Genomic DNA, 57,095 nt, shown 5'->3' with positions numbered 1-57,095 from the left:
TGTCGCGCTGGAACAGCTTGTGTGCTCGCAGCGCCTGATTGACGTGATGCACGACGGTGGTGCTTTCCGGGTCATACAGGGAATGGCCTTCGGGAATCAGGCCTGCCTGAAGCAGTTGGCCCTCGAGAAACTCGTTGCCTTCATCGGTGAAGGTCACATTGCGCGATTTTTCGTCCAGGGTGTAGTGATCTTCGCTCAGCGTCGGGATCAAGGCATCAATGGCGGTGTACAGGTCCGAACGGTCCTGCGCAGGACCCGAGATGATCAGCGGCGTCCGCGCTTCATCGATCAGGATCGAGTCGACCTCGTCCACAATCGCAAAGTTGTGATGCTTCTGGTAAACCTGCTCCAGATCCGCCTTCATGTTGTCGCGCAGATAGTCGAAGCCCAGCTCATTGTTGGTGGCATACGTGATGTCACAGGAATACGCGGCCAGTTTTTCCGCGTCGGACTGGCCCGACCAGATCACGCCGGTGGTCATGCCCACGGCAGCAAAAACCTTGCCCATCCATTCCGCGTCACGCTTGGCCAGGTACTCGTTCACCGTGACGACGTGCACGCCCTTGCCGGTCAGCGCATTCAGATAAGCCGGGAAGGTGGCGACCAGAGTCTTGCCCTCGCCCGTCTTCATTTCCGAGATGTTGCCCTGATGCAGGAAAATGCCGCCCATCAGCTGCACATCAAAGGCCCTCAGTCCAAGCGCGCGTTTGGCGCCCTCGCGCACGTTGGCAAAAGCCTCGGGCAGCAGGTCGTCCAGGCTTTCACCATCCAGTGCGCGCTTACGCAGTTCTTCAGTCTTGTCGATCAGGTCCTGATCCGACAGCTTTTCAAACTCTGGTTCCAGTGCGTTGATCTTTTCGACCAGCGGGCGGGTCGCCTTGATCTTGCGGTCGTTCGGTGTTCCGAACACCTTTTTGGCGAGCGTTCCGAGTCCCAGCATGTTCACTCCAGCGGATCTGTTCTTTTCGTGGTTGCGACAGGCTTGCCCACCTTGCGCGCAACCCATAGATACGGGGGGTGAAAGGCGGCCCTGTCCAAGGCTACGAAGCGATGTAAGCGGCAGGTTCCAGAGTGTCAACGCTGCGCCCTGTCGCGGCAAGAAAATAGGATGATTCAATGCCCAAAGGCCTCACTTTTCTGCCATCGCTGGCCCTCGCTGCCGTGATGGCCCTGCCTCTGGCCGCCGAAACCAAGCCGGATGCGTCAACCATAGTTGCTCGGGTAAACGGGGATGAGATCACACTGGGTCACGTGATCGCCACCGTCGCGTCTCTACCGGCGCAATACCAGCAAGCGGAAGATGATGTTCTGTTCGATTTCGTTCTGGAACAGCTGATCCAGCAGCAATTGCTGGGACAGCAACAGGAAGGTTTGAACAAGCAGAACGCGCTGACACTCGACAATGAAAAGCGGTCGCTTCAGGCGGTTCAGACAGTCGCAGCCCTGACCAACGATGTTGTTACGGACGAAGCCATTCAGGCCGCTTATGACGCGCGCTTCAATGAATTTGCGGGTGAAGACGAATTCGACGCCAGCCATGTTCTGGTTGAAACGGAAGAAGAAGCCAAAGCGCTCAAGACACAGCTTGATGATGGTGCCGATTTTGCGGAACTCGCACGCGAGAACTCGACCGGTCCGTCCGGCCCGAATGGTGGTGCGCTTGGATGGTTCGGAAAAGGCCAGATGGTACCCGAATTCGAGGAAGCAGTGATCGCACTTGAAAAAGGACAGGTGTCGGAACCGGTGCAAACTCAATTTGGCTGGCATCTGGTCAAACTGAACGACAAGCGCAAAACCGAGGCACCCGAACTGGACGCGGTGCGCGATGAGTTGGCTCAGTCCATACAACAGGATGCCATTCAGGCGCGGATCGACGAGTTGACGCAGCAGGCACAGATCGAACGCCCCGTGCTCGAAGGCGCAGGCCCCGAGATCATGCGCCAACTGGACCTGATTCAGGAGTAAAGACCCGTGGCCACGATCACCAAGGTTTCGCCGCTGGCGCCCGCGTCTTTCCCTGAACTGCCCGCGATCGATGGTGTGCGCTTCGCCACCGTCGAAGCGGGCGTGCGCTATCAGGGCCGTACAGATGTCATGCTGGCGGTTCTTGATCCGGGCACGTCAGTGGCGGGTGTCTTCACCCGCTCGACCACGCGGGCCGCGCCGGTTCTGGATTGTCAGGAGAAAATAGGTGGCCCCAACGATGGACCGGCGGCGATCCTTGTAAACTCGGGCAATGCCAACGCGTTCACTGGCCATTTTGGTCAAACTTCCGTGGCCGAGGTGACGCAGGCCGTTTCAAAAGCAACAGGTGTTACGGCCGAGCGGGTCTTTACCTCGTCCACCGGTGTCATCGGCGAACCGCTGCCACATGACCGTATCGTGGTTCAGCTTGAGGCGTTGAAATCCGGCCTCAGCCGCCATGCTATCGAAGATGCCGCACGGGCGATCATGACAACTGACACGTTCCCGAAAGGGGCGAGCGCACAGGTCGAAATTGACGGCAATACAGTCTCTATTGCAGGAATTGCGAAGGGGTCTGGCATGATCGCACCGGACATGGCGACGATGCTGGTCTATATCTTCACCGACGCACGGGTTGAGCAATCCGCGTTGCAGGAAATGCTGAGCGCACAGACAGATCGCACCTTCAACTGCATCACTGTGGACAGCGACACCTCGACTTCAGACAGCCTGTTGCTGTGTGCGACCGGATCTTCGGGCGTTGATGCCACCGGCAATTCCGCCTTCGCGGAGGCATTGGAAACGGTGATGCTGGACCTTGCGCAACAAGTGGTGCGCGACGGGGAAGGCGCCACCAAATTCGTGGAAATCCGTGTGACCGGCGCCGCATCGGATTCGGATGCCAAAGTACATGGTCTGGCCATCGCCAACTCTCCGCTGGTCAAAACGGCCATTGCCGGGGAAGACCCGAATTGGGGCCGCATTGTCATGGCCGTCGGCAAATCCGGCGCCGCCGCCGACCGCGACCTGCTAAGTATTTCCTTCGGTGATATTCTGGTTGCCGAAAAGGGCTGGGTCAGTCCGGACTACCGCGAGGATGAAGCCGCCGCCTATATGAAAGGTCAGGATCTGGTGATCGCGGTTGATCTGGGACTGTGCGTAGGCAAGTCCACCGTTTGGACTTGTGACCTGACTCACGGCTATGTTGAGATCAACGCGGATTATCGCTCGTGAAAAATGTATTAGTGTCTGCCGTTGCCCTGATCGACATTGAGGGCCGGGTGCTACTGGCCCAACGACCCGAGGGCAAATCTATGGCCGGTCTCTGGGAATTCCCCGGTGGCAAGATCGAACCAGGCGAAACCCCCGAGGCCGCTCTGATCCGCGAATTGCACGAAGAGCTGGGCATCGACACCTGGGCCTCGTGCCTCGCCCCGCTGACTTTTGCCAGCCACAGCTATGACGATTTTCACCTGCTGATGCCGCTGTTTGCTTGTCGCAAGTGGGACGGCATTCCGCAGTCCAAGGAAGGGCAGGCGCTGAAATGGGCGCGTGCAAATGAGTTGCGGAATTACCCTATGCCAGCCGCGGATGTGCCGCTGATCCCGATTTTACGGGATTGGTTGTAAGGATGAGACAAACAAGCAAACGATACAGTACTTAAGTGGAAGAAGTTTGTATCTTAATGATCGTTAGTCGTAGATCTTGGAGCATTTAACTTGTTTGATTCCTAGGTATTACGCTCCTTACGCCATCGGAATCCGTAGTAAAGCGCCTGAATGGGAAAGCCGATAAAGGCACAGGCAATGACTACATGACCCCGACCGCGCGGCCACTGTACAATGCCTTCGTACCAGATTGTGCAGGCGACCATAGCAATTGCCCCGAAAACTATTGAGCGCAATGTCTTCTGCTTACTGGACAGATGCTTCCAACCAAGCTGCATGTTCGAGTTACCTTCTTATCCAAATCTAAATTTTGCAGCGGTGCCCGCAGCCGTTTGGCCTGCACAGACTGACCAGTTACGCAGCTTGTACAGCTCGAATGGCCACCTCCCCACCCCTGTTACAATTCGTAAGAATTGAGAAAACATCAGGAAAAAGTTGACGCTGATCTTTCCTGCGTCCCTTATCGGGGCGTTGGCGTCCGGGGTTGATCCCTGGTCCGCCGTTTCCGGCCCAGAGGAGGGGTCGGATGGGGAGGAGAAAGAGATTGGCTCAGACGCAGTCGGGCGCTGAAGGGATGCACTCTCTTCCGGCGCTGCTACACCGCAATGCGGCCCAGTTCGGGGACGCCCCGGCCTACCGGGAAAAGGAATTTGGGATCTGGCAATGCTGGACCTGGGCCGAAGCGGCCAGGGAAATCCGCGCCATCGCGCTGGGGTTCTTGGAGCTTGGCGTTGGAAAGGGCGACCACATCGCCGTGATCGGGCGCAACCGTCCGGCACATTACTGGTCAATGGTTGCGGCGCAGATGGTCGGTGCCATTCCGGTCCCTCTCTATCAGGACGCGGTTGCCGAAGAGATGGCCTATGTGCTGGAGCATTGCGGTGCGAAATATGTCGTCTGCGGCGATCAGGAGCAGGTCGACAAGGTCATCGAGATTCAGGAAAACCTGCATCAGGTCAAACACATCCTCTATACCGACAAGCGGGGGATGCGGAAATACGACCACAGCCAGATGAATGCCCTTGACGACATCAAGGCCGAAGGCAGCGCCGGTCATGCGCGGTTTGACGCGGAACTGGATAAGCGCATCGGTGAGCTCACCTATGACGACACCTGCGTGATGCTCTATACCTCGGGCACCACGGGCAAGCCCAAGGGTGTGGTGCTGTCGAACCGCAACGTGATCGAAAGTGCCAAGAACTCGGCCGAATTTGATCATCTGACCCGGAATGAAGACATCCTGTCATACCTGCCGATGGCCTGGGTTGGTGATTTCATCTTTTCCATCGGTCAGGCTTATTGGTGCGGCTTCTGCGTGAACTGTCCTGAAAGCGCCGACACGATGATGACCGATCTGCGCGAGATCGGGCCGACCTATTTCTTCGCCCCACCACGCGTGTTCGAGACCCAACTGACCAATGTGATGATCCGGATGGAAGATGCCAGCAAGCTCAAGCAGCGCATGTTCCACTACTTCATGGCGCATGCCAAGAAGGTCGGCGGTCGGTTGCTGGATGGCAAGCCGGTGAGCTTGGGTGACAAGTTGAAATACGCACTGGGCAATCTGCTGGTATACGGGCCGCTCAAAGACACGCTGGGGTACGGGCGCTTCCGGGTGGGCTATACGGCGGGTGAGGCGATTGGGCCCGAGATTTTTGATTTCTATCGCTCTTTAGGCATCAACCTGAAACAGCTGTATGGCCAGACCGAAGCGACCGTGTTCATCACTGTCCAGCCGGATGGCGAAGTGCGCGCGGATACTGTTGGTGTTCCTGCGCCGGACGTTGAGCTGAAGATCGACGACAAGGGCGAAATTCACTATCGCTCACCCGGTGTGTTTGTGGAGTATTTCAACAATCCGGACTCCACGGCCTCGACCAAGGATGTCGAAGGCTGGGTGGCCACGGGTGATGCCGGGTTCATCGAGGAAAGCTCGGGGCATCTGCGGATCATCGATCGCGCCAAGGACGTGGGCAAGATGGCCGACGGGTCGATGTTCGCGCCGAAATACGTCGAGAACAAGCTGAAGTTTTATCCGGATATCCTTGAGGTCGTTGTGTTCGGCAATGGCAAGGATCGTTGCGTGGCCTTCATCAATATCGACCTGACGGCGGTCGGCAACTGGGCCGAGCGCAACAACGTCGCATATGCCTCGTATCAGGAACTGGCGGGGCATCCGCGCGTGTTAGAGACGATTCGGAGCCACGTGGAAGAAGTGAACAAGTCGGTTGCCGCCGATGAAATGCTGTCGGGTTGTCAGGTGCATCGCTTTGTGGTGCTGCACAAGGAACTGGATGCGGATGATGGTGAGATGACCCGGACGCGGAAGGTGCGGCGCGGTTTTGTCGAAGACAAGTTCAGCGACATCATTGCCGCGCTTTATGACGGGTCCAAGACGGTCTCGACCACCACAGAAGTCACCTATGAGGATGGTCGCAAGGGATCGATCTCAGCGACGCTGGAAATTGTCGACGTGCCGGTTGTTCCCGTTGCCCAACATAAGGTTGCCGCAGAATGAAGGCCGTACGTGCGCCGCTCGACCTGCGGTCATCGCCCCGCCCGCCGTCCCGTTTTCGCGCAAGTCAGGGAGTGACCGATGCTGGATAATTCCGATGGATATGTCACCGAAGACGGTCGCAAGATCGGCGGTGTGGTGATGGAAATGAAGAACATCACCCTGCGCTTTGGTGGTGTGGTTGCGATCAAGGATATCTCGTTCGACATCCGGGAAGGCGAGATCCGCGCCATCATCGGGCCGAACGGTGCCGGAAAATCCTCGATGCTGAACGTGATTTCGGGCTTCTACGTCCCTCAGGAAGGCGAGGTCTGGTTCCATGGGTCCAGGCGACCGCCGATGCGGCCCTTCGAGGTGGCGCAGCAGGGGATTGCGCGGACGTTTCAGAATATCGCCTTGTTCGAAGGCATGAGCGTTCTGGACAACGTCATGACCGGACGATTGGGTTACATGAAGACCAATATCCTTCAGCAGGCACTGTGGAAGGGCAAGGCCGAGAAGGAAGAGACCGAAAACCGCGAGGCGGTTGAAAAGATCATCGACTTTCTGGAAATCCAGCACATCCGCAAGACGCCGGTATCACGCCTGCCCTACGGTCTGAAGAAACGCGTCGAACTGGCGCGGGCGCTGGCGGCAGAGCCCAAGCTGCTGCTGTTGGACGAGCCGATGGCGGGTATGAACGTTGAAGAAAAAGAGGACATGAGCCGCTTCATCCTCGACGTGAATGACGAATTCGGCACCACCATCGCCCTGATCGAACACGACATGGGCGTTGTGATGGACCTGAGCGACCGGGTGGTCGTCATGGATTACGGAAAGAAGATCGGTGACGGCACACCGGACGAGGTGCGCAACAATCAGGAAGTCATCGACGCCTATCTGGGGGTCAGCCATGACTAAGCTCTGGGCAGAATTGAGGAGGGGCTGGCATGCCTGATCAAATTATCTTCGGGATGGAGGTCATCCTCAACGGTCTGATGGCCGGGGTGCTCTATGCGCTGGTCGCGCTGGGCTTTGTACTGATCTACAAGGCGTCTGGGATTTTCAATTATGCCCAAGGGGTTATGGCCCTGTTCGCGGCGATGACGCTGGTTGGGATCATGAACGGGCAGGTACCATTTGCGCATCTGATCAACGCGACTTTCGGCACCCATATCCACTACTTCGGGTGGAATGTGCCCGCGCTGTTCGCGATCGTTCTGACGATGGGTGTGATGGTGTTGCTGGCCTGGTGTGTGCAGCGGTTCGTCATGCGACATCTGGTTGGGCAGGAGCCAATCATCCTGTTCATGGCGACCATCGGTCTGGCATATTTCCTGGAAGGCGTCGCCGACCTGATGTGGGGGTCCGAGATCAAGACGCTGGATGTGGGCCTGCCGCAGGGGATCAACCTGTGGATTGACGAGACGACGTTCAACATCTTCGGCTATGGCTTCTTCATCGACAATCTGGACATCGTGGCGACGGTCATCGCGGCGCTTCTGGTCGCGGCGCTGGTCGCGTTCAGCCAATACACAAAGCAGGGCCGCGCGATGCGGGCGGTAGCAGATGATCACCAGGCGGCGCTGTCCGTTGGCATCTCTTTGAACTTCATCTGGGTCATGGTCTGGTCGGTTGCGGGCTTCGTCGCCCTGGTCGCAGGTATCATGTGGGGTACCAAGTCTGGCGTGCAATTCTCGCTGTCGCTGATCGCGCTCAAGGCGCTGCCGGTGCTGATGCTGGGTGGGTTCACCTCGATCCCCGGTGCCATTGTCGGCGGTCTGATCATCGGCGTAGGCGAGAAGCTGTTCGAATTCGCAATCGGACCGATGGTCGGTGGCGCAACCGAGAACTGGTTCGCCTATGTGCTGGCGCTGATCTTCCTTGTGTTCCGGCCGCAGGGCCTGTTTGGGGAGAAGATCATTGAGAGGGTTTAGGAGCCGTCTGATGTTCGCCGTGGCCGTATCGTGTGTTGCAGCTATTGCGTCAGGTATCGCTGTTCATTCGGGCGGCAAGTATCGCGGACCCGGCGTAGAACCTGCACTTGATACGGTGGACACGATTGCGCTTATGGGGATTTCAGCTGCCGCGATGTTCGTATTGGTGATGTGGTTCACTTGGTGGGGTACATCATGACCAAGCTGATCGCCATCATCAACGTGATCGCATGGGCCGGGTTCTGGGCGTTTGGGTATATCGCCCTGACCTCGGACGATCTGACGGATGGCCAGCTGACCATCGCGGCAATCCTGGCTTTTGCGGGTCTGATCATGGGTGTTCTGGCCTACCTGAAACTGGTGCGCGCCTCGGAGGCGAGCGGATATTCCAAAGGGTCCAATCAACTGGACGCCGAAGCCCGGAACCGGGCGCAGGAAGAATGGGGAAAGTAAGACATGTTCTATCGTGAGGCCGGAGATTTCAAAACCTCCTATGTTGCTGACAGCCAGACTTTCCCGATCAAGTTCGATCGGTATCGGTACTATGTCGTCCTTGCCGTAGCGTTCGGGATCATTCCGTTCATCATCAACGACTATTGGGCAAACGCCCTTCTATTGCCTTTTCTGATCTATGCCATTGCAGCAATCGGCTTGAACATTCTGGTGGGGTATTGCGGGCAGGTCAGCCTTGGCACCGGCGGGTTCATGGCTGTGGGGGCCTATGCCTGTTACAAGCTGATGACCGCTTTCCCGGATGTCAGCATGTTTATTCACGTGTTGCTGGCCGGCGGGATAACGGCCATCGTCGGTGTACTGTTCGGCTTGCCATCCTTGCGGATCAAGGGGTTTTACCTTGCGGTGGCGACGCTGGCGGCGCAATTCTTCCTGGTGTGGCTTTTCAACCGGGTGCCGTGGTTCTACAACTATTCGGCGTCGGGGCAGATCAATGCGCCGGAACGGGATGTGTTCGGCATCATCATCACTGGTCCAAATGCATCGGCCTGGGCCACTTACCTGTTTTGCCTGATTTTCCTGACCATCTGCGCCATTCTCGCGCGCAACCTGACGCGCGGCACGACGGGGCGGACATGGATGGCGATCCGCGATATGGATATCGCGGCCGAGATCATCGGGGTGAACCCGCTCAAGGCGAAACTGACTGCCTTTGCCGTCAGTTCTTTCTTTGTGGGCATCGCGGGCGCGCTGTTCTTCTCGGTCTATCTGGGCGCGGTTGAGGTCGGCGAAGTATTTGGCATCCAGAAATCGTTCCTGGTGCTGTTCATGGTCATTATCGGCGGTCTGGGCTCGATCTTCGGATCCTTCGCGGGCGCAGCATTCCTTGTACTTCTGCCCGTGGTCCTGAAAGTGGTCGGCGTCGATGTTCTTGGCTGGCCCACGGATATCGTGGCGCATCTACAGCTGGTGATTGTCGGTGCCCTGATCATCATGTTCCTGATTCTCGAACCGCACGGGCTGGCGCAGCTATGGCGCGTGGCGAAGGAAAAACTCAGACTCTGGCCGTTCCCGCACTAAGGGGCAGGCCCAACTAAAAGACGGGTGCAAAGCCCGAACTCAACATCGGATCTATTAAGGGAGGAAACACCCGATGAACAAGAAACTGGCAACCTTAGCGCTGGGCGCGTTGATGGCGGCAGGCCCGGCCATGGCCGACCTTGTATTTCCGTCGCTTAGCTACCGGACCGGACCTTATGCGGCTGGCGGTATCCCGTTTGCAGACGGCTATGCCGACTATTTCACTCTGGTGAACGAACGCGACGGTGGAATTGGCGGTGTTGCAGCGAAGGTGATCGAATGCGAAACCGGCTATAACACCGAAAAAGGCGTTGAATGCTACGAGTCTACCAAAGGTGAAGGCGCGTTGGTGTATCAGCCACTGTCGACCGGCATTACTTATCAGCTGATTCCGAAAGTCACCGCAGATGGCATCCCGCTGCACACGATGGGTTACGGTCGAACATCGGCTGCGAACGGCAAAGTGTTCAGCCACGTGTTCAACTATCCGGCCAACTACTGGAACGGTGCATCGGGCGCGATCAACTATCTGCTGGATGAGAATGGTGGAGATCTGAACGGCAAGAAGATTGCGCTGGTCTATCACAACTCTGCTTATGGCAAGGAACCGATCCGCACGCTGGAAACTCTGGCCGAAAAACATGGCTATGAACTGTCCTTGCTGCCCGTAGATCACCCAGGTCAGGAGCAGAAGTCGCAGTGGTTGCAGATTCGCCGTGAAAAGCCCGATTACGTAATCATGTGGGGTTGGGGCGTCATGAACCAGGTGGCCGTGCAAGAAGCTGCAAACATCCGTTTCCCGATGGAAAACTTCATCGGTGTCTGGTGGTCCGGTGCTGAATTCGATGTTGAACCAGCAGGCGAAAAAGCTAATGGTTACAAGGCACTGACCTTCACCGGTCTTGGAATGGACTACCCTGTCTATGACGATCTGAAGAAATACGTTGTGGACGCGGGCAAAGCAGCAGGTGCAGGCGATCAACTGGGTACAGTTCAGTATAACCGCGGTCTCTATGCTGCGATGCTGGCAGCCGAAGCCGTGAAAACCGCGCAAGAAATGCACGGAACTGCTGATATCGACGCGTCCATGATGCGCGATGGCATGGAGGCGCTGGAGATCACCAATGCCAAGATGGAAGCGCTTGGTATGTCCGGATTTGGACCCGAGTTCGCGGTTTCCTGCGACAATCACGGCGGCCCCGGTCTTGTCGGTGTTGTTCAGTGGGACGCAGCGGCCGGAACCTGGAACCCGGTTCAGGACTTCAAGCCAACGGATGTCGAAGTGATCAACGCTCTGATCGCGGAAGACTCGGCAGCTTATGCAGCCGAGAACAACATCGAACCGCGCTGCGAATAAAGGCAGTCTCGTACCGGCTTGGGCCGGCTTTCAAAACTTCGGAGCGGCGGGCAGACTGCCGCTCCTCACGAACAGTCCCGAAGGGGACAGGCATGAGGACACGCGCTGATGCTGGATGCGGCACACACCACTGACGTGCAGGCGGAAACCCTGCTTGAGGTCAACAATATCGAAGTGATCTACAACCATGTGATCCTCGTGCTGAAAGGCGTTAGCCTGACTGTTCCCAAGGGCGGTATCACGGCCTTGCTGGGTGGTAACGGCGCGGGCAAGACGACCACGCTCAAGGCAGTGTCGAACCTGCTGCATTCGGAACGCGGCGAGGTCACGAAAGGCTCGATCAAGTATCGTGGCCAGAGCGTGCACGAAAGCGACCCTGCCGTATTGGTGGAAAAAGGTGTGATTCAGGTGATGGAAGGCCGTCACTGTTTCGAGCATCTGACGGTTGAAGAGAACCTGCTGACGGGTGCGTATACCCGCAAAGACGGCAGCGCGGCGATCCAGCAGGATCTGGAGCTGGTCTACAATTACTTCCCCCGCTTGAAGGAGCGCCGCCGCTCGCAGGCTGGCTATACGTCGGGTGGAGAGCAGCAGATGGTTGCCATGGGCCGGGCATTGATGTCGCGCCCGGAGACGATCCTGCTGGACGAACCTTCGATGGGGCTCGCGCCGCAGTTGGTCGAAGAGATTTTCGGCATCGTGAAGGACCTCAACGAGAAAGAGGGCGTGTCCTTCCTGTTGGCCGAGCAGAACACAAACGTCGCCCTGCGGTTTGCGCATTACGGGTACATTCTTGAATCCGGGCGCGTTGTCATGGATGGCCCGGCCGCCGAACTGCGCGAGAACCCGGACGTGAAGGAATTCTACCTTGGTATGTCCGACGAGGGTCGCAAGAGCTTTCGCGACGTGCGGTCCTATCGCCGCCGCAAGAGGTGGCTGTGAGCGGATGGAGGATTTGGCGATGACCTATTTCGACGCACTCGAAACACGTTCGGCGGACGAACGTGCTTCCGATCAGGCAAAAGCGCTTGCAGAGCAGATCAAACGTGCTGCATCTGCCCCCGGATTCGCTACACACTTGTCGGATTCAGACACTAATAAGGTGATTTCGGCAGATGATTTGCCGATGCTGCCCGTGCTGCGCAAGTCGGACCTGATCCGCGCGCAGGCGGAACGCCCTCCTTTTGGCGGGTTTACCGTGAAGCCAGCGCGCCACTTCCATCACGTGTTTCAGTCCCCCGGGCCGATTTATGAACCGGGCAGCACCGATCACGATTGGTGGCGTATGGGCCGGTTCTTGAATGCCGTGGGTGTTGGTGCTGGTGATATTGTTCAGAACTGTTTTGGCTACCACCTGACGCCGGCAGGCATGATCTTTGAAAACGGTGCCCGCGCTGTAGGTGCTGCCGTTTTGCCGGCGGGAACCGGACAGACCGAGTTGCAGGTGACAGCCGCGCGTGACGTTGGCTGCACTGCTTATGCAGGCACGCCTGATTACCTGAAAGTCATCCTGGACAAGGCTGACGAGATGGGCGTTTCGCTGAACTTCTCGAAAGCCGCCGTTGGTGGTGGTGCTCTGTTCCCGTCTCTGCGTCAGGAATATGCGGATCGCGGTATTTCGTGCCTGCAATGCTATGCGACGGCGGACCTGGGAAACATCGCCTATGAAAGCGCTGCGATGGAGGGGATGATCATCGATGAACACGTGATCGTCGAGATCGTAACGCCCGGAACCGGTACGCCGGTAGCGCCGGGCGAAGTGGGCGAGGTTGTCGTGACCTCTCTCAACCCGGATTACCCGTTGATCCGCTTTGCGACCGGAGATCTTTCGGCCGTCCTGCCGGGTGTCTCGCCCTGTGGCCGGACCAATATCCGGATCAAAGGCTGGATGGGGCGCGCCGATCAGACCACCAAGATCAAGGGGATGTTTGTACGCCCGGAACAGGTAGCGGCCCTGGTCGACAAACATGAGGAAATCGTCAAAGCCCGCGTTATTGCAGCCCGTCAGGGTGAGATGGACACGATGACAGTCCGGATTGAAAGCCCGCGCGGTGACGACCCGGCATATGCCAAGTCGGTGGCCGAGGTGTTGAAGCTGAAAGGCGCGATCGAGGTTGTGGCCCCCGGATCCCTTCCCAGGGACGGGGTGGTGATCGAGGATCAGCGCGTCTACGAATAATGGCCTGTTTCAAGTCTGCGGCAGTTTGCGCCGCAGAATTGTTTACCGATGCACTGGTGTTTCCGAGCTTTTTGGTCGATTAAAGGCGAACCCTTCGCCTTTGCCAATCACAAGCCGGGATGATGGCCGAAATCGAGTTTTCACAGAACGGATCGCGCAATCGCGGTGTACGCGGTACCCGACTGCTGGCGGGGATCGCCTATGTCGTGGCTGCCGCGTGCCTTTTGCCGATGATCGCCGTGGTCCTGGCGGCTGTAACCGGGGGAACGGACACAATCTCGCACCTGATGGAGACGGTGCTGCCCGGCTATATCGCGACGACCCTGATCCTCGTGGTCTTGGTCGCGGCCGGAACGTTCAGCATCGGCACCGGGGCGGCCTGGCTGGTAACGATGACCCGTTTTCCCGGCGTGCGGTTTCTAGAGATCGCACTGGTCCTTCCGCTGGCCTTTCCGGCCTATGTTCTTGCCTATGCCTACACCTTCATTCTGGATCACCCGGGCATCGTTCAAAGCACGCTGCGTGATGTAACCGGTTGGGGCCCGCGCGACTACTGGTTTCCGGAAATTCGCTCGACCGAGGGCGCAGCGGTCATGTTGATCCTTGTGCTCTATCCTTATGTCTATCTGCTTGCACGGGCTGCGTTCCTGCAGCAAAGCGCGACCGCATTTCTGGCGGCGCGGGCGCTGGGTAACAATCCATGGCTGGCGTTTCGGCGCGTTTCACTCCCGATGGCGCGGCCTGCCATTGCAGGCGGTGTACTGCTGGCCGTCATGGAGACCATCGCGGATTTCGGAACCGGGTCGTATTTCGGTGTGCAGACCTTTGCCACCGGGATCTACACAAGCTGGTTTTCTATGGCCGACCGGGCGGCGGCTGCACAACTTGCGCTGTGCCTGCTGGGCTTTGCCCTGATCATGGCCGTGGCCGAGCGCACCCAGCGCGGCAAGGCAAAATACTATCAGGCCGGGAAACAGCAAGTGGCGCAACCGGCGGTACATCTGACGGGCCTGCGGGCCTGTGGCGCATTCCTGCTTTGTGCGATACCTGTTCTTTTCGGTTTTTTGCTGCCTGTTATCATTCTGGTCGAGATGGGCCTGGAATCCGAACAGAACCTGTTTTCGCAGCGTTATATCGGCTTCATTCAGAATTCGCTGATCCTTGCTGGTACGGCGGCGGTCATCACCGTTTTTGCGGCGATCAGTGTCGGGTTCTTTCAACGCCTCAGACCGGGGCGCGCCTCGTCTGCAACTGCTTATATGGCGCGTCTGGGATATGCGGTGCCCGGCGGCGTCATCGCGGTTGGCTTGATCGTCCCCTTCGCGAGCTTTGACAACGCGCTGGACGTTTGGATGCGTCAGACCTTCGATGTGTCCACGGGGCTGTTGGTTACAGGTTCGATCTGGCTGCTGGTCGCTGCCTACATGGTGCGGTTCCTGGCTGCTGCGCTCAGCGCATATGAGGGTGGCCAAAGCACGGTACACGCCAATATGGATGCCGCAGCCCGCTCACTTGGTCAGACGCCGTTGGGAACTCTGCGGCGTGTTCACCTGCCCATTCTGACTCCGTCTCTGTTGACGGCCCTTCTGATCGTGTTCGTTGACGTGATGAAGGAACTCCCCGCCACGCTGATCATGCGCCCGTTCAATTTCGATACGTTGGCGGTGCAGGCATATCGATTGGCCTCGGACGAGAGATTGGAGGGCGCAGCTGTGCCTTCGCTGGTTATTCTGGCGGTAGGTCTGCTGCCGGTAATCCTGATCTGCCGTCAGGTCGGCCGACGGTAACACTTGTGTCGTAATTGTAAGACAACAGCGCATCAGGCTTGATTCAAACGCGAATTCCGGCAAGGCTGGAGGTATGAATATGCAGCCTCCCAGCCGGTTCTCGGCAAGCGCAGCGCAGATGCCCGTGGCTTTCGACCGGCATGAGATGTCTCAAATCCTATCCGTTTATGGTCGGATGGTCGCCGCCGGGGAATGGCGCGACTATGGTATTTCCAACCTGCGCGACATGGCGGTGTTCTCGATCTTCCGGCGCACCGCGGAACACCCGATCTATCGGGTCGAAAAGCACCCGCGTCTGAGATCCAGACAGGGAATGTACTCTGTGATCGGTATGGATGGCCGTATCCTGAAACGCGGCCACGATCTGCGCGCGGTTTTACGGGTGTTGGAACGCAAGCTGATCCGGGCCGTGAACCCGGATTAGAGCCTAAGACGCAGGATGTCGCCCATATCCTGTTACAGCCCCGAACTCTTTTCGGCCGATACGAGAGACAGCGTCCTCCAAAGGTTCTTTGGCAACAGCCATGTGATGTGCGTTTGCATGCACAAGCGTGTCTTGATCCAGCATCATGCCTACGTGACCTTTCCAAAACACCAGATCACCCCGGCGAAGCTCGGGGTTTGGGATTGGCTTGAAGAACTCTGCTTGCATGTCGCTATCGCGAGGGCAGGGTAATCCGCAGGAATGAAAAGCGATTTGAATCAGGCCCGAACAGTCAAGTCCAAGTCCGGTATCGCCACCGTAGATGTAAGGGGTGGTAAGAAACTGTTCTGCAATGGCTGCTGGATCAGAACCCACCCAGTCTTTTTCGACCAGCTGTGTTTCGCGAATGTATCGCGGCGTTGGAATGTGGCCCTCTTCTTTCACGCAAACCCATCCGGTCGAACGAATGGTGTTTTCGCGTTCTGAATCACGGCGTGGCCAGTATTCTATACCAGCGCCAAAAGGCAGAATCCGTTCGTTCGCGTTTTTAGTCACATCGGGGTGTTCCAATGAAACTGCTCTTGGCACGGAAACGCGGTGCGTTGGCTGAAGTGGCCGTCTTTCTATTTCCTGTCGCACCCACCCGACATAGCCATCTTTTTCGCGAAACCCGAACAGGTGGTTCTGCGCCCGCTCCAAGATGATGAATACTTCTCCGCACACCATCTGGCACTGCCGACGGCCATTGGGTTTGTCCAGAACGTCCCGCACAACCGATTGAATATGATATGTTTCACCATCCGAAAAAGCATCAGCTTCGACCTGACCTTTCAGCGATGAATGCGCCACCCGTCCGTTGAAGCGAAGCAACCTGCGATCCGTCATAGCTCCAATATCTCCGGCAATGCGTTTAACACGGCGCGCGGCCCCTGACCCAGACCACCTTTTGTGCGACCGGGCTCTTTACTGGGCTGCCAGGAGTAGATGTCGAAATGGACATAGCGGTGCGCGCCCACGAACCGTCGCAGAAACAAAGCGGCGGTGATCGACCCAGCAAATCCGCCCGATGGTGCGTTGTCCAGATCGGCAATACCGGGTTCGATCATCGCTTCGTAAGGCGTGTGGAACGGCATGCGCCAGACCGGATCAGCCGAAACCTCTGCCGCGTGTGAAAGGGAAGACGCGCATTGCTGGTCGTCAGTGTAGAACGGTGCCAGATCCGGGCCAACGGCCACCCGTGCCGCACCGGTCAGCGTCGCCATCGAGATCACCAGATCGGGCTTTTCTTCAGCGGCCAGTGACAGCGCATCCGCCAGCACCAGACGCCCTTCTGCATCCGTATTGTTGATCTCGACTGTCAAACCCTTGCGGGAGATCAGTATGTCGCCGGGGCGAAAGGCATTACCGGCCACCGCGTTTTCGACCGCCGGGATCAGAACCCGCAGTTGCAGCGGAATACCCAGCGCCATGATCATCCGGGCCAGTCCCAGCACATTGGCCGCACCCCCCATATCCTTCTTCATCAGACCCATGGACGCGCCCGGTTTCAGGTTCAGCCCGCCTGTGTCGAAACACACACCTTTGCCGACAAGCGTCAGTTTGGGGCCGCTGCTGCCCCAGTTCAGTTCGATCAGCCGCGGGGCCTGCTCTGCCGCGCGTCCCACCGCGTGGATCATGGGAAAATTCTGATCTAGCAGGGCCTCGCCGGTGATCACGCTGCAGGTGGCACCGAATTCGCCAGCCAGAACCTCAGCCGCCTGCTGCAACTGCTCAGGACCCATATTCGAGGCTGGCGTATTCACCAGATCGCGGGTCAGAACTTCGGCATTGGCCATGGCTTCGATACGGTTGGCATCCACACCTTCAGGTGAAATCAGCGCCGCCGATCCACCGGATTGAGACGCGTAGCGATCGAAGGTGTAGCCTGTCATCAACCAGCCAAAACACTCCATCTCCAGCCGATCAGCGGGAATGCCGGACGCGATATGATAGGTTCCTTCCGGCAGTGTCATGGCTGCGGCGGCCAAGGGAAACCTTTGTCGCGCACGCGTGACTTCTGTTCCATAACCGGCCAGTACAAAATCAACCGCGCCATGCGCACCTGGTACCAGCAGTGTCTGCCTCATCGCACCTGTAAACCCGTTTGCGGCAACCCAGGTCTGGACGGTATCCGGCTGATCCTGCAACCAATTGTCCAAATCCGGCTGCGCAATCACATGAAGCGGTATGGACGGGTCAGAGGGTGGGGCGAAGGACAGGGTCATGGGCGTCTCGGCTGATGGTTTCTGCGCACAGACTAGCCGCGCATGATCTGCCCGCAACCCCTGTCAGACGGAAAGGTCCTGCTGGTCCCAGACGGCGGTCAACGATCGTTCCCCGACACGGATCAAACGCCCGAGCGTCGCACCCGCCGCAACGGCGTCACCGGCATCGACGGTGTGGGCCACGTCACCCGCCACCCGGGCCAGGGCCGTCATCCCGATCTGTTCGGATATTGCGACCAGTGACTTGGCACATTTGCGCAAGTCCGCCCATTCGCGCTGACGCCAGTAGCGTTCGCAGTTTGACAGGCGCACGGCAAGCTCCTCGACCGTGCGGCACAGAACGTCCAGCGCATTCTTGTCGCCAAGTTGCCGGTACAGTCCGCTCAGTTGATCCGAGTCCAGACGGACGGATTCCTTGTGTTCAAGCGTGATAATCTTTTCCACCACATTCACCCTAATTCAAACGCCCCCACGGCGCGGTCTTGATCCTGGCAGCAAATTCCTTTGCAAAACCTTGCAGGGAAACCGGATAATGGCTCGAATTTTCCTTGAATTCGGTTTAGATCATCCGTCAGCGACAAGAACGGGAACATTGAAATGGACTTTGCCAAACCTCTGCCGAGCTACCTTTTAAAACGGTATCACGGATGGAAGGCCACGACATATTCGGAAAACCAGGTCTGGTATCGCCGTCTGGCCGATGAGGGACAACGCCCCCGTGCCATGGTCATATCCTGCTGCGACAGCCGGGTTCACGTGACATCCATGTTCGGAGCCGACCAGGGCGATTTCTTTATTCACCGAAACATCGCCAACCTGGTGCCGCCCTATGCACCGGATGGGGACCACCACGGCACCAGCGCTGCCATTGAATATGCCGTAACAGCGCTCAAGGTCGCTCATTTGATCGTTCTGGGGCATTCGCAATGCGGCGGCGTGCAGGGCTGTATCGACATGTGCAAGGGGCAGGCGCCGCAGCTGGATGCCAAGGACAGTTTTGTTGGTCGCTGGATGGATATTCTCAAGCCGAAATACGAACTGGTCGCGGATATCGAGGACAGTGTCGAACAGGCCCGACAGTTCGAGCGTCAATCGGTTGTCGCATCACTGGAAAACCTGATGACCTTCCCCTTCGTCTCGTCAGCCGTTGAGCAGGGAGCGCTGAGCTTGCACGGCTTGTGGACGGATATCGGTGCAGGTGGGTTGGAAAGCTATGACCCTTATCAAAAAAAGTTCGTCCCGGTCTGACGACGACACATCGGCAAATCCGAAACGATAAAGATAGCGGCTCTGAATCAGAGCCGTTTTTGGTATACTCCACTCATTGCATTTGAAGATCGGAGCCTACCATGAAAGTCATCAAGCGCATCTTCGCAGGAATGGTCGTTTGCATTCTGGTTCTGGTCGCGGCTTCCTATCTGTTGCCAGGAAAGGCAGAAGTTTCGCGTAGCATTGCGATCGACGCTCCGGCGAGTGCCATCTTTCCTTACGTGAATTCGATGCAGGAAACCGAAAAGTGGTCTCCTTGGCTGAACCGGGACCCCGAAACCAAACTGACGTATTCCGGCCCTGCCGCCGGGGTCGGGAACACTCTGAACTGGGATTCGGATCACCCGCAGGTCGGCACGGGCTCACAGGAAATCGTCGAGAGCGTGGAAAACCAACGGGTCAGAACGGTGCTGGATTTTGGCCCGATGGGTACTGCCGCGGCGTCCTTCATCCTTGAGCCTGACGGGGCGGGAACCAAAGTGACCTGGGGGTTTGACTCGGATCTGGGTCTCAACCCCATGTCCCGCTGGATGGGGTTGATGATGGATACGTGGGTGGGCGAGGACTATGAACGTGGTCTGACCAATCTGAAAGAACTGGTTGAAACCCAAAGCTAGCCCTTTGTTTTTTACAGAAGCATGCGGCAATGTGCTTGACGGAAATCCTAGCCCAGTTGAAACCGGGCAAGCTTTCCCAGGTGATCGGATCCCATGAAGGGGCGCAGCTCAACCGTTCCTGTTGTTCCTTTGGGGAACAAAAGGTTGTCTATCGGCAATGGGATTTTCCAACTGCCGAGGTTGTGAGTGTTAAGGACGGTTCCAAAACTCTGATTGTTTGCGGCCGCTCCGATCCGTCTGACGCTTTCGCCCCAGGGCACCATGTTGAAATCTCCGGCAATCAGAACCGGTCCTTCAAGTTGGCTGATGCGGTCGGCAATCACCTTGCTTTGCCTGGACTGGTCGTAAGGAAATGGCCAGTTCAGATGAACCGATACGACCCAGACCAAATCACCGCCGGGGGCTTTGACCTGTAACCCCACAAGCCCATAACCTTGCAGACAGAATTCGGAGTTCTCGACAATCGGCAAGGTCGTCAGGATGGCGACGTTTTGTTCAGGGCGGAATTCACAGACCGCCTTTTCGGGGTAATGCTCGAACAGATTGCTCATGTACTTGCGATTGTGGCTGGATACTTCCTGCAACGTCACGATCTGTGCATTTGACTCAATGATGTCTTCGGCCAGTGAATACCGGGGCCAGGCTTTGCTCATGAGATTCTTCTGGTACAGCGTCAAGCAGGAGCCGTTGCAATCGTCCGAGGGCGCGGCAACGCTGGCTGCGATGGATCCAATGGCCGCCCCCGCAAAGACCAAGGTGGTCAAAGCAAGAAATCTGGCGCGCATGAATAGAAGTATCACGGCGCAGGGCAGGAGCAGAACACCAGCCTGAGGACGGAGCAGAGCGATTGAATCTCCCACGGCAAAGACCTGCCCCGTAAAGCCGATGACGACCAGTGCCATCAGAACGCATGTGCATCCGATGGTCAGGGACTTGGCAATCCTGCGTTTGGTCGAAATGTGCATTCCCTGCCTCTTCCGCCTTGCACGGAATACTGTTTGTAATCGGGCTTGTCGCATCCGCTCCGCCACGAACAAGGTTCAGTTTTTAGGTGGCAAGCGCGTTGGGTTTTGTCAACAGGTTGGCGACCTTCACCGCGTGCTAGACTGTGCGGCTGCACTGGTTTCTTTTGAGGTTTGACGGGTGCGGTTGAAATACGTGGAGGTGAAGTTTGACTGGCAGACAAGAAAGAGAGCGAATCCGTTTTAGTTGTTGAAAGTCCTCTGTGGGCCCAATCTGGACATTGACGAGCGGCTATGCGCACCGTGAAACATGTCACTCGCGGAAGACCTGAAACAAATTTTGGAAACTGTGCTGCCAACCGATCCCAGCTTTGGGAAGATCGAAAAGGCCGTGATAGACAGCTGTATTGGTGAAACCCGGCGATACGCCTTGGATGGCTCCATCGAAGCCTTCCTGATGTCAGCGATGCGTCTATTGGCACTTCCCGATAATGGGCACACACGGCTGATCCCGAACGATGCGATCGAGGTGCTGCCGCTGAGGTTCGTGAGCGTAGGGTGTTCCGTGCAATTCATCGGCGCGGCACCAGAGATAACTGCACCACGAGGAGAGCTGATAGCGGTCAATGGCGCAGATTTGAGCCATATTGAAGCTACCGCTGAGCAGTTTCTAGCGGGAAGGCGACAAAGGAAACGGGTTATCGGACCGATTTTTTTGGCTTGGCCGTACGCTTTGGCACGTTTGGGTTTTTCGTCAAGCGGAGGAACGACCGAGTATCGTCTGCGGGACGAAAATGGACAGATAACGAATCTGAAAGTGGCCAATGAACATACCGTTCCTGGATCTGTGCTATACCCGAGAAACGAGCACGGCAAGGATGATCCAACCTGGCAGCCCGAGGCTTTTGTGGAGATAAAGGACTGGCAAGACCTTGGGCTATCAATAGCGTTACCAAGCTTCTTTGATTCGAACGAAAGTGCGCTGCTTGCAGCCATCTCAGCCGCAGTGGAACGCGTGCGCGCCTGTTCGAACAAACCGCTCTTGATTGACGTTCGCGGAAACACGGGGGGCGACTTTCTTCTAACGATGCCCTTGATCGACGCGATCTCGGAAAGCGCAAACAAGCAGGTTGTCGTGCTTGTCGATAAATTCACGTTTTCCGCAGCAATCGTGTTTGTAGCCATCCTCAAACATCGATTGGGAAACAGGCTCAAACTCATTGGGGAGGAGATGGGCGATGGCTTGACGTTCTTTGCAGAGGGCGGGTTGCTCGATTTGCCGGCCAGCAAAGCCGTCGTTCGATACTCATCAGCCTTTCACGATTGGAAGAACGGAACGACTGACGAAACCACCCCGCCCGAAGTTGCGCGGGAAGTCGTGCCTGTAGGAGCACTGAATTTGGATTTGGAATGGGTCCAAGGGCCTGCAGTTGAGAATGCACACGGCGAGTTCCATCAACGCGTTCTCAAGAGCATGAGCCATTGGATAAACGACCGTTAAATTCGCACGGCGGTCGTCCAAATTGCCTTCCAATACTGCGCATTGGCGAATGCCAAGTTTTCCCCGCAAACTTGGCACTGACAAATAATCAAAAACCCGCTGAACAATCAGCGGGTTTTCTGGTTTTCAACCTTTGGCGAAAATCGGGATGTCAGCCCTTTTTCAGGACCTCGCGGCCCAGAAGTTCCGCGATCTGCACGGCGTTCAGGGCGGCGCCCTTGCGCAGGTTGTCGCTGACGCACCACAGGTTCAGACCGTTTTCGATGGTCGAATCCTGGCGGATACGGCTGATGAACGTGGCGAAATCGCCCGCGCATTCGATCGGTGAGACGTAGCCACCCGCTTCGCGTTTGTCGATCACCATGATACCCGGTGCTTCGCGCAGGATGTCGCGGGCTTCGTCTTCGTCCAGAAACTCTTCGAATTCGATGTTCACGGCCTCGGAATGGCCGACAAAAACGGGAACGCGGACGCAGGTGGCCGTGACCTTGATCGACGGGTCGACGATCTTTTTGGTTTCCACAACCATCTTCCACTCTTCCTTGGTCGAGCCGTCTTCCATGAAGACGTCGATCTGCGGGATGACGTTGAAGGCGATCTGCTTCTGGAATTTCTTCGGCGGCACGTCCGTCGTCGGGTTGTAAATCGCCTTGGTCTGATCCCAAAGCTCGTCCATGCCTTCTTTACCGGCGCCAGACACCGACTGATAGGTCGACACGACCACGCGCTTGATCTTGGCGCGGTCATGCAGCGGCTTTAGCGCCACCACCATCTGCGCAGTCGAGCAGTTCGGGTTGGCGATGATGTTTTTGTTCTTGTAGTCGTGGATCGCCGCGGGGTTACATTCCGGCACGATCAGCGGAATGGCCGGGTCATAGCGATACAGCGACGAGTTATCGATCACCACACAGCCAGCCGCCGCTGCCTTGGGGGCGTAGGTCTTGGTTGCGTCCGAGCCGATGGCGAACAATGCCATGTCCCAGCCGGTGAAGTCGAAGGTGTCGATGTCCTGGGTCGTCAGTGTCTTGTCGCCAAAGCTCACCTCGGTCCCCAGCGAACGACGGCTTGCCAGAGCGGCAAGTTCATCGACCGGGAACTGGCGTTCCGCCAGGATGTTCAGCATTTCGCGGCCCACGTTACCCGTGGCGCCGGCGACAACGACGCGATAGCCCATTGCATGTCTCCAATGTTAAGGACGCGCGTTCATAGCCGCGTTGCAGCGAAGAAAAAAGGGCTATCACGGGAGAATTGGCCGAATTGACGTCGATTTTAACCCTAATGCGCGTTTTCACCTGTGTTCAGCAAAGAACGATAGACACGCACGATGGCTTCCGCTTCGCCTTCGATTCGAAAATGCTGCTCTACACGCTGTCTTGCGGCCTGACCGGATTGCACAAGCTTGTCCGGATCACTCAACATCTGTTCCAGTGCTTCGGCCAGTGCCCCGGCGTTATTCTTTTCGATCAAGCGGCCTGTCTCCCCGTCCTCGATTTGGGCGCTGAACGCCCCAACCCCGCGGCAGGCGATTGCAGGCACGCCGGAGGCCATCGCCTCAAGCGGTGTGAGGCCGAACCCTTCGTGACGGGCCGGGGCCACAAACAGGTCAAGGGCGCGGTAGGTTTGAACGATTTCCTCCCAAGGACGCTCGCCCAGAAAGTGCACCCGTTCCGATAGCCCGGCAGCGTTGAGCTTGGCTTCCTGTTCCTGTTGGAACGATTCAAATTCTTTGGTGGCGCGCCCGGTAAAGACTATGCTGGCGTCGGGATGGTTTGGCAGAACCTCAATCGCCGCATCCACCAAGAGGTCGACACCCTTCTGAAGTCGAATACGCCCGAAACACCCGATCAAAGTCCCATCAGGCAACCCCAGTTTCTTTCGCAGCAGCGATTTGTCCTCGGCCGGGTGAAACAGTTCGGTATTCACACCATGCATTATGACAGTCGCGGGATGTTCAAGAAACGATGCCGCTTCCGGAGTTGTGGCGATCAGGGCGTCCATCTTCGAGATCAGCCATTTCGTGAACCCGGAGTGATTTCGCTGCGCAGCCGATGTAAACAGCAGTTTCAGATTACGCCGCAGCACGTGTTTCAAAAACAGGCCCATCAGCATTTCGGTATTGCGCCGCGCATGCCACACCCGGGGCGTCCTGTTCGAAAGGAATGGAACTTTGATCAATCGGATGTGGGGCAGATCATCCGGCAGGCCGGGTCCTGTGGCAACGATCCCGATCATATGCTTCTGGATCGGCAACAGGCGGATGACGGTTGTTGTGACACCGGAGAGGCTGTGTTTCAGGTTCGGCGCGATAACCTCGATTTCCTGCACGGCTTGCTCCGCAATTGCTTTAATCCACACTATCCCGGCTGAATAGATAAATCACGCAACCGATGGCAAGGGTTACGGCAAAAAACGCGAAAATTGCTGTGTAAGGCGCGGTTGTCCCGTTCTCGGCGGTGGCGGCATGAACGCGCCCGGTGACAAATTGGGCAATGCCGACACCTCCGATTCCGAAGAGATTCAACAAGGTCACACCACGACCCACCAGATGTGGCGGGACGAAGGCCCGTCCATGGGCCATGATGACCGGAAAGCTGGCCCCGGCAAAACCGATGACGGCCAACAGCAGAACGGACAGCCATGTGGCATAGTCAATCCACACGCAAAGCAGGGTCAGTGCCACTGCACCCAGCACGTTGCCTGCTAAGATAACCCACTTCCTGGTGCCAAAAACGCGATCCAGCGGCCCGTAGACAAAGGTACCGACAATCATCGCCGACCCCATAACCAGTGTCGCGGTGCCGATCTGTGTAGTGCTGAGCCCGAAGACATCGTTCAGATACGGCCCAGCCCACAGCCCGCGCAGGGCGGCAGAGGGCGCATATGCCACTAGCATCAAAGGCATGATCAGCCACAGTGCAGGTTCTTTCAACAGGTCCAGCAGCGTACCCTTGTGTTCCGTTCCAACCTTCGCGGGATCGCGTACGCTCAGCCAAATACCAAAAGCAATCGCAGCAGATATCGCGGCCAGCCCAACCATCGTTGCGCGCCATCCGATCCATTCAACAGCAAGCGCAGTCGGATAGGAGGCCACAAGATTGCCTACCGAGCCGACACCCAGCATAACGGCGGCCAGCGTCGCGAACCGGGCCGGAGGATATTCGTGGGCAAAGATGAAATAAGATGCCATCAGAACCGGAGAGCATCCGACGCCGATCAGGCCCATGGCAACGCTGACATGCAAAGGTGAGGTCGCGACCGCAAAAATCGCGGATCCTCCTGCACCACCAACCAGAAGAAGCGCGGCTGCGGTCAGCCGCGGACCGACCTTGTCCAGCGCCCAGCCAACTGGAATTTGCATTGCTGCGAACACCAGGAACCAAAGGCCCGACGCAAAGGCCAGATCTTCGGGTGTGGCGCCGATGTCGCGTTCAAGATCCAGGCTGAGCACAGCCAGAAATGCACGGAAAAACTGGCTGAGCACATAGCCCAGGCACAAAACCACCAAACCCGCCTGCATAGCCCGCCTCTTTTCCGCTCATCCGAAGGGAATGCTTGGCACGCAATGATGCAACGCACAAGCATGTGTACTATGTTTCAGTAACAGGACTTGGGCCGCATTCCGGCTATCTTTGCCGGAAGTTTGATTTCGAGGGGGAAAATGAAAGACCTCCATTCTGCATTTTACGAAAACCTGCCCCTGTTGCGGGATTTCACCCGTCTGGCAGACCCGGCGAAGTTTTCTCCGGTGCCCGACGACTGGTTTCTGGGGGTCGCCGATATTGTCGATTCAACCGGGGAAATAGCGCGAGGGCGATACAAAACCGTCAACACCGTTGGGGCCGCCGTGATCTCGGCGATGATTAACGCGATGGACGGCAAGCTTTTTCCCTATGTCTTTGGCGGCGACGGAGCGGCGTTTGCGATTCCTCCCGGCGAAGTTGAAGCAGCTCGGGATACTCTTTCAGCCTTGCGGCGCTGGTCGGAAGAGGAGTTTTCCATGCCGTTGCGTGCGGCGCTGGTGTCGGTGGCAGAAATCCGAAAAGCAGGCAGGGACTTGCGTGTCGCCCGTTTTGCTCCGTCCTCCGGCGTGGATTATGCCATGTTTTCTGGCGGGGGATTGGCCTGGGCCGAGGCAGAGATGAAAGCGGGTCGTCATATGATCGCGCCTGCCGAACCGGGTGCGCAGCCGAACCTGACAGGCTTGTCGTGTAGATGGTCCAACAGCCCGGCGCGGCACGGTCAGATCGTTTCACTGGTCATTGAACCCACCGCGTCAGCAACTGAACGTGATTTTGCCGATCTTGCGCAATCGGTTCTGTCCGCGTCAGAAGAGCTGGAGCGCGCCGGACATCCGGTGCCGGAGAATGGTCCACCTATGAGGTGGCCGCCTCCTGGCCTTGACATTGATGCGCATGTTTCGCGCAACGGGCGGAATTTGATTTTGCACAAGCTCGTTCTTCTGGTTCAGAACCTGCTGATCGCGATACTCTTCAAGACCGGTAAAAAGCTGGGACAGTTTGAGCCTGAACACTACAGGATTATGGTCAGCAGCAATGCCGATTTCCGCAAGTTTGATGACGGTCTGAAGATGACATTGGATTGTGATACGGCCACTTTGCGACAGATCGAACAAATGCTGGAAGAAGCGCGCGGGCGCGGCAAAATCCGATACGGTTTGCACGTGCAGGACGAGGCGATGATGACGTGTTTCGTCCCGTCGGCCACACGGGACGATCATGTGCATTTCGTCGATGGTGCCTCGGGCGGATACGCCCAGGCCGCAGCGGCCATGTACCGTTGAACGGTTAGCCGGCTTTCCATCGCGCGGCGAGATCACGTGCCGTTTGCGCCAGCAGCATCACATCAATGCCAACTGCCAAAAACTGCGCGCCCATATCCAGATATGCCTGCCGGGCTTCGTCATTTGTCGCCAAAATGCCAGGCGCTTTGCCTGCGGCTTTGATCCGGGTCAGTGCATCGCCGATAACCTCTCGCACCTCGGGCGCCGCACTGTTGCCCTGATGGCCCATATCGGTCGACAGATCGGCAGGTCCGATGAATATGCCATCCACGCCGTCAACTTCCAGAATTTCGTCGAGAGCAGCCATTCCGGCGCGGGTTTCAACCTGTAACAACAAGCAAACCTCCTGATCTGCGGTCTGAATGTAGTTTCCGACCGATCCGTAAATCGTCGCCCGCGATGCCATCGCGCCCACACCGCGGACACCGGCAGGGGGATAGCGACAGGCCCGGACCAGCTCTCGCGCCTGCTCGGCGCTTTCCACTATCGGAACCAGCACGGTCTGAGCACCCGCATCCAGAACCATCTTGATCAGCCAGGTCTCACCCACGGGGACCCTCACAACCGCATGAGAGTCGCTTGCTGCAAGGGCTAGGAGCTGATCCCGGATTGACCGGATGTCGTTTGGGGCATGCTCTCCATCGATCACCAGCCAATCGAAACCTGCCGTTCCCATTATCTCGGCCGTGATGGATTCAGCAAAGCTCATCCAGCAACCAATCTGCGTTTTTCCCTTTAATAGAGCCTTTTTGAATGAGTTTCGTGGCGCAGTCATGCTGTATCCCTTTTTGCAAAGCCTTCGGTGCACGGTGACCGTGAAATTGGACGTTTCCACATCTTCTTCTGCGGTGCCGAATTGTCCAGTCTGAATGCGGCTGTGCGCCATGAGATTGAAGGTGGGGTTGGTGCATCTCTCATGGTTTTCTACGGTTCAGGGGTTTTTGTGTTTCAATTGGAAACCAAGGGTTCCCTTGCGTAAATCACGGATTTCGGTGATAATTTTTTTTATGACCGACGACCTCCCACTGACGTCGCGATCTTTGCCTATTGCGCTTTTGCGGGCGCGGGAAAAGGTTATGGGACCCATACGAGCAATGCTGGCCGACGCCGGTGTCACGGAACAGCAGTGGCGCGTGTTGCGGGTTTTGAACGAAGAAGGCCCGCAGGAACCGACGCATATTGCCGAACGCGCCTGTCTGCTATTGCCAAGCCTGACGCGTATATTGCAAAAATTGGAACACCGCGGCCTGATCTCCCGACGATGCCATCCCGCGGACCGTCGCCGCCAGATTGTCGAGATCAGTGAGCGCGGTGTTCAGATCATTCACGCCAATCTATCCGCCAGCATGGCGCAGGCGGAACGCATTCGTTCCCAGTTGGGGCCGGAAAAACACGAACTGTTGCTGGATCTATTGAATGAGCTGAAAGACCTCAAAACCTGACGTTGGTCGCGCACATCAGAATCTTGTGCAAGGACCCCGCCGGAGATTTTAGAGGGTATCTCAGACGGGGCGGCCAGACTCGGGTTTGGGTTAGGCCTGGCCTGAGGCCGGTTGCCTCACGCCTAGCCTGACGGTCCGGCCCGCGCATCGGAATATGTGACGAGCCTGATATGTGGCTCTGATTAGGGTCTTCTAGCCTTTGGGGGAAGGCCATGCACCTATGCTCTCCGAAACAGTCTTAGGGTCAGTATTCCTAACCAGCAGATGGCGATTGCCGCGAGTGCGATTGCTGAGATGAAGACCTTGAGACAACGGTCATAGCGTGTCGCCACGCGCCCCCAATCCCTGAGCCTGCCAAACATAATCTCGATGCGATTTGTATCTGCGCTTGTCGTACTTGACCGGCGTCTTGTGAGGCCCGTATTCGCCAGAGGCATCTCGCCAGCGCAAATCATTGCGATTGATGAAGATAATTCTACTCAACACACGCCGGTCATCAACGCTTCGCTTGCCATGAGACTTGGGAAAGAAAGGTTCAAGACGTGCCATCTGCGCATCGCTCAGCCAGAAAAGATCAGACATGTTCACCGCTCGTTTTCGAACCGTGAATCACAAGGCTAAGAGAAAACCAATGGGTCCTGAGCCTAGCCAAGAACAGGCAACTCAGCTTTTCTTGAGTCTGAACGCTCGAAAACGTGCGCTTGCAGGAAAAAACTCCAAACGTCAGGTAACGAATCTAAATTGCGAGCTTTTTGCGCCAGTTAACTGACAATTGTGGGAAAAAGCGTGGGGTAAATCCACCAAGAATGGTGATTACCCGTTTTAATTCAACGTGTTATCATTTAAGTATGGCGACCCCGGCAGGATTCGAACCTGCAACCTGCCCCTTAGGAGGGAACCGTTCATAGTGCTATTCCTTCTGTGATTTCTTGCTCTTGGGTGTTTGTACAGTGTTCGCCTGTACATGGTTTGTACGAAAACGGGCCCTGACATCGGCCTCATCCGTCTCTGCATGGGCGTAGATGCGCATGGGCAAATTGGGGTCAGACCAGCGGCCGGCCTTGGCTGCCGTGACGGGGTCTACACCTTGGCGCACGACTAACTCAGTGAAGAACCCGTGTCGTCCTGCTGGGTGGGCAGAAAGGTAAGGGATGCCCGCGCGCTTGCAGATTGTCTTCCAACGCGTGTTGTAGCCGGTCGAGCTGCCATAGCCGAACACACGCGGTTTCAAGAACTTGCCGGTCTTTCGGTTCTTTGGCCGCTTGGGCGGCAAGGCCAGCAACTCGTCCATCATCTGCGGCGAGACAGTGATCCAGCCTTCTGGATGGCCTTTCTGTGCTTTCACTCGGACTTTGTTCTCGGCGGGCCGCAGATCGTCGGGCTCTATCGAGACAGCTTGATCGATTCGCGCTGCCGTCTCAAACATGAACCGGACCAGCGCGGCATTATATGGATCAGCGGCGTTACAGAACGCCTCGATCCATTCCTTGTCGGCGGGCTTGCGCTCCACGCGGCTGTTTTTGCCGCGACGCTTGTCCTGAGCAATCCGTTCGAATTTGTCGTAGGGCTTCACTCGAATGAGTGGCGTACCTTCCAGCTCGTGCGCGTTGTTGATGACCGCACTCGCGGGCGTCACGATCTCGCGCCACCAAGTGTCGGTTGACGCCTTCGGCTTCAGTTTCGGCCCAAGACCCTTCAAGAGCGCACCAGATATGGCACCCAATGGCATGTCGCCAATCTCTTCAACAATTGGGATCAACTGCTTCGCGGTCTTAGGCGAGGCATTGTAGAGCATGATTGCATCGGAAAAGGTCTTGCTCGGCTCATCGCCAACAACATGGCGACGTATCTGAAGCTCGGTCTCTCGGTTTATCCAGTCCCGTGCGCCCGCTTCTGTAGATGCCTTAGTGCTTCGCCGGTATGGGCCTGCGATTGGTCTGCCGTTGTACTCGACCCAGCCCTTAGCCCAGTAGAAGCGACCCCTCTTGTAGATTTGGAGCGGCATGCCTGGCCTCCTTCGAATATCTTGTCGATTTGCGCGGGTGTGATCAGCATTGTCCGTCCGAGGCGATAGAATGCGCCGGTATCGTTTGCTCGCTCGCGCAGTGTGCGTTCGGATATGTCGATCCCCATGCCGGACATTACCTCGACCCATTGGGCAGGCGTCTTTCCAAGCCCCAGGATTTGCGAGCTGTCTGATTTGTCGGTCTCTGCCATTTCAGTCATCCTTGTCCACCTGAGTTGAATCGTGCGTACGCATGGAATCGCTTGTTTGGTACCTTCTGACGTGCTCAGATGGATTAAAGCGGAGATATGCGTCATTTTGTGCGATGTTTATACAAAATTGCGCTTTCGTCAATTAGGAAGTCTGAATGGCGCGAGAAGATGCTGACATGTTTGCGGAAGTAGGTGCACGCCTGGCCATCGCACGCAGCGAAATAGGCGTTTCTCAGGCCGCGATGGCGGAAGCGATCGGCGTCTCGCATCGGGCTTATCACAGCTATGAGAAGGGTAAGCGCGGCATCCCAGTCGAAGCGCTTATCAAGATGCACAGCCGATACGAGGTCGACGTTGCTTGGTTACTTCTAGGCACAAAGTCGATCCGCGTCGGTCACGACTTTGAAGCTTTGAAAAGGATCGAGACCTCACTTGATCAGTACCTGGAAGGCGCTGGCATCAAGGTCAAAAGTGAAAAACGTGGGGCCATTGTCGCGCGATGGTACCAGTCGCAAATCGAGGGGCGGGAAGTATCGGACGATGACGTTCACACTTGGATTGAACTCGTAAGGGAGTAGACAAATGCAAGAACCAAGCGATAACTGGAAGAAGCTGCGCCGAGCGTCGCTAGAGCGGGCACGACGTCTAACAGTAGAGCCTCTCGAAGCTCTGTTTACGATTCACGTGGCAGTTTGTCTCTACTATATTGTGGGTTGCCTTTGCCTTCATTTTTTCGATCAACGACCAACGTTTAGCGCACTTGAAGCTGTGCAGCTTCTTTCGGTTGCCGCCGCAGGTATCCTAGTTCCAGTGCTCACTGGTTCGGTGCTAACTCTGCATTTTGCTGATCGCAGGCTGAGACGATTGACGAACGGTTAGGCGTGCCACACCGCACGGCTAGACCGACATGAGACTTAACATCTTTGAGCGACAGCGAAAGAACAATGACGGTAACCAATATTGCCCGAAGGCTCAGTGGAGTAGATGCTGAAGGACAAATTTTTGAGCTGCCCCAAACTGATCTTTTGGGTCGGACCACTCCCATCGTGGTTTTGGGCGATGCTGGAATGGGAAAGACGACACTACTCGAAGAAATCGGACTAGAGGCTGGCTACAAATTTGTTCACGCAAGACGCCTGATCCGATCGACCAATCCCTTAAGACTCTTGGGTGACGCGACTACCTTCGTCATAGACGCACTAGATGAATTAGCTGTTCAAGCTGAAGGAGATGCTGTCGACGCTGTCCTAGCTTCTCTAGAAGAATCAGGGTTTCCCAACTTCATTCTTTCATGCCGAGTGGCTGATTGGAGAAGCGCCACGAGCGTGCAAGCTATGGGGGACGCCTATGGCAATGATCCACTGGAGCTATTTCTGGAACCAATCTCTAGAGACGATGCCCGTAGTCTGTTGTCGAAGGATATGGAAGGTGACCGCGCCGAGACTGTTCTCACCCACTTTGAGGAAAACGGTCTTGAAGGGCTGTTTGGCAACCCTCAAACGCTGAAGCTGATTAGAGCGGTCGCAAACAGTGAAGAACTGCCCACCTCGAAAGCGGCGCTGTTCCGACTTGCAGTGGCGAATTTGTGGGCCGAGCACAGTCAACAAAAACCGAATGCCTCGCTATCCAGGTTAAGTGAAAACGAAGCTCTTGATGCTGCTGGGGCTGCATTTTCTTCTCTCATTCTAACTGGCAAGAGAGCAGTTTCCAGATCACCTGTTCCGGCGATGGACCAAGATGATCTTTCTGTGACGGAAGTGGGTATGCTGGCATCACGGCAAGCTCTTGATGCGGTCCTAGGCAGTCGGTTGCTCACAAGCAACGTTGAGGGCGACCCAGATAGGTTCAGCTACACGCACAGGAGCGTTGGCGAGTTCCTCGCGGCTCGTTGGCTTGCGCAAAAGGCGGATACTGACAGAAAACGACGACGCCTGCTTAAGCTGTTTCATGGATATGGGCTTGTTCCCGCTAGTCTGAGAGGTGTGCACGCATGGCTTGCCCAAGACGCTCGCCTGGCCACGCATGTTATTGCTGCCGATCCAATGGGAGTGGTGGAGTATAGCGACACTGATGACTTTTCGGATTCTCAGTCGCGTGCTCTTTTGGAAGCCCTCTTCGACCTAGGTGACCGGGACCCCAGGTACTATGACTTTGACAAGACACACTCATTGAAAGGTATTGCGAAGACATCTCTTCACAAAGAAATCAGAGACTTAGTTGTATCTAGGTCAACGCCATTCTTTCTAAGAGCAATGCTCTTGCATTCGGTTTCTGGGTCCCCCGTTGCGCCTTTGCTCTCTAGAACCCTCAAAGACATGGTGCTTGATCCAAATGTGACGTTCCACGAACGACGAATAGCTGGTGATGCACTGTCCGATTTGTCACAAGATGAGATTGACTGGGCTCAGATGCTCGCAGATCTTCACAGTCTAGCGGATGAAAATTCGCTACGACTCGCGGTGGAGTTACTTCCTGGTATCAGCTTCGCAGGTCCAACGGACACCCAAATCGTTGAGTTAATTGTAGCGTTTAGCGGGCTCAGCCTGTGTGCACTTCCTCACAAACCGCGACATAGGATCGGTGGGGTGCTGTGGGGTTTAGAGAAACGGCTTCCGGATGAACGGATCGAACCCGTTCTCGACATTTTGGCCGACTACCTGAGTGCCCTGCTCGGCAAAGACTTCGATCGTTTCGAGAACTCAGATGCCATCAACGTGGTCTATGCGCTAACCGAAAGACGCTTGGCGTTGGGTAATGTCGACCCGATGAAACTATGGAAGTGGCTGTCGTCTATTGGAGAATGTCGTGGCTTTCGAGACGACTCTCAGAAAGCAATCTCAAACTGGCTGAAAAACAACATTTATGCGAGACGAACAATTCAGCGTTTTGCATTGTTGGAAGAGGCTGGCTCCAAGACGGTCTGGATGCGGGGTTGGAGGCTCAGCGACAGACTAAACGGGCTGTACCCAGATGAAGGCGACATCATTGCCCTTCTGGAGTGTCTTGATCCTTTAGCCGAGGCCGAAGGAGACCGCTGGAAAGACCTCGTCCGCCTGTGTCCCCACGATGAAGAACGCGGAAAGAGCGTGCGCAAAGCAGCCATTCCGTTCGCGACCGATAGAGATGGCCAGGCGTTCCTCAAACAACTAGCCAACCCACAGGTTCCAGATTGGCAGATAGAGCAGGAAGATCGAGACCGAAAACGAAACGAGGAACAGCAGAAAACGTGGGCGGAGCACAGAGCCAACTTTCTCCAACACATCGACGATCTTCGCGGCGGGCGATATGGCGAAGTCGTTAATCCAGCTAAGGCGTACTTGAACCTTTTCTCGGACATGGGCGACGACGTGCCCGCCCATGAACGGATCGAGCAATGGTTGGGCCAGGAACTTCAAGCTGCTGCGTTCGAAGGCTTCGAAGCTTTTCTTTCGAATGAAAGATCAACGCCATCCGCTCAAGAAATTGCTACTTCCTACGCCGAAAGCAAGCGCTGGGACGCCGCATATATTTTCGTCGCTGCAGCTGCTGAGAGGGTTCGCAACAATAGGCCTTTTGATGATCTGTCTGACGAGAGGCTACTCGCTGTTCTTCTTGAAATTCGATTCACCCATATTTTGGATCATGCCAAAATCGACAAAGTTTCTGAAGTTGTGGAGCGAGAAATCAAGAACAGACCAGGGCTTTGGGAGAAGTTTTGGCGCTTGCGAGTGGAACCACAGTTGGAAGCCCAAAAGGAACACGTTGATGGGCTCTATGAGATTGCCCGTGACACGACTGGCGATGACATGGCGACCAACCTGGCGTGCGAATGGCTCGAGCGGTTTCCGAACATGTCGCATCGAGCAGAAACTGAGCTTATCGACTGTGTCATAGCAGCTGGCGATTTCAGGTTTTTGAAACAATATGTCGGCAAACGGAGAGCCAGCAATATCGACGATGATGAACGGCGCTCTGACTGGGACGCGGTTGCACTACTTGTCGACTATGAAGCTGTTCAAGAAGAGATTTTAAGCGCGCGACGTGATGACCGCGACTTCCTTTGGCACTTGCGATCTCGTTTCGGTCGACGACGAGATGAAGGTCAGCCGGTACCACTCTCTGCCGCGCAGCTTTCTTGGATCATACAATGCTTTCGAAAGCTGTGGCCGAACGTGCCTCATCCTAGCGGCGGAACAAGAGGCGACTCAAATCCTTGGGACGCAGCAGACTATCTGGGCACACTGATCAATCGACTTGGGGGCTTAACTTCGGAAGAAGCAGTTGAGGAACTGCGCGCGCTGTGTGACGCGCCTGATGACGGCTATACAAACTATCTGAAGAGGACCCTTGCAGAACAGGCGCAAAAGGTTGTCGAAGAAAACTATGTGCCTCCCAATCTTGCCGATCTCGAGTCAGTGCTCAACGACGGATCGCCGAAAACAATGGATCAACTTCAAGCAGTTGTGCTGGAAGAATTGCTCGAAGCACAACGCAAAATTCGGTCCCACCCGGTTGATTGGTACAAAGACTTTTTTAAGGACGACGTGCCCAAGGACGAAGAAGACTGCCGAGACACTCTCTTGAAGATGCTTGGGGACTATCCGTACGGAATTCTCTGTGAGCCAGAAGGCCATCTTGCCGATGACAAGCGCGCAGACATACGGTGCACAATTGAACGGCTGATGTTGCCTATTGAAGTCAAGGGGCAATGGCACAAGGACCTCTGGCACGCCGCGGACTCACAACTCGACAGGTTATACAGCAACGATTGGCGTGCCGAGCGCAAAGGTATCTACCTTGTGTTTTGGTTTGGCCCCGAAGTCCCGCAAAACAAGAAGCTAAAATCACCGACCGGTGGTGCGAAATCCCCAATTTCTGCCGATGAACTTAGAATTGCTCTCATCGAAAACAGCGACGTGGCCAAGAAAGGCGACGTCGAAGTCTTCGTTATGGACGTAACTAGGCCCTAGGCATTGTGATTGCTCGAGTCACTCAGAACACGCTACGGTCAAAACTGCATCACAGTGGTGTCGTTCTTCTTCGAGCTCTTCCCAGGGCTGGACGGACCTCCCTCCTGTCAGCTCTGGTCGCCGAAATGAACGATGGTTCAGCAGTGATTTCGGCTGAGGACCTTGTCTGCTTGTCGCATCAGGAAATCCAAACTGCATTCAGCGGGAAAACCCTATGTGTCGACGCAATAGAGGGCGCGCAAGTGGCAAGAGTAGGATCGATTATCCGGTCATGCGTCGAACAACAGCGTTCCGCGCCAAGGTTCATTCTGGTCGGCCGAAATGCAAAGACAGATCAATCACTTGGTAGTGCGCTGATTGGGATAATGACAGACCTAGAGCTTACGCCGATCCAAGTCATGGAACATTTGAACGATAGCAAACCGCTGATGACTACTCAGGGCCCGTCGAGCACCACGGCTCCGCAAGCCCAATCCACCAATGCGCCGGTGTGGAGCAAAGAAACCCTTTGGCTGCGCGGTGGTCTTCCCGAAAGTCTCAATGCAGATAGTGATGAGCAGAGCTTTGGCTGGAGATCGGATTACCTTGCTTCTCTGCTAAATCAAGATTTGAACTGTTGGGGCATCGATGCAAGCGATCGTCTTCCTGAGGTTTTTCAATATGTTGCTAACACCAACGGTGAGCAATTTGACGATGCGAACTGCGCTAACACTCTCTCCGTGAAAAGGGATAGTGTCAGAAAATCACTGAACCTACTCGAAAGAACAGGTCTACTACGACGCCTGCAGAACTGGCCAGCCGGAAGCAATCAAAGTCTCAACTCTATGCCCGTTTTCTACGTCAGAGATTGTGGTCTACTTCACGCAGCTCTTGGTATCCGGTCCATGGAAGACCTTAGAAGTCATGATGCGATAGGCCATAGCTGGGAAAGCTTCGCGATCGAAGCCATCGTTAATGCAGCATCGGGCAACGCTACGCCCGCATTCTATCGAGACAAGGAGCAGAATGAGATCGATCTCGTGCTTAGCTTCCACAGTGGACACACATTTGCGATTGAATTCAAAGTCAATGAAGCTGTCAAAGCAAAGAAAGGCTTTGGCATTGGCTGCAATAGGATTGGGGCGACGCACACCATGGTCGTTCATGCAGGTGAGGCCGATCATTCCCTAGATGGCGGCGTTTCAAGGCTAACTCTGGTTTCAGCTTTGCGATCGATACCACAGTGAAAGTTCGTTTTGGAATTTGCATGGCAAGGCTACTTCGTAGGACTTCGCGCTTTGCGCTTTCTGCCTCCAATGAAAACAGCGGTCGAAATTGCAGACTTAGTGGAACAAAGTAAATGTATCACACATTGACACATGTATCTCTTTGTGATACGCGCTGTCCATGATCCAAAGCACCAAGGGCAAACTCGCTGCCAGTGCCGTCAAAGGCAAATACGGCAAAGGCTTCCCAGCTGACTTGGTCAAGCGCACGCGGGCGATGCTTTCGGCGCTGGATGCTGCGGTGGTTGTTGAGGATTTGCGGTTCCCGCCCGGCAACCACCTTGAAGAACTGAAAGGGGATCGGGCTGGGCAACACTCCGTGCGGATTAACGGGCAATGGCGTATCTGCTTTGTCTGGACGCCGAACGGTCCTGCTGATGTCGAGATTGTGGACTACCATTGAGAGGATACGCTGATGAGCTTGTTTGAAGACCCGATGCACCCCGGTGAAGTCCTGAAGGAGCTTTACCTCGATCCCCTGGAGATGGGGGCCATCGCGTTTGCGCGGCGGCTGGGCGTACCTCGGACACGGATCGAACGGTTGATCAAGGGCACGACTGGGATCACGCCTGACACAGCGCTGCGGCTTGCTCGTGTATTCAACACGACCCCGGCCTACTGGGTGAACTTGCAGACGAACTACGACATGGCGCTGGCGGCGAAAGAGATCGATGTTTCCAACATCGAGCCGCTTGTTGCAGCCTAAGGAATTGCGACAGACCTAATATCAAATCAGCGCTAAACTGGCGGGCTGCTTCTGTAGACATAAGCGCTACAGAGGTTGTGGAAAGCTGTCTACGAAAACTCGCCACTTAGCCGATTGAAATTCGAATTTGGAAATTGATCTTAAATGAAGAAACCCGTTGGAATAGATGAGCGCCCAGAGCAGCTTCGCCCTCCAGTAGTCAAAGAAGTGGGTGTCACTGAAAGTGAAAGGTACTTGGCGAACCTCGCTGACAAGACCTTTTTGAACCTCTGGTCATACCCCAGTCCCTACAGGAACCAGAAAGTTGGCGGCAATGGCCGTGGTGACGGCAAAGAACTTTGCGACCTGCTAGTGGTGTGCGGTGATCACATAATCATTTTCTCAGAAAAAAGCATTGATTGGCCATCCGGAGAACTTTCTGTCGCGTGGGGTCGATGGGTCAAGCGCGCTGTATCAGCGGCAGCAAAACAAGCCAAAGGAGCGGAACGATGGATAACCGAGCACCCCGATCGGATTTTCCTAGATCGGAACTGCGAACACCCTTTCCCCATAGAGTTACCGTCGCCAAATGTCTGCAAATTTCATCATGTAATCGTCGCACGCGGTGCTTCAGATGCATTTAGAAAGCACCGAGAGGGCCATTCTGGCAGTCTCATGATCCAACCTAGTTTGAAAGGTGACATGAACTGGCCAAAGGACCCAAGCAAATCCGAACCGTTCGCTATAGGTGATGTAAGCCCCGAGGGCTCATTCGTACACGTTCTTGATGACGTCTCACTTGATATCATTTTGCAAGAACTGGATACGATTCGCGACTTCACAGACTACCTTGAAAAGAAAAAGGAGTTTGTACGATCTGGCCGCTTGAAGTTGGCCCATGGCGAAGAAAACTTGCTGGCCTACTATGCCATCAGGATCAACGACGCCGGTGACCACGATTTTGTCCTCGACGCCTCTGAACCCCCATTAACCATCGAACGAGATCATTACGCAAACTGGGTTTCTGATCCGCAGTACTTAGCAAAAAAGGAAGCGGACAAGATCTCATACGTCTGGGACAAATTCATAACATTGTTCACAGATCACATGCTCGGCGGCACCTCGATAACAATAGATGATCACACTTTCGAACTCACAAAAAATGAACTTGCGGTACGCCATATGGCGCTCGAGATGCGGTTCAGGAGGCGCAGCCATGGCGAAGCGATTATGGGAGCTCTCAAGCGAGGGATCACTGAAGATGCATTCTTTCGCATGATGCTTGCCCCAGAAGGGGCAAAAGACAACGAAACCGCCTTTTTCATCATGACCTTCAAATATCTGGACTGGATGGAGAAAAAAGGTGGGTATGAGCAGTATCGGCGTAAACGTACTGAGAGGGCGACAATCTATGCTCAGGGGGTTTTGGAGCGGTATCCGCATCTGAAACGGATTGTGGGCATATCTCGGGAGCCGCCTGAGCAAGGTCGTGGCGTATCTGAAGACCTAATTTACGCAGAGCAGAGCGATTGGACGACGGAAGATAGAAGGAGAATTAGAGAAAACTGCAAGGAACTTGGAATCTTGCAGAGCCCTCTGAAAATGCGACCGGTGGACGACGACGAGTACCCTGAGCTGACCCAAGTCGTCTTCACTCGTCCCAACTTAGCCGGGATGGAAGTGCCAAACAGGAAAGAGCGACGAAAGCAGGCTGCTAGACGCCGGAAACCGAAGCGAAGATGACCACAGCCATCGCCCTCAATGCCGCAACCCCCTTTCCGCATGCGCCTCTTGGCTGTCTAGCTGTCCCTCAATCTCTCGGCGGCGGCCTTCGCTAAGGTCAAGCTCTGCTGCAAGGTCTCGTCCAGCGTCTTGTAGCTCGCCTCGTCGTTCAGCAATCCGCTCAAGGCCTTCATGGATGCGGCCTGTGAACGAATGAGCAAGGTCACGCAGTCTTTCAAGCCAGCCAGCTCCTTCTCGATCCTGCCGGTCGAGCGTGTCTCCAAGGCGGTCAAATCCCTCGCGGAGGCCTCTGAGGCCGTCACCAACCGCTCGACGCAGGCGAGCAAGTCGCGTTCCAAGGCTGTCAGTTGGGTCATCTAATCCTCCTCGATCCGAATGCAGGTCACTTGTCGCCCGCTTATCGTGCAGGTGCGCAGGCGTGTCTTCGTCGGGTCCAGGATCAGCCAGGTCCCTTCGGGCCGTTCGATCCGTGTCAGGCCCATTTCCGTCAACTCCGAGCGTTTCAGATGCACCGTCCAGAAGAAGCTCGCGGCCATCATCGAGGCGATCCCCGTCAGCACCATCCCTGCGATCAGCCAGGGTGAGATCGTCAGCCAAAGGCGGATCGAGCTCAGCCGCGTCTCGAACAAGCTCGCTGTTTCGGTCTGAAAGCGGCGCGTATCGCTCGCGATGGTATGCTGCGCGGCGCCCACAATGTTCTTCAAATCGATCCTGAAGCTCTTGAGCTGGGATGAGATCGAGGCGACGTGTTCGGCTCTGATCGTGTCGAGCTCCGCGTTCAGCTTCTCGCTCAGCCGGGTCGGCTTGCCAGTCTTCATGGAAAATCTCTCCTTTCAGCCGCCAACGCTCTCCGGTCTCGGGATCACGGGCGGTGATGTAGGCCTTGCCGGTGCGTGGCAGGTCGAAGCCTGCCTCGGTCAGCGCGTCGACCATCGTCGTGCGGTCTGTAATCAGGCCCAAATCGATCTGGTCCTGTATCCAGGCGTGCAGCTCGTCGCGGCCTTGGGCGCGGGTTGGAGTCTCGATGGTGTCGCGGACCTCTTGGACGCGCTCCACGTCCATTGGATCGGCCCAACCGTGGCGTTGGTTCATCACGTCGCGCAGACTGTCATAGGCGTCCTGGTAGCCCGGCGGCGCGATGTTGAGGCTCTTGCCCGTGGTCAGCTCCAGGCGCGGCGTGCAGAAGTGAAGCTCGACCCGGCCTTCGTGGCGATGGCGGACCCAGAGCACCTCATATTGCTCAGGGTCCAGCCCCGCGAAGGCCAGCCGCTCGAACTGGTCCATGACTTCGGCCTGCTGGTCCTCGGTCGGATCGTCGCTGTCGGCAAAGCTGATCACGCCTGCACGGTAGGTCCACTGGTGGCGGCTAGAGTCGATAAGGGCCTCGGTGCGGTCTGGATTACCGCGCAACACCTCAGGCAGAGGGTCGCGGGTGACGGTCACTGGCTGGCCATTGGCATCGCGGATCAGGTCGCGATTGCCGTCATAGGCCAGCACGCGTTCCGCCACGAGGTAGCCCACCGGCCCCGCGCCCGCGCCTTTGCCGTTGGGGAAGAACTTGATCAGCACCGCCGCGCCTCATCGAGCAGCGCTGCAAGCTGGCGTTCGATCACCACAAGGCGGCGCGCAATGCTGAGCGTGTCGAGGTCGGTGCGGCCAACCTTCATGGCATGGTTCAGCCAGCGAGCGATTTGATTGAGGTTGCCGCCGATGCGCCCGACGGCCAGCACGAGCGCCGGATCGACGCGGGGCACAGGCTTGCGGCGGCGCGCCTCGGTCAGGCCAAGCGCCTCTCGCAGAAGCGTCGAGGCGGGTAGTCCAGCGGCCTCGGCCTTGGCGCGGAGCTGGGCCTTCTCCGACGCGGTGCAGCGGAAGACGAAGGTCTCGGTCAGCGGCTCTTTGGCGGGGGCTTTGCCCGCGCCGGTGGGGTTCGAAGGGGAGGCGTGCCGCCCCTCGCAAGGTCCCGTGTCATCGGCGCAGCCGTATGACATGGGTCGCCTTGCTGTTTGCGCTTCAGTGGGATCATTGGTGCTCATGATCTGAGGCCCGCCGCCTGGATTTGGTCTCGTGTCACCAGCCCTGCGGCCAAGAGCGCATCGATCTGGCCGGGGGTGATGTGGCGGCAAAGCGGATGGCGGTCAGTGACCCAGCCAGCCAAGCCCACAAGCATCTCGGCCTCCTTGTCCTTCGTCTCTTCGCGGTTCTTGGCGACCTCCTCAACGTAGGTGCGCCACCTCCCGGACTTGAACCAGTTGTCAGAGAAACAGACCTTCGAGCGAGTGAAACCAGCGCTCTCGCTCGCGTAGGCCTTCACGGCCTGCAGCAGGTCCTCGACCTCTGTCCCAGCGTTCAGGATGTCCATGATCCGACCGAGGCAGTCAGTCTTTCCGCGCAACCGGTCGGGCGGATAAGCGGCCAATATCTTCTCAGCTTCTTTATCCGCCGCCGCCCCAAGCTCGCGCGTATGTGGTTTATGGATGGTTTTAGGATGGTTTGGGGGCCGTGGTGGCCCCGGTACCCCGGCCACTGTGGCCCCCGTTCCGGGTCCAGTCTGGACGGGGTCCACTGTGGCCCCCGTCTCGATGTCGGGTTCGGCGGTGAGTTCCAGCGCCTCGATCCGGGCGAGATCGATCCGGTACACGACGGTGAATCCGTTTTTGCACCCGCGCGCGCCGGTCTCGACCAAAATGCCTTCCTTCAGGAAGTCCCGGATCGTCCGCTTGACGGTCGTCTCGCCCAGCTCGGTGTGCCGTTGGATCGTCCCCTTAGAGCACCAGATGCCCGACCCATCGTCAGAGGCCTTGTCCGCCAAGAACATGATGATCTGCTTGCGCGTCGCACTCCCGAACTTCCGTTCGGCGCAAGCATTCGCCACGCGCCAGCTCATTGGATGGCCTCAAAAGCCGCACGGACGTGCGAATTTTGTACAGGTTTTGTACGAGTTTTCGGTCGTTTTCGGAGAATTCGGCGGAAAACGAAACGGGCGTTTCTGCACGCTTCTGCACAACGGGCTGAAAATAAGCCATATTTTTCAGGCAGTTTTGGCGACCCCGGCAGGATTCGAACCTGCAACCTGCCCCTTAGGAGGGGGCTGCTCTATCCAGTTGAGCCACGGGGCCGCGTTTTGCCTTCTGTAACCGGGATTTTCCGGGTTGTCATCGCCTTTGCACAATTGTTGTACACACCGACGTGTTCACGCTACCATCGGGCAAAACAACAACGCAGGTGCCTCCCGTGAACAGTGAAACCAAACGCCCGCTTACCCTTCGTGATGTGTCCGAGGCTTCCGGTGTCTCAGAGATGACGGTGAGCCGGGTTCTGCGTAACAGGGGGGATGTGTCCGACGCCACCCGCACCCGCGTTCTGGCCGCCGCCAAAGATCTGGGATACGTCCCCAACAAGATCGCGGGCGCGCTGGCATCCAGCCGGGTCAACCTTGTCGCGGTGATCATCCCTTCGCTTTCGAACATGGTGTTCCCCGAGGTGATGACCGGCATCAATCGGGTGCTCGAAGATACCGAGTTGCAGCCTGTGGTTGGCGTGACGGATTATCTGCCCGAGAAAGAGGAAAAGGTGCTGTACGAGATGCTTTCGTGGCGACCCTCGGGCGTGATCATTGCAGGGCTTGAACACACTGACGCGGCCCGCGCCATGCTGGATTCAGCAGGTATTCCCGTGGTCGAGATCATGGATACCGATGGCAAACCTGTTGACGCGATGGTCGGCATTTCACACCGCCGGGCCGGACGTGAAATGGCGCAGGCGATCCTGAAGGCCGGGTATCAGCATATTGGCTTCATGGGCACCAAGATGCCCTTGGATCACCGCGCCCGGAAGCGCTTTGAAGGTTTTACCGAAGTGCTGGGCAAACACGGGATCGAGATCGAAGATCGCGAGTTCTATTCTGGCGGCTCTGCCCTGGCCAAAGGGCGCGAGATGACGCAGGCCATGCTTGAACGCTCGCCGGAACTGGATTTCCTGTATTATTCCAACGACATGATCGGCGCTGGTGGTCTGTTGTACCTGCTGGAACAGGGCGTAGATATTCCGGGGCAGATCGGTCTGGCCGGGTTCAACAACGTCGAGCTTTTGCAGGGTCTGCCGCGCAAATTGGCGACGATGGATGCCTGCCGTCTGGATATAGGCCGTCAGGCCGCACAGATCATCTCTGAACGCCTGAAGGATCCGGATTCTGAAATCGAGACACGGGTCACCCTGACCCCCAAGATCAGCTATGGCGATACTCTGAAACGGCGATGAGCGCCCCCCTGAAACGGCTCGACAACCGGACGGCCCGGGCTATTTTCATGGATCGTCACGCATTGGCCGAACAACCCTCGGGGGCGGCCAAGGGCGCCGAGCTTCTGGACCTCATCCAGCGGCTGGGGTTCGTACAGCTCGACAGCATCAACACGGTTGCCCGCGCCCATGATATGATCCTGTTTTCCCGACGGCCTGCGTATCGCAGCGCCAACCTGAAAAGGCTCTATGAAAGGGAAAAAGCGCTGTTCGAACACTGGACACATGATGCTGCCGTGATCCCGATGTCGTTCTATCCGCACTGGCATCTGCGCTTTCAGCGAGATGCGGATCTTTTGAAGGCCCGTTGGAAGAACTGGCGGCGGGATGGGTTCGAACAGCAGTTCGAGACGGTCTTGCAACACATCCGCGACCACGGGCCAGTGTGTTCGTCAGACGTTGGCAAGGATGAAAAGAAAGGCTCGGGCGGTTGGTGGGATTGGCATCCTTCAAAAACCGCTTTGGAGTTTCTGTGGCGTTCCGGGGCCCTGGCCGTTGTGGGCCGCGATGGGTTCAAGAAACGCTATGACCTGACCGAGCGCGTGATTGAAACCCGGTTGTGCCCCGGTAACATGCCGTGTGATGCAAAATCGACCGTGGATTGGCTGTGCAACGCGGCACTGGACCGGTTGGGGTTTGCAACGTCCGGAGAGCTCGCCGCATTCTGGGATACGGTCAGCGCTGCAGAGACCAAAAACTGGTGTGCCACTGCGTTGGCTCAAGGAAATATCGAAGAGATCGAAATCTCTTGCGCCGATGGACGCCTGCGCAAAACCTTTGCCCGCCCGAATTTGATGGATCGGGCAACCGACTTGCCGCAACCGCCCGGACGGATTCGAGTGCTCAGCCCGTTTGATCCGATGCTTCGGGACCGAAACCGGGCCGAGCGGCTGTTTGGGTTTCACTATCGCATCGAAGTTTTCGTGCCCGAAGCCAGGCGGACATATGGGTATTACGTCTTCCCCTTGCTTGAAGGTGATCGATTGATCGGCCGGATCGACATGAAGGCGCATCGCGATCGCGACCTGCTGCATGTCAAGGCACTCTGGCCCGAACGCGGGGTGCGTTGGTCTGACGCCCGCAGCCGACGCCTGAACGCCGAGCTGGATCGGATACGCCGACTGGCAGGCGTTGAACAGGTCAAGTTTGCAAGGGGCTGGCTGAAAGACCCTAAATAGGGCCTATTCCGCGTCAGTCAGGGTCAGTTTGATCGGTTCCAGCCCATCAATCTCTCCGGCTATCATGTCCCCGGCCACAACCGGGCCTACGCCGGCGGGTGTACCTGTAAGGATCAGGTCGCCGGGGCGCAAATGGTAGAAACCGGACAGATGGCTGACAATTTCATCGATCTTCCAGATGAGCTCTTTCAGAGTAGCGTCCTGGCGCAGTTCGCCGTTCACACTCAAGCGGATGTTTTTGTCATCGTCCGGTGACCAGGCCGCCGCAGGGGTCAGCGGCGCGAAGACTGCCCCGTTTTCGACATCTTTACCTAGGTCCCAAGGCCGCTGTTTGTCCCGCTCGCGGAATTGCAGATCACGGCGGGTCATATCGAGCGCACAGCCATAGGCATAAACCGCATCCCACGCCTGCGCACTCGAGGCGCTAAAAACCGCCTTTCCGATGGCCAGCGCCAGCTCCATTTCGTGATGGTAATTCGTCGTCCCCGCCGGGTACGGAACCGTTGCGCCGGACAGGATCGCGTTTGGCGCGGATTTGGTGAAATAGAACGGCGCATCGCGATCCACTTCATTTCCCATCTCTGCTGCATGCGCGGCATAGTTTCGCCCGACGCAGAAAATGCGTCCGACAGGATAACCGGCCGTCTCGCCAACGACAGGGATGGTTACGGGATCGGGAAGGGAAAACAGGCTGTTTGACATCGTGGTTCCTGAATTTTTCATCGCTGCCATCTTACGCCTGCCAGAGCTGCCAGCAAGCCGGGAATGCACGCTGGATTTCGCCACTATCCAAGAGTTGTTTCAGCCCGAACTTGCTCCATTCTGACCTGAACGCCCAGTGCCAATCGAATGCAGTTTCACATCCGCCTTTGTTGGCGCATCGGGGCTCGGGCCGGTCGGAATTTTTCTTGGCTCAGGCTCAAGCCGGGTTAAATTCTTAATCAGCGTGACGGGGCGAATCCATCTTCCGGGGTGTAAAGACATCAAAACAGCGCGGCTAGAAAAACAATCAGCCACAATGACGCGAGGAAACCACTTGCGGGCTCAGTTTTCGTTCGGCAAATGCCTGAGGTCAGTATTCATAACCAGCAGATGACGGTTGCCGCGAGTGCGATTGCTGAGATGAAGACTTTGGGACAACGACCATGGCGTGTCGCCACGCGCCCCCAATCTCTGAGCCTGCCAAACATAATCTCGATGCGATTTGTATCTGCGCTTGTCGTACTTGACCGGCGTTTTGTGAGGCCCGTATTCGCCAGAGCCATCTCGCCAGCGCAAACCATTGCGATTGATGAAGATAATCCAACTCAACACCCGATTGTCATCACCCCGAGGCTTGCCGTGCGACTTCGGGAAGAAGGGCGCTCGCTTCGCCATCTGCTCGTCGGTTAGCCAACAAAGGTCGCTCAGGTCACCGCTCGGTTTTGAGAGCGGTGAATCACGCAGCGCACCGAGAATCAATGCAACCTGACCCTGGTTGCTTTCAAGAGAGGACCGCCGGTTAGAGACCCCGGCGGCTCAGAGTTTGAGGCGTTACTGTTAAACCGGGACACCCGCAGGCAACGGTTTTATGCGACGACTTCCGGCTCGGGTGCGCTGAGTGAGATGACGAGCACGACAGCCGCACCATTCAGCCAGTAGAACACCGCATCCAGCCCTGAGAAGCCCAGAACGCTGGGAGCAAACAGGAAGGTGATGCCGACGATCAAGTCTACGGCCAGATGAAACTTGTAGGGAAAGACCCGCCAAATCCCAAGATGATGATCGGTCAGAACCGTCAGAACAAACGCAGCGGCACCGGTGACAACGGAAAGCCACAGGGCCAGTGGGTTGGACTGACCCAACCCCAGCAGGAACGGCAACGTCATGAGGGCAATGGCAACAGGGTAGTCGAGGTAAGCATGGACAGAGCGGGTAACGAAACGCAGGGACATGAGATCTTCCTTTTCTCAATTAATGATAAAAGGAAGGTAGGACGCCGAAGTTGAACGCTGAATTCCTGATCGTCTCTGATACCACGCAGATCGTTCAGAATACTTGGTGGATCAATGCAACGCCCGGTACGCAGCCGGCGATAGCCCAACCTGTTTCTTGAACACACGTGAGAAAGCTGCCTCAGAGGCATACCCAACCTCTGCGGCTGCATCTGCCACATTCCATCGTGCCTCGGTCAGACCATGGCACGCGATCTGCATCCGCCAATCTGTGAGGTACTGCATCGGCGTTGTACCCATCTTTTCAGCAAAAAGCTGAGCAAAGGCAGTGCGCGACATACCCGCCACACGTGCCAATGACGCAACGCTCCAGTCATTGGCCGGGGCCTGGTGGAACGCGGTCAACGCCCGCGAGATACGCAGATCAGCAAATCCTGCCAACGCAGAATCCTGCGGGCTCTGACGTTCCAGATAGGCCCGGATCGCCTGTGCAAACAGGACCTCGGACAGTTTCAGCGCGATCAGGTCGCCACCGATTCTTGCGCCTGAAACCTCAGAGCCAATCATGCGCAGGGTGGATTCCATCCACGATCCGGCCTCTTCGCCATAATTCTCGATCAGGATATAGGGCGGCAGGCGGTCGATCAGCATATGCCCGGTGCCGTTTCGGCCGGCCGGGCCGGTAAAAGAGAAATGACCGCAGATCAGCTGCGTATCCCGTTCCTCGTCATCACCGCCATAGACCAGCACGCCCTCGCCCTTGTAGCCCGCACGCTCCAGCACCTGCTCCAGAGGCAGTGCATTCAACGGCTTTATCTCGGCACAGAGCAACGCGTGCGGCGCCCCGTGGGGTATCAGGATCAAGTCCCCCTGCCTTAACCGCAGGGTTTCCCCCGTGGTCGAGACATGTACCTTGAGTTCGCCACGCTGCACAAAATGAAATCGGGCCACGTTTTCGAACCCCGGCACCTGAATTCCGAAGGGCGGCGTGAACGACGTGCGGAAATAAAATGTGCCACGCAGGGAAAGGCGGGTGAGAATATCGCTGAGAAGGTCCAACATGTGCTGAAGATACGCAATCTGTGCAATCCGTCCAGACGACTGAACGGTTTGCGCAATAAATTGCACGTTTGGTAACAAACACACCCCGACAAAGCAGAGCGCAAAAGCTTACGAGCGGACCAGTTTCTCGTAGTCTTCGGCGATTTGGCGGGTCAGGTCGCCGACCTCGAATGTGTATGCGCCGATCTGCCCGACAGGCGTTACCTCGGCCGCGGTGCCGGTAAGCCAGCACTGTTCGAAGTCAGCCATTTCTTCGGGCTTGATGCGGCGTTCATGCACGGTAATGCCGTTGTCTTTCAGCATCTGAATCACCGTCTGGCGGGTGATGCCGTTCAGGAAGCAGTCTGCCAGCGGGGTATGCACCTCGCCATCCTTGACGAAAAACACGTTCGCACCGGTGGCCTCGGCCACGTATCCGCGCCAGTCCATGAACAAAGCGTCCGAGCATCCTTTGGCTTCGGCCTTGTGCTTGGAAATGGTGCAGATCATGTAGAGACCTGCTGCCTTGGCGTGAACCGGGATGGTTTCCGGGCTGGGGCGTTTCCATTCGGCAATGTCCAGCTTGGCACCCTGCATCTTGGCATCGCCGTAATAGGCACCCCAGGGCCAGACCGCGACCGCCATGCGAACAGGGTTGCGGGCCGACGCGACGCCCATATCCTCACCCGAGCCGCGCCAGACCAGCGCCCGCACATACGCGTCCTGCAAACCGCTGGCCTTCAGCGCTTCTTCCTTGGCGGCTTCGATTTCATCAACCGAATAAGGCATTGGCATATCCAGCGCCTCGGCCGAGGCGATCAGACGCCGGGAATGGTCGCGGCTTTTGAAGATCTTACCGTTGTATGCGCGCTCGCCTTCGAATACCGATGACGCATAGTGCATTGCGTGGGTCAGAATGTGCACGTTGGCCTCACGCCAGGGCACCAGTTTGCCATCCATCCAAATGGTGCCATCACGATCATCATACCCCGCCATGCGAAACCTCCTGAACCGGGTTGGGTTTTCGATTATTGCGTCAATTAAGTCCGATACGGACACAATATTGCGCAAAAACTGCGATTCGATACCGCTCTCCTCTTGGAATGTCAATAACGCTGACATAAACTCGACCCCGGAGTAACGAATGAGGCATGATATGTCCGACATCCGCCCGACCCCGCGTTATGGGGGCGAGAGCCTGTTGTTTTTGACCGATGAGCAATTGCGGCAGGGGATCGAGGCCATGTTCTTCGCCTATCGCGGCTTTACCGCTGATCCCGATCGTATCCTCGCGGAACTGGCCTATGGCCGCGCCCACCACCGGGCAATCCACTTCATCAACCGCGCGCCGGGCACGACGGTCAACAACTTGTTGGCCATCCTTGGCGTGACAAAGCAGTCTCTAAACAGGGTTTTGCGAACCTTGATCGAGGATGGTTTGGTGGAAAGCCGCGTGGGGACAGTGGACAAACGCGAACGCCACCTATTTCTGACAGAACAGGGGAAGGTGCTGGAAACCACGCTGTCAGATGCCCAGCGGGCCAGAATGCGTGCCGCCTACAAGGATGCCGGTCCCGAAGCCGTGGCTGGATTTCGCAAAGTGCTTGAAGCAATGATGGATGCTGATATGCGTCATGCCTATACGAAACTTCGGGATACGACCTCATGAGCGATATGGATGCCCATCTGCTGATTGTCGACGATGACGAGCGCATTCGCGATCTGCTCAAGAAGTTTCTGATGCGAAACGGGTTTCTGGTTACAGCGGCACGGGATGCGGCCCACGCGCGGCGCGTATTGTCGGGGTTGGATTTCGACATGATCGTCATGGACGTGATGATGCCGGGCGAGGATGGTGTCAGTCTGACCCGTGCTTTGCGGGAAACGCATACGACACCGATCCTGCTGCTGACCGCAAAGGGTGAGACGGAACATCGGATCGCGGGCCTTGAGGCCGGGGCGGATGATTACCTGGCAAAACCGTTCGAGCCGAAAGAACTGCTGTTGCGGATCAACGCGATCCTGCGCCGGATGCCGGAAACGCCGGCAGAAGAAACCACGGCGAAGATCCTGAACCTCGGGCCCATCCGCTATGACATTGAACGCGGTGAGATGTGGCAGGGCGAAGACCCGGTCCGTCTGACCGCAACCGAAAGCCAGTTGATGAAGATATTCTCGGCCCAGCCCGGAGAGCCGATCAGCCGTGCCAAGCTGGTCGAGGATCTGGGTCGCGACAAGGGCCAGGCGCAGGAGCGCGCGGTGGATGTGCAGATCACGCGCCTTCGACGCAAAATCGAACAGGACCCCAAGCAGCCACGCTATTTGCAGACTGTGCGGGGTGCAGGGTATATGCTTGCGCCGGATTGAGGTGCCGCTACGCGGCCTATTTCGGCCTTCGGCGAGGATATTATGAGCCAGATGAAGATGGGATCCCAATGACGACTGCACTATTGACCCATGCCGATTGTCTGAGCCATGTGACGCCTGACGGGCACCCGGAGCGTGTGGCGCGGCTGGAGCACATTTTGCATGCATTGGAAGCGCTGGACCTGGAGCGGGTGACGGCTCCGCTGGCTGCGGATGACGATCTTCTGCGCATTCATCCAGAGAGTTATATTCGAGACATTCGATCCGCGCGCCCTTCGAATGGGTTCGCACAGATCGACGGGGATACGTTCCTGTCTCCGGGATCGGTGGACGCAGCCTACCGCGCGGCGGGTGCGGCGGTACGGGCGGTTGATCTGGTATTGAGCGGTGAAGCCTCGAATGCGTTCTGTGCCGTTCGCCCGCCGGGGCACCATGCGGAAACCGAAACGGCAATGGGCTTTTGCCTGTTTGGAAATGCAGCATTGGCGGCGAAACACGCGCTGGACCATCACGGTTTGAATCGTGTGGCCGTAGTCGATTTCGACGTACACCATGGAAATGGAACCCAGGACCTGTTGTGGGATGAAGCACGGGCATTGGTGATAACCAGCCAGCAGATGCCTTTGTGGCCCGGATCGGGCCGGCCCGAGGAAACGGGTGTTCATGATACGGTTGTCAACATCCCTCTGGCGCCAGGCAGTGGCGGATCCGAGATGCGGGCCGCCTATGAAACAAAGGCCTTTCCGCGCTTGCGGGCTTTTAGGCCGGAACTGATCATCATTTCCGCCGGGTTCGACGCCCATCAGGACGACCCGCTCGCCAATCTGAACTGGGCTACCGATGACTTTGCCTGGATCACCGCAGAGCTGTGCAGAATTGCCGACGAGGTCTGTAGCGGTCGTATCGTCTCGACTCTGGAGGGCGGGTATGATCTGAACGCACTGGCTGAGGCCACACGCGCCCATGTGGAAGAATTGATAAAGGCAGCCCGATGACTGAGACCTCCGTAGACCAGATGACATTCGAACAGGCGATGAAAGAGCTTGAGGCCGTAGTTGGCCAGCTGGAACGTGGTGACGTCGCGCTGGATCAATCAATTGCGCTCTATGAACGCGGCGCGGCGCTGAAGAAGCGGTGCGAGGATGAGTTGAAGCGCGCAGAAGAAAAAGTCGCAGCGATCACTCTGGATGCCAACGGTCAGCCAACTGGTACGACGCCCGCCGAAGGTCTGTGAATGTTCCCCGAAAGACTTGCGAAGGATGCAGCCAGCATTCAATGCCAGTTTGATCTGGTTCTAGGCGCATTTGAAGACGTCGATGTGACCCGGGCCATGGCATATGCCACCCGAGGCGGCAAACGATTGCGCGGGTTTCTGGCTTTGGAAAGTGCCCGACTTCATGATGTCGAAGAGAGTCGTGCGATCTGGCCTGCAACGGCTATAGAAGCGCTGCACGCTTATTCTTTGGTGCATGACGACCTGCCCTGCATGGATGACGATGACCTGCGCCGCGGTCGTCCCACTGTTCACGTGGAATGGGATGAAGGGACAGCGGTTCTGGCCGGCGATGCCCTTCACACGCTTGCTTTCGAGCTGTGTACGCATACAGAGGTGGGAGGAGCAGACATTCGTGCAGATCTTGCCCTGACGCTGGCCAGAGCCAGCGGCGCACAAGGGATGGTGCTGGGACAGGCGCTGGACATTGCAGCTGAAACCGCCGCCGAACCACTGTCGCTGGGCGAGATTACGCGTCTTCAGGCCGGCAAGACGGGCGCTCTGATCGAGTGGTCTGCCTGCGTTGGAGCAACTATGGCCCATTCAGACCCGGAACCGTTGCGCCAATATGCCCGGGCACTGGGCCTTGCTTTTCAGATCGCCGATGACATCCTTGATATTGAGGGCGATGCCAAAAAGGCAGGCAAACGTTTGCAAAAGGATACCGAGGCAGGGAAAGCCACTTTTGTTTCGCTTTTGGGTCTGCCCGCTGCCAAAGCCCGCGCAGGTGAGCTGGTGGATCAGGCCTGTACAGCTTTGGATGGGTATGGTCCGAAGGCAGAAACCTTGAAGGAAGCCGCCCGCTTCGTTATTGCCCGGGACAGCTAAGCCAGGAACGCGCCACATGTCTGACCGCCCAAACACGCCACTGCTGGACCTTGTAAGCCGCCCTGCGGATCTCAAGCAGTTCTCGGACGCGCAACTGCACCAGGTCGCTCAGGAGCTGCGGGCGGAAACGATCTCGGCTGTTTCCGTCACCGGCGGGCATCTGGGGGCTGGCTTGGGTGTCGTTGAGTTGACCACGGCGTTGCACGCTGTGTTTGATACGCCCCGAGACAAGATCATCTGGGATGTGGGTCATCAGTGCTATCCGCACAAAATCCTGACCGAGCGCCGTGATCGCATCCGAACTCTGCGCATGAAGGATGGCCTCAGCGGCTTCACCAAGCGCAGCGAGAGCCCCTATGATCCATTTGGCGCGGCGCATTCCAGCACGTCGATCAGCGCTGCCCTGGGTTTTGCTGTCGCACGGGATCTGGGGGGCGTAACGCCTGAAGGGTTGGGTGACGCAATTGCAGTGATCGGCGATGGCTCGATGTCTGCGGGCATGGCTTTTGAGGCGATGAACAATGCAGGCCACCTGAAAAAGCGTCTGATTGTCATTCTGAACGACAACGAGATGAGCATCGCGCCCCCGGTTGGTGCCTTGTCCAGCTATTTGTCGCGTATCTATAGCGAAGAACCGTTTCACGATCTGAAAGCTGCTGCCAAAGGCGCTGTCTCATTGTTGCCTGAGCCATTCCGAGAAGGCGCCAAGCGCGCCAAGGAGATGCTAAAAGGCTTGGCGGTGGGCGGCACGCTGTTTGAAGAGCTTGGGTTTTCCTATCTCGGCCCGATAGATGGCCATGATATGGACCAGCTGCTGCCGGTTCTGCGCACTGTGAAATCGCGGGCAACCGGGCCGATCCTGATCCATGTATTGACGAAAAAAGGCAAGGGCTATGCCCCCGCCGAGCAGGCACGCGACAAAGGTCATGCCACGGCAAAGTTTGATGTGGTGACTGGGGAACAGAAGAAGGCGCCCTCAAACGCGCCATCTTATACATCTGTATTTGGCAAGGCGCTGGTGGACGAGGCCGCGCGAGACGACAAGATCGTCGCAGTGACTGCTGCAATGCCGGACGGTACCGGTCTGAACCTGTTCGCTGAACGCTATCCGTCGCGTTGCTTTGATGTGGCGATTGCCGAGCAGCACGGCGTGACGTTTTCGGCTGCGCTTGCAGCAGGAGGAATGAAGCCGTTTTGCGCTATGTATTCGACCTTCCTGCAGCGGGGCTATGACCAGGTTGTACATGACGTGGCAATTCAGCGCTTGCCCGTACGTTTTGCAATCGACCGGGCAGGATTGGTCGGGGCCGACGGCGCCACCCACGCAGGGTCGTTCGACATTGCCTATTTGGCCAATCTTCCAGGTATGGTCGTCATGGCTGCCGCTGATGAGGCCGAGCTGATGCATATGGTGGCAACTGCTTCCGCACATGACGAAGGCCCCATCGCCTTCCGCTATCCGCGCGGTGAAGGCGTCGGAGTTGATTTGCCCGAACGTGGAGAGATTCTTGAGATCGGCAAGGGCCGCATTCTCCAGAATGGCGCGCGGGTGGCTCTGCTTTCCTTTGGTACACGTCTGGCCGGGGTCCAGAAGGCGGCGGAATCCCTTTCAGCCAAGGGCATAACGCCCACGATTGCCGACGCTCGTTTTGCCAAACCTCTTGATCGCGACCTTATCCTGGATCTGGCGTCCAGCCACGAAGCTTTGATTACCATCGAAGAAGGGGCTGTTGGTGGATTCGGCAGCCATGTCGCGCAATTACTGGCGGAAGAAGGTGTATTTGATCTGGGGCTGAAGTACCGCTCGATGGTTTTACCTGATATCTTCATTGATCAAGCGAATCCTGCGGACATGTATTCTGTGGCCGGCATGAATGCCGAACATATCGAGGCGAAAGTACTGGACGTTCTGGGCGTCGCCTCGATCGGAGAGAAACGCGCTTAGCGCGCCTGTCAGTGGAGTAGCGGGCGTCTGGAACGCCGACCTCTGTTTGATCAGGTTTTTTTTCTGGTGCCGCTGAAGGGACTCGAACCCCCGACCCCATCATTACGAATGACGTGCTCTACCAGCTGAGCTACAGCGGCACCTTAAGCCATACGGATCTGGTTATGACCGGATGCGAAAGGTCGTTTAAACTGTCACTCTGCCGTCTGCAAGCCCGGTTGTAATCGGTTTGGTGTCGCCTGGCTCGGCGACCGATCTCAACCTGTGAGCCGTCAGCCTGTAACCAACCTGTAGAATTGGAATTTTGGTTTGTGAATTTATTGTAACGTCGCGGATTCAAAATTGACTGAATTTCAATAATTCCATATTTCATGAAATATGACAAAAGAGATAATCGATCAACTTGCCATCCTTGGCCACTCGCAGCGTATCACCGTGTTTCGCATGTTGATGCGACGGTTTCCTGACAGGGTTCCCGCGGGCGAGCTGGCGACAGAGCTGGGTGTCAAACCCAGCACCATGTCGAACTACCTGAATGCGCTGCTACGGTCGGGGCTTGTTAAGCAGGAACGATCCGGGACGTCTCTGCTCTATTCGATTGAAATGAAGAACGTGCAGCAAATGCTCGATTTCCTGATTGTGGACTGCTGCCGCGGCCGACCTGATCTTTGTTTACCTTCGACCAAGGGAAGTGAGACTATGACTGACCGGAAGTTCAATGTGCTGTTCATTTGTGTCGGCAACTCTGCCCGCTCTATTTTTGCCGAATCCCTGCTGCGCGAGATCGGCGGAGATCGGTTCAACGCGTATTCAGCCGGGACACAACCAAGTTCGGAGCTAAACCCCTTTGCGGTGCAGGTTTTACGCGACAAAGGGCACGATACCTCGATCCTGCGGTCAAAGAATCTGTCCGAGTTTTCGGCACCGGACGCGCCTGCCATGGATTTTGTCTTCACCGTCTGCAACCAGGCGGCCAACGAGGAATGTCCGGCATGGGAAAGCCAACCGATAAGTGGCCACTGGGGTATGGAAGATCCGGTCAAGGCCGATGGCACCGACGCCGAGAAAAGCCTGGCCTTTCAAAACGCCTATGGCGCACTGAAGCGACGGATTCAGGCCTTTACATCGTTGCCGGTCGAAAGCCTTGACCGGATCGCCTTGCAATCCGCCATTGATGAAATCGGGCGCGCTTCACTCGAGGAAACGAAATGACAACCTACGCACTGAACGGCCTCGGCCGGATGGGAAAACTGGCCCTGAAACCTCTGCTTGAACGAGGCGCAAAGATAGCCTGGATCAACGATGCCGTCGGTGATCCCGAGATGCATGCGCATCTGCTGGAATTCGACACGGTGCACGGGCGCTGGGACGCAGAATTTGCCCATGATGCCGACAGCATCTCGGTTAACGGAACCCGCCTGCCTTTTATTGGCACCAATGACCTGAGCGCGTTGCCGCTGGACGGTGTTGACGTGGTGATCGACTGCACCGGCGTGTTCAAGACCGAGGCGAAGCTGGCACCATATTTTGACGCTGGGGTGAAGAAGGTTGTTGTCTCTGCTCCGGTCAAGGATGGTCCGACAGCCAATATTGTCATGGGTGTAAATGACGGAACCTACGACCCCGCGGCGCATAGGATCGTGACGGCGGCCTCGTGCACGACAAACTGTCTTGCGCCTGTCGTAAAGGTCATTCACGAGAATCTAGGCATCCGCCATGGATCGATGACGACGATTCACGACGTAACGAACACGCAGACAATTGTGGACCGGCCTGCCAAGGATCTTAGGCGCGCACGCTCGGCCCTGAACTCTTTGATCCCGACCACGACCGGCTCGGCCACGGCCATCACTCTGATCTATCCGGAACTCAAAGGTCGTTTGAACGGTCATGCGGTTCGGGTGCCGTTGCTGAACGCCTCGCTGACCGATTGCGTATTCGAGGTTGAACGCGAAACCACGGTTGAAGAGGTCAACGCCTTCTTCAAAGCCGCAGCCGAGGGTGAACTGAAGGGCATTTTGGGATATGAGACGCGCCCGCTGGTGTCCACCGATTATACCAATGACGAACGCTCTTCGATCGTCGATGCACCATCGACCATGGTTGTGAACGGGACGCAGGTGAAAATCTACGCGTGGTACGACAACGAGATGGGTTATGCGCACCGGCTGGTGGATGTCGCGCTGATGGTCGGGGCATAGTTGTGACGCATCGGCCCGAAGGACTGTCGGCCTATGTCGCGGTCACGGCTGCCTATTGGGCCTTCATGCTGACCGACGGGGCGCTCAGGATGTTGGTGCTGTTGCACTTTCACACCCTGGGCTTCTCGCCGGTGCAGCTTGCCTATCTGTTTGTGCTCTATGAAATCGCCGGGATTGTCACCAACCTGTCCGCCGGTTGGATCGCCGCACGGTTCGGGCTGACCTCGACCCTCTATGCTGGGCTGGGGTTGCAGATCGTCGCGTTGCTCGCCATGACGCAGCTTGACCCGAACTGGACCGTCGCAGCTTCGGTCACATTTGTCATGATTGTGCAAGGGGCCAGCGGAGTGGCCAAGGATCTGGCCAAGATGTCTTCGAAATCGGCGGTCAAGTTGCTGGCTCCATCCGAAGGAGGCGAGTTGTTTCGATGGGTTGCGATTCTGACAGGTTCCAAAAACGCGGTAAAAGGGCTGGGATTCCTGTTGGGGGCCGCCATACTTGCAACGCTGGGCTTCATACCGGCAGTGCTTGCCATGGCCGCCGTTCTGGCGGTGATCCTGGTCGCATTGAAGCTGTTCATGCCTGCGGGCCTGCCGAAGGGGCGCAAGGATACCAAGTTCTCTGAGGTTTTTTCAAAATCCGAAAATGTGAACTGGTTGTCTGCAGCACGTGTCTTCTTGTTCGGCGCGCGGGATGTCTGGTTCGTGGTCGGCATCCCGATCTATTTCTATGCTGTTCTTTCAGATGGCAGCGAAGAGGGTAATAGGGTCGCGTTCTTCATGATCGGAACATTCATGGCGGTATGGATCATCCTCTATGGAGCCGTGCAAGCCAACGCGCCAAGGATTCTTCGTGCGTCAGATCGAACCGAAGGTGATCTGATCCGCGCTGCACGCAGCTGGGCGGCGATCCTGTTCTGTGTTCCTGCTGCACTAACACTGGCCGTGTTGATTTCGGATGGTCCCGAGACC

At 56.7% G+C, this 57,095-nt stretch carries 53 protein-coding genes, 2 tRNA genes and 2 pseudogenes (2 of these 57 only partly in view); 36 read left to right on the top strand and 21 right to left on the bottom strand.

What is annotated here, in order from left to right:
* Positions 1–940, bottom strand: the start of a protein-coding gene (secA, locus tag AC2FJB_RS12230) for a preprotein translocase subunit SecA (protein WP_496684862.1). It extends 1,778 nt beyond the left edge of the window; 940 of the gene's 2,718 nt are visible here — the first part of the coding sequence; it begins with the start codon at positions 938–940; its stop codon lies off the left edge, out of view.
* A 176-nt stretch (positions 941–1,116) separates the two neighbouring features.
* Here secA and AC2FJB_RS12225 point away from each other — a divergent pair, with 176 nt between their 5' ends.
* From AC2FJB_RS12225 to AC2FJB_RS12160, 14 genes are all read left to right on the top strand, one after another.
* Complete coding sequence (locus AC2FJB_RS12225) at positions 1,117–1,965, top strand: peptidylprolyl isomerase (RefSeq protein ID WP_496719022.1); 849 nt, start codon at positions 1,117–1,119, stop codon at positions 1,963–1,965.
* A 6-nt stretch (positions 1,966–1,971) separates the two neighbouring features.
* On the top strand, positions 1,972–3,198 hold the full coding sequence (argJ, locus tag AC2FJB_RS12220; protein WP_496719023.1) for a bifunctional glutamate N-acetyltransferase/amino-acid acetyltransferase ArgJ: 1,227 nt from the start codon (positions 1,972–1,974) through the stop codon (positions 3,196–3,198).
* Positions 3,195–3,593, top strand: coding sequence for a (deoxy)nucleoside triphosphate pyrophosphohydrolase (locus tag AC2FJB_RS12215; RefSeq protein ID WP_496719024.1), 399 nt, complete (start codon positions 3,195–3,197; stop codon positions 3,591–3,593). Before argJ ends, AC2FJB_RS12215 begins: the two co-directional genes overlap by 4 nt.
* Before the next feature lie 613 nt (positions 3,594–4,206).
* A complete protein-coding gene (locus tag AC2FJB_RS12210; protein WP_205512005.1) occupies positions 4,207–6,150 on the top strand; it encodes an AMP-binding protein in 1,944 nt (647 codons plus the stop codon).
* 78 nt (positions 6,151–6,228) lie between these two features.
* Entirely contained in the window at positions 6,229–7,047 is an 819-nt protein-coding gene (locus AC2FJB_RS12205) for an ABC transporter ATP-binding protein (protein ID WP_496673518.1), read from the top strand.
* Between the two features lie 29 nt (positions 7,048–7,076).
* Complete coding sequence (locus AC2FJB_RS12200) at positions 7,077–8,063, top strand: branched-chain amino acid ABC transporter permease (protein ID WP_117871384.1); 987 nt, start codon at positions 7,077–7,079, stop codon at positions 8,061–8,063.
* A 10-nt stretch (positions 8,064–8,073) separates the two neighbouring features.
* Positions 8,074–8,262 carry a hypothetical protein gene (locus AC2FJB_RS12195; protein ID WP_496719025.1) on the top strand — a complete coding sequence of 63 codons (189 nt, stop codon included), beginning with the start codon at positions 8,074–8,076 and terminating at the stop codon, positions 8,260–8,262.
* Complete coding sequence (locus AC2FJB_RS12190; protein WP_496719026.1) at positions 8,259–8,516, top strand: hypothetical protein; 258 nt, start codon at positions 8,259–8,261, stop codon at positions 8,514–8,516. Before AC2FJB_RS12195 ends, AC2FJB_RS12190 begins: the two co-directional genes overlap by 4 nt.
* 3 nt (positions 8,517–8,519) lie before the next feature.
* Complete coding sequence (locus AC2FJB_RS12185; protein ID WP_117871390.1) at positions 8,520–9,596, top strand: branched-chain amino acid ABC transporter permease; 1,077 nt, start codon at positions 8,520–8,522, stop codon at positions 9,594–9,596.
* Positions 9,597–9,669: 73 nt separating this feature from the next.
* Positions 9,670–10,953, top strand: coding sequence for an ABC transporter substrate-binding protein (locus AC2FJB_RS12180; RefSeq protein WP_496719027.1), 1,284 nt, complete (start codon positions 9,670–9,672; stop codon positions 10,951–10,953).
* A gap of 108 nt (positions 10,954–11,061) precedes the next feature.
* A complete protein-coding gene (locus AC2FJB_RS12175) occupies positions 11,062–11,895 on the top strand; it encodes an ABC transporter ATP-binding protein (protein WP_117871394.1) in 834 nt (277 codons plus the stop codon).
* Positions 11,896–11,914: 19 nt separating this feature from the next.
* Positions 11,915–13,132 carry a phenylacetate--CoA ligase family protein gene (locus AC2FJB_RS12170; protein WP_496684871.1) on the top strand — a complete coding sequence of 406 codons (1,218 nt, stop codon included), beginning with the start codon at positions 11,915–11,917 and terminating at the stop codon, positions 13,130–13,132.
* Positions 13,133–13,254: 122 nt separating this feature from the next.
* Positions 13,255–14,919: an ABC transporter permease gene (locus AC2FJB_RS12165; protein ID WP_496719028.1), complete on the top strand. Its 1,665-nt coding sequence runs from the start codon at positions 13,255–13,257 to the stop codon at positions 14,917–14,919.
* A gap of 73 nt (positions 14,920–14,992) precedes the next feature.
* Entirely contained in the window at positions 14,993–15,343 is a 351-nt protein-coding gene (locus AC2FJB_RS12160; RefSeq protein ID WP_117871396.1) for a DUF2794 domain-containing protein, read from the top strand.
* Between the two features lie 3 nt (positions 15,344–15,346).
* Here the strand turns inward: AC2FJB_RS12160 and AC2FJB_RS12155 are convergent, their stop codons facing one another.
* From AC2FJB_RS12155 to AC2FJB_RS12145, 3 genes are all read right to left on the bottom strand, one after another.
* The gene (locus AC2FJB_RS12155; RefSeq protein ID WP_496684874.1) at positions 15,347–16,228 is read right to left on the bottom strand and encodes a C40 family peptidase; all 882 of its coding nucleotides are present in this window, start codon (positions 16,226–16,228) and stop codon (positions 15,347–15,349) included.
* The gene (locus AC2FJB_RS12150) at positions 16,225–17,607 is read right to left on the bottom strand and encodes a leucyl aminopeptidase family protein (protein WP_496719029.1); all 1,383 of its coding nucleotides are present in this window, start codon (positions 17,605–17,607) and stop codon (positions 16,225–16,227) included. Before AC2FJB_RS12150 ends, AC2FJB_RS12155 begins: the two co-directional genes overlap by 4 nt.
* Before the next feature lie 63 nt (positions 17,608–17,670).
* Positions 17,671–18,060, bottom strand: coding sequence for a hypothetical protein (locus AC2FJB_RS12145; protein ID WP_117871402.1), 390 nt, complete (start codon positions 18,058–18,060; stop codon positions 17,671–17,673).
* 144 nt (positions 18,061–18,204) lie between these two features.
* Here AC2FJB_RS12145 and AC2FJB_RS12140 point away from each other — a divergent pair, with 144 nt between their 5' ends.
* A complete protein-coding gene (locus AC2FJB_RS12140) occupies positions 18,205–18,855 on the top strand; it encodes a carbonic anhydrase (RefSeq protein WP_299899906.1) in 651 nt (216 codons plus the stop codon).
* A 101-nt stretch (positions 18,856–18,956) separates the two neighbouring features.
* Positions 18,957–19,493, top strand: a complete 537-nt coding sequence (locus AC2FJB_RS12135) for an SRPBCC family protein (RefSeq protein WP_496719030.1) — start codon at positions 18,957–18,959, stop codon at positions 19,491–19,493.
* A gap of 47 nt (positions 19,494–19,540) precedes the next feature.
* On the opposite strand, the gene AC2FJB_RS12130 is transcribed toward AC2FJB_RS12135, so the two are convergent.
* Entirely contained in the window at positions 19,541–20,458 is a 918-nt protein-coding gene (locus AC2FJB_RS12130) for an endonuclease/exonuclease/phosphatase family protein (RefSeq protein ID WP_496719031.1), read from the bottom strand.
* A gap of 562 nt (positions 20,459–21,020) precedes the next feature.
* Here AC2FJB_RS12130 and AC2FJB_RS12125 point away from each other — a divergent pair.
* Positions 21,021–21,956 carry a S41 family peptidase gene (locus AC2FJB_RS12125; protein ID WP_496719032.1) on the top strand — a complete coding sequence of 312 codons (936 nt, stop codon included), beginning with the start codon at positions 21,021–21,023 and terminating at the stop codon, positions 21,954–21,956.
* Between the two features lie 151 nt (positions 21,957–22,107).
* Here the strand turns inward: AC2FJB_RS12125 and AC2FJB_RS12120 are convergent, their stop codons facing one another.
* The 3 genes from AC2FJB_RS12120 to AC2FJB_RS12110 all read right to left on the bottom strand — a co-directional run bounded on the left by AC2FJB_RS12120 (position 22,108) and on the right by AC2FJB_RS12110 (position 25,473).
* Positions 22,108–23,130, bottom strand: coding sequence for an aspartate-semialdehyde dehydrogenase (locus AC2FJB_RS12120; RefSeq protein ID WP_496719033.1), 1,023 nt, complete (start codon positions 23,128–23,130; stop codon positions 22,108–22,110).
* Positions 23,131–23,231: 101 nt separating this feature from the next.
* Positions 23,232–24,281, bottom strand: coding sequence for a glycosyltransferase family 4 protein (locus AC2FJB_RS12115; RefSeq protein ID WP_496719034.1), 1,050 nt, complete (start codon positions 24,279–24,281; stop codon positions 23,232–23,234).
* A gap of 19 nt (positions 24,282–24,300) precedes the next feature.
* Entirely contained in the window at positions 24,301–25,473 is a 1,173-nt protein-coding gene (locus tag AC2FJB_RS12110) for an MFS transporter (RefSeq protein WP_496719035.1), read from the bottom strand.
* A gap of 141 nt (positions 25,474–25,614) precedes the next feature.
* Between AC2FJB_RS12110 and AC2FJB_RS12105 the strand changes: the two genes are divergently transcribed.
* Positions 25,615–26,757, top strand: a complete 1,143-nt coding sequence (locus tag AC2FJB_RS12105; RefSeq protein ID WP_496719036.1) for a DUF3095 domain-containing protein — start codon at positions 25,615–25,617, stop codon at positions 26,755–26,757.
* 4 nt (positions 26,758–26,761) lie between these two features.
* Here the strand turns inward: AC2FJB_RS12105 and AC2FJB_RS12100 are convergent, their stop codons facing one another.
* Positions 26,762–27,532: an aldolase/citrate lyase family protein gene (locus tag AC2FJB_RS12100; protein ID WP_496719037.1), complete on the bottom strand. Its 771-nt coding sequence runs from the start codon at positions 27,530–27,532 to the stop codon at positions 26,762–26,764.
* A 232-nt stretch (positions 27,533–27,764) separates the two neighbouring features.
* On the opposite strand from AC2FJB_RS12100, the gene hpaR reads away from it, so the two are divergent.
* A complete protein-coding gene (gene hpaR / locus AC2FJB_RS12095) occupies positions 27,765–28,199 on the top strand; it encodes a homoprotocatechuate degradation operon regulator HpaR (protein WP_299643324.1) in 435 nt (144 codons plus the stop codon).
* A 218-nt stretch (positions 28,200–28,417) separates the two neighbouring features.
* On the opposite strand, the pseudogene AC2FJB_RS12090 reads toward hpaR, so the two are convergent.
* Together AC2FJB_RS12090 and AC2FJB_RS12085 are read right to left on the bottom strand one after the other, a co-directional pair.
* A pseudogene (locus AC2FJB_RS12090) lies at positions 28,418–28,781 on the bottom strand (transposase).
* A 328-nt stretch (positions 28,782–29,109) separates the two neighbouring features.
* Entirely contained in the window at positions 29,110–30,204 is a 1,095-nt protein-coding gene (locus AC2FJB_RS12085; protein WP_496719038.1) for a tyrosine-type recombinase/integrase, read from the bottom strand.
* 367 nt (positions 30,205–30,571) lie between these two features.
* Here AC2FJB_RS12085 and AC2FJB_RS12080 point away from each other — a divergent pair, with 367 nt between their 5' ends.
* The 6 genes from AC2FJB_RS12080 (at position 30,572) to AC2FJB_RS12055 (ending at position 39,058) form a co-directional block, all read left to right on the top strand.
* A complete protein-coding gene (locus AC2FJB_RS12080; RefSeq protein WP_496719039.1) occupies positions 30,572–30,994 on the top strand; it encodes a helix-turn-helix domain-containing protein in 423 nt (140 codons plus the stop codon).
* 345 nt (positions 30,995–31,339) lie between these two features.
* Positions 31,340–35,365 (top strand): NACHT domain-containing antiphage protein EruA, encoded by a 4,026-nt coding sequence (eruA, locus tag AC2FJB_RS12075; RefSeq protein WP_496719040.1) that lies wholly within the window; start codon positions 31,340–31,342, stop codon positions 35,363–35,365.
* Positions 35,366–35,490: 125 nt separating this feature from the next.
* The gene (locus tag AC2FJB_RS12070) at positions 35,491–36,591 is read left to right on the top strand and encodes an ATP-binding protein (protein ID WP_496719041.1); all 1,101 of its coding nucleotides are present in this window, start codon (positions 35,491–35,493) and stop codon (positions 36,589–36,591) included.
* Positions 36,592–36,751: 160 nt separating this feature from the next.
* Complete coding sequence (locus AC2FJB_RS12065; protein WP_496719042.1) at positions 36,752–37,033, top strand: type II toxin-antitoxin system RelE/ParE family toxin; 282 nt, start codon at positions 36,752–36,754, stop codon at positions 37,031–37,033.
* 12 nt (positions 37,034–37,045) lie between these two features.
* Complete coding sequence (locus tag AC2FJB_RS12060; RefSeq protein ID WP_496719043.1) at positions 37,046–37,336, top strand: HigA family addiction module antitoxin; 291 nt, start codon at positions 37,046–37,048, stop codon at positions 37,334–37,336.
* Positions 37,337–37,480: 144 nt separating this feature from the next.
* A complete protein-coding gene (locus AC2FJB_RS12055) occupies positions 37,481–39,058 on the top strand; it encodes a hypothetical protein (RefSeq protein WP_496719044.1) in 1,578 nt (525 codons plus the stop codon).
* A 15-nt stretch (positions 39,059–39,073) separates the two neighbouring features.
* Here AC2FJB_RS12055 and AC2FJB_RS12050 read toward each other — a convergent pair whose 3' ends face one another.
* From AC2FJB_RS12050 to AC2FJB_RS12035, 4 genes are all read right to left on the bottom strand, one after another.
* Positions 39,074–40,627 carry a relaxase/mobilization nuclease domain-containing protein gene (locus tag AC2FJB_RS12050; RefSeq protein ID WP_496719045.1) on the bottom strand — a complete coding sequence of 518 codons (1,554 nt, stop codon included), beginning with the start codon at positions 40,625–40,627 and terminating at the stop codon, positions 39,074–39,076.
* Entirely contained in the window at positions 40,621–41,094 is a 474-nt protein-coding gene (locus AC2FJB_RS12045) for a plasmid mobilization protein (protein WP_496719046.1), read from the bottom strand. Before AC2FJB_RS12045 ends, AC2FJB_RS12050 begins: the two co-directional genes overlap by 7 nt.
* Positions 41,091–41,933 carry a hypothetical protein gene (locus AC2FJB_RS12040; protein WP_496818384.1) on the bottom strand — a complete coding sequence of 281 codons (843 nt, stop codon included), beginning with the start codon at positions 41,931–41,933 and terminating at the stop codon, positions 41,091–41,093. Before AC2FJB_RS12040 ends, AC2FJB_RS12045 begins: the two co-directional genes overlap by 4 nt.
* A gap of 167 nt (positions 41,934–42,100) precedes the next feature.
* Positions 42,101–42,177, bottom strand: a tRNA-Arg gene (locus tag AC2FJB_RS12035).
* A 115-nt stretch (positions 42,178–42,292) separates the two neighbouring features.
* Here AC2FJB_RS12035 and AC2FJB_RS12030 point away from each other — a divergent pair.
* Both AC2FJB_RS12030 and AC2FJB_RS12025 read left to right on the top strand, forming a co-directional pair.
* On the top strand, positions 42,293–43,318 hold the full coding sequence (locus tag AC2FJB_RS12030) for a LacI family DNA-binding transcriptional regulator (protein WP_496719048.1): 1,026 nt from the start codon (positions 42,293–42,295) through the stop codon (positions 43,316–43,318).
* A complete protein-coding gene (locus AC2FJB_RS12025) occupies positions 43,315–44,535 on the top strand; it encodes a winged helix-turn-helix domain-containing protein (RefSeq protein WP_496719049.1) in 1,221 nt (406 codons plus the stop codon). Before AC2FJB_RS12030 ends, AC2FJB_RS12025 begins: the two co-directional genes overlap by 4 nt.
* A gap of 3 nt (positions 44,536–44,538) precedes the next feature.
* Here AC2FJB_RS12025 and AC2FJB_RS12020 read toward each other — a convergent pair whose 3' ends face one another.
* The 5 genes and pseudogenes from AC2FJB_RS12020 to AC2FJB_RS12000 all read right to left on the bottom strand — a co-directional run bounded on the left by AC2FJB_RS12020 (position 44,539) and on the right by AC2FJB_RS12000 (position 48,506).
* Positions 44,539–45,237, bottom strand: coding sequence for a fumarylacetoacetate hydrolase family protein (locus AC2FJB_RS12020; protein WP_496719050.1), 699 nt, complete (start codon positions 45,235–45,237; stop codon positions 44,539–44,541).
* 377 nt (positions 45,238–45,614) lie between these two features.
* Positions 45,615–45,945, bottom strand: a pseudogene (locus tag AC2FJB_RS12015) (transposase).
* A gap of 158 nt (positions 45,946–46,103) precedes the next feature.
* A complete protein-coding gene (locus tag AC2FJB_RS12010; RefSeq protein ID WP_496719051.1) occupies positions 46,104–46,469 on the bottom strand; it encodes an SPW repeat domain-containing protein in 366 nt (121 codons plus the stop codon).
* Positions 46,470–46,580: 111 nt separating this feature from the next.
* Positions 46,581–47,531, bottom strand: a complete 951-nt coding sequence (locus tag AC2FJB_RS12005; protein WP_496719052.1) for an AraC family transcriptional regulator — start codon at positions 47,529–47,531, stop codon at positions 46,581–46,583.
* Between the two features lie 108 nt (positions 47,532–47,639).
* Positions 47,640–48,506: a branched-chain amino acid aminotransferase gene (locus AC2FJB_RS12000; RefSeq protein ID WP_117871424.1), complete on the bottom strand. Its 867-nt coding sequence runs from the start codon at positions 48,504–48,506 to the stop codon at positions 47,640–47,642.
* A gap of 160 nt (positions 48,507–48,666) precedes the next feature.
* Here AC2FJB_RS12000 and AC2FJB_RS11995 point away from each other — a divergent pair, with 160 nt between their 5' ends.
* The 6 genes from AC2FJB_RS11995 (at position 48,667) to dxs (ending at position 53,923) form a co-directional block, all read left to right on the top strand.
* Complete coding sequence (locus AC2FJB_RS11995; protein ID WP_299899934.1) at positions 48,667–49,179, top strand: MarR family winged helix-turn-helix transcriptional regulator; 513 nt, start codon at positions 48,667–48,669, stop codon at positions 49,177–49,179.
* Positions 49,176–49,877 carry a response regulator gene (locus tag AC2FJB_RS11990; protein ID WP_152459691.1) on the top strand — a complete coding sequence of 234 codons (702 nt, stop codon included), beginning with the start codon at positions 49,176–49,178 and terminating at the stop codon, positions 49,875–49,877. Before AC2FJB_RS11995 ends, AC2FJB_RS11990 begins: the two co-directional genes overlap by 4 nt.
* 68 nt (positions 49,878–49,945) lie before the next feature.
* Positions 49,946–50,872: a histone deacetylase family protein gene (locus AC2FJB_RS11985; RefSeq protein WP_496719053.1), complete on the top strand. Its 927-nt coding sequence runs from the start codon at positions 49,946–49,948 to the stop codon at positions 50,870–50,872.
* Positions 50,869–51,111, top strand: coding sequence for an exodeoxyribonuclease VII small subunit (locus tag AC2FJB_RS11980; RefSeq protein ID WP_117871432.1), 243 nt, complete (start codon positions 50,869–50,871; stop codon positions 51,109–51,111). The genes AC2FJB_RS11985 and AC2FJB_RS11980 overlap by 4 nt, the downstream gene beginning before the upstream one ends.
* Positions 51,112–51,978: a polyprenyl synthetase family protein gene (locus tag AC2FJB_RS11975; RefSeq protein ID WP_496719054.1), complete on the top strand. Its 867-nt coding sequence runs from the start codon at positions 51,112–51,114 to the stop codon at positions 51,976–51,978. It abuts the gene before it with no gap.
* Positions 51,979–51,994: 16 nt separating this feature from the next.
* The gene (dxs, locus tag AC2FJB_RS11970) at positions 51,995–53,923 is read left to right on the top strand and encodes a 1-deoxy-D-xylulose-5-phosphate synthase (RefSeq protein ID WP_496719055.1); all 1,929 of its coding nucleotides are present in this window, start codon (positions 51,995–51,997) and stop codon (positions 53,921–53,923) included.
* Between the two features lie 64 nt (positions 53,924–53,987).
* Here the strand turns inward: dxs and AC2FJB_RS11965 are convergent.
* Positions 53,988–54,063, bottom strand: a tRNA-Thr gene (locus AC2FJB_RS11965).
* A 238-nt stretch (positions 54,064–54,301) separates the two neighbouring features.
* Between AC2FJB_RS11965 and AC2FJB_RS11960 the strand changes: the two genes are divergently transcribed.
* The 3 genes in view from AC2FJB_RS11960 to arsJ are tightly spaced (at most 2 nt apart) and all read left to right on the top strand, a layout consistent with a single transcriptional unit that may run on beyond the window.
* Complete coding sequence (locus AC2FJB_RS11960; RefSeq protein ID WP_496719056.1) at positions 54,302–55,135, top strand: arsenate reductase/protein-tyrosine-phosphatase family protein; 834 nt, start codon at positions 54,302–54,304, stop codon at positions 55,133–55,135.
* Positions 55,132–56,124 carry an ArsJ-associated glyceraldehyde-3-phosphate dehydrogenase gene (locus AC2FJB_RS11955; protein WP_496719057.1) on the top strand — a complete coding sequence of 331 codons (993 nt, stop codon included), beginning with the start codon at positions 55,132–55,134 and terminating at the stop codon, positions 56,122–56,124. The genes AC2FJB_RS11960 and AC2FJB_RS11955 overlap by 4 nt, the downstream gene beginning before the upstream one ends.
* A 2-nt stretch (positions 56,125–56,126) precedes the next feature.
* Positions 56,127–57,095, top strand: partial view of an organoarsenical effux MFS transporter ArsJ gene (gene arsJ / locus AC2FJB_RS11950; protein WP_496719058.1) — the 5' portion only. It continues 297 nt past the right edge of the window; only the first 969 of its 1,266 coding nucleotides appear in the window; it begins with the start codon at positions 56,127–56,129; the stop codon falls past the right edge of the window.

The organism is Ruegeria sp. CDSC085 (assembly GCF_059610465.1).
Note: the sequence above shows the minus strand (reverse complement) of the source record. Positions and strands in the feature narration are given on the sequence as shown.

What these genes read in the sequence shown, in the direction of transcription:
- AC2FJB_RS12190 (WP_496719026.1), top strand. Translation starts at nt 8,259, where the DNA reads ATGACCAAGCTGATCGCCATCATCAACGTGATCGCATGGGCCGGGTTC.
- AC2FJB_RS12200 (WP_117871384.1), top strand. Translation starts at nt 7,077, where the DNA reads ATGCCTGATCAAATTATCTTCGGGATGGAGGTCATCCTCAACGGTCTG.
- hpaR (WP_299643324.1), top strand. Translation starts at nt 27,765, where the DNA reads ATGACCGACGACCTCCCACTGACGTCGCGATCTTTGCCTATTGCGCTT.
- AC2FJB_RS11985 (WP_496719053.1), top strand. Translation starts at nt 49,946, where the DNA reads ATGACGACTGCACTATTGACCCATGCCGATTGTCTGAGCCATGTGACG.
- AC2FJB_RS11955 (WP_496719057.1), top strand. Translation starts at nt 55,132, where the DNA reads ATGACAACCTACGCACTGAACGGCCTCGGCCGGATGGGAAAACTGGCC.
- AC2FJB_RS12065 (WP_496719042.1), top strand. Translation starts at nt 36,752, where the DNA reads ATGATCCAAAGCACCAAGGGCAAACTCGCTGCCAGTGCCGTCAAAGGC.
- AC2FJB_RS12120 (WP_496719033.1), bottom strand. Translation starts at nt 23,130, where the DNA reads ATGGGCTATCGCGTCGTTGTCGCCGGCGCCACGGGTAACGTGGGCCGC.
- AC2FJB_RS12085 (WP_496719038.1), bottom strand. Translation starts at nt 30,204, where the DNA reads ATGCCGCTCCAAATCTACAAGAGGGGTCGCTTCTACTGGGCTAAGGGC.
- AC2FJB_RS12170 (WP_496684871.1), top strand. Translation starts at nt 11,915, where the DNA reads ATGACCTATTTCGACGCACTCGAAACACGTTCGGCGGACGAACGTGCT.
- AC2FJB_RS12225 (WP_496719022.1), top strand. Translation starts at nt 1,117, where the DNA reads ATGCCCAAAGGCCTCACTTTTCTGCCATCGCTGGCCCTCGCTGCCGTG.
- dxs (WP_496719055.1), top strand. Translation starts at nt 51,995, where the DNA reads ATGTCTGACCGCCCAAACACGCCACTGCTGGACCTTGTAAGCCGCCCT.
- AC2FJB_RS12005 (WP_496719052.1), bottom strand. Translation starts at nt 47,531, where the DNA reads ATGTTGGACCTTCTCAGCGATATTCTCACCCGCCTTTCCCTGCGTGGC.
- AC2FJB_RS12100 (WP_496719037.1), bottom strand. Translation starts at nt 27,532, where the DNA reads ATGACTGCGCCACGAAACTCATTCAAAAAGGCTCTATTAAAGGGAAAA.
- AC2FJB_RS12060 (WP_496719043.1), top strand. Translation starts at nt 37,046, where the DNA reads ATGAGCTTGTTTGAAGACCCGATGCACCCCGGTGAAGTCCTGAAGGAG.
- AC2FJB_RS12080 (WP_496719039.1), top strand. Translation starts at nt 30,572, where the DNA reads ATGGCGCGAGAAGATGCTGACATGTTTGCGGAAGTAGGTGCACGCCTG.
- AC2FJB_RS12155 (WP_496684874.1), bottom strand. Translation starts at nt 16,228, where the DNA reads ATGACGGATCGCAGGTTGCTTCGCTTCAACGGACGGGTGGCGCATTCA.
- AC2FJB_RS12210 (WP_205512005.1), top strand. Translation starts at nt 4,207, where the DNA reads ATGCACTCTCTTCCGGCGCTGCTACACCGCAATGCGGCCCAGTTCGGG.
- AC2FJB_RS12185 (WP_117871390.1), top strand. Translation starts at nt 8,520, where the DNA reads ATGTTCTATCGTGAGGCCGGAGATTTCAAAACCTCCTATGTTGCTGAC.
- AC2FJB_RS12020 (WP_496719050.1), bottom strand. Translation starts at nt 45,237, where the DNA reads ATGTCAAACAGCCTGTTTTCCCTTCCCGATCCCGTAACCATCCCTGTC.
- AC2FJB_RS11975 (WP_496719054.1), top strand. Translation starts at nt 51,112, where the DNA reads ATGTTCCCCGAAAGACTTGCGAAGGATGCAGCCAGCATTCAATGCCAG.
- AC2FJB_RS12000 (WP_117871424.1), bottom strand. Translation starts at nt 48,506, where the DNA reads ATGGCGGGGTATGATGATCGTGATGGCACCATTTGGATGGATGGCAAA.
- AC2FJB_RS12110 (WP_496719035.1), bottom strand. Translation starts at nt 25,473, where the DNA reads ATGCAGGCGGGTTTGGTGGTTTTGTGCCTGGGCTATGTGCTCAGCCAG.
- AC2FJB_RS12205 (WP_496673518.1), top strand. Translation starts at nt 6,229, where the DNA reads ATGCTGGATAATTCCGATGGATATGTCACCGAAGACGGTCGCAAGATC.
- AC2FJB_RS12135 (WP_496719030.1), top strand. Translation starts at nt 18,957, where the DNA reads ATGAAAGTCATCAAGCGCATCTTCGCAGGAATGGTCGTTTGCATTCTG.
- AC2FJB_RS12195 (WP_496719025.1), top strand. Translation starts at nt 8,074, where the DNA reads ATGTTCGCCGTGGCCGTATCGTGTGTTGCAGCTATTGCGTCAGGTATC.
- AC2FJB_RS12130 (WP_496719031.1), bottom strand. Translation starts at nt 20,458, where the DNA reads ATGCACATTTCGACCAAACGCAGGATTGCCAAGTCCCTGACCATCGGA.
- AC2FJB_RS12160 (WP_117871396.1), top strand. Translation starts at nt 14,993, where the DNA reads ATGAATATGCAGCCTCCCAGCCGGTTCTCGGCAAGCGCAGCGCAGATG.
- AC2FJB_RS12070 (WP_496719041.1), top strand. Translation starts at nt 35,491, where the DNA reads ATGAACGATGGTTCAGCAGTGATTTCGGCTGAGGACCTTGTCTGCTTG.
- AC2FJB_RS12010 (WP_496719051.1), bottom strand. Translation starts at nt 46,469, where the DNA reads ATGTCCCTGCGTTTCGTTACCCGCTCTGTCCATGCTTACCTCGACTAC.
- AC2FJB_RS12105 (WP_496719036.1), top strand. Translation starts at nt 25,615, where the DNA reads ATGAAAGACCTCCATTCTGCATTTTACGAAAACCTGCCCCTGTTGCGG.
- AC2FJB_RS12175 (WP_117871394.1), top strand. Translation starts at nt 11,062, where the DNA reads ATGCTGGATGCGGCACACACCACTGACGTGCAGGCGGAAACCCTGCTT.
- AC2FJB_RS12025 (WP_496719049.1), top strand. Translation starts at nt 43,315, where the DNA reads ATGAGCGCCCCCCTGAAACGGCTCGACAACCGGACGGCCCGGGCTATT.
- AC2FJB_RS12180 (WP_496719027.1), top strand. Translation starts at nt 9,670, where the DNA reads ATGAACAAGAAACTGGCAACCTTAGCGCTGGGCGCGTTGATGGCGGCA.
- AC2FJB_RS12045 (WP_496719046.1), bottom strand. Translation starts at nt 41,094, where the DNA reads ATGAGCACCAATGATCCCACTGAAGCGCAAACAGCAAGGCGACCCATG.
- AC2FJB_RS11995 (WP_299899934.1), top strand. Translation starts at nt 48,667, where the DNA reads ATGTCCGACATCCGCCCGACCCCGCGTTATGGGGGCGAGAGCCTGTTG.
- AC2FJB_RS12140 (WP_299899906.1), top strand. Translation starts at nt 18,205, where the DNA reads ATGGACTTTGCCAAACCTCTGCCGAGCTACCTTTTAAAACGGTATCAC.
- AC2FJB_RS11960 (WP_496719056.1), top strand. Translation starts at nt 54,302, where the DNA reads ATGACAAAAGAGATAATCGATCAACTTGCCATCCTTGGCCACTCGCAG.
- AC2FJB_RS12165 (WP_496719028.1), top strand. Translation starts at nt 13,255, where the DNA reads ATGGCCGAAATCGAGTTTTCACAGAACGGATCGCGCAATCGCGGTGTA.
- AC2FJB_RS12150 (WP_496719029.1), bottom strand. Translation starts at nt 17,607, where the DNA reads ATGACCCTGTCCTTCGCCCCACCCTCTGACCCGTCCATACCGCTTCAT.
- AC2FJB_RS11990 (WP_152459691.1), top strand. Translation starts at nt 49,176, where the DNA reads ATGAGCGATATGGATGCCCATCTGCTGATTGTCGACGATGACGAGCGC.
- AC2FJB_RS11980 (WP_117871432.1), top strand. Translation starts at nt 50,869, where the DNA reads ATGACTGAGACCTCCGTAGACCAGATGACATTCGAACAGGCGATGAAA.
- AC2FJB_RS12055 (WP_496719044.1), top strand. Translation starts at nt 37,481, where the DNA reads ATGAAGAAACCCGTTGGAATAGATGAGCGCCCAGAGCAGCTTCGCCCT.